The 55,853-nt window shown below is 62.4% G+C and carries 54 protein-coding genes (1 of these 54 running past the window's edge); 21 read left to right on the top strand and 33 right to left on the bottom strand.

Annotation, left to right across the window (positions count from 1 at the left end; genetic code table 11):
- The 3 genes in view from BMY68_RS14450 to BMY68_RS14440 are tightly spaced (each overlapping or abutting the next) and all read left to right on the top strand, a layout consistent with a single transcriptional unit that may run on beyond the window.
- Positions 1-266, top strand: the 3' portion of a protein-coding gene (locus BMY68_RS14450; RefSeq protein WP_085532578.1) for a COX15/CtaA family protein. The gene continues 814 nt to the left of window position 1, outside the view; the window shows 266 of its 1,080 coding nt (coding positions 815-1,080); the start codon falls outside the window, past its left edge; it ends in the stop codon at positions 264-266.
- On the top strand, positions 254-1,153 hold the full coding sequence (gene cyoE, locus BMY68_RS14445; RefSeq protein ID WP_009041519.1) for a heme o synthase: 900 nt from the start codon (positions 254-256) through the stop codon (positions 1,151-1,153). The genes BMY68_RS14450 and cyoE overlap by 13 nt, the downstream gene beginning before the upstream one ends.
- Positions 1,150-1,785 carry an SCO family protein gene (locus BMY68_RS14440; RefSeq protein WP_009041520.1) on the top strand — a complete coding sequence of 212 codons (636 nt, stop codon included), beginning with the start codon at positions 1,150-1,152 and terminating at the stop codon, positions 1,783-1,785. Before cyoE ends, BMY68_RS14440 begins: the two co-directional genes overlap by 4 nt.
- 189 nt (positions 1,786-1,974) lie before the next feature.
- Here the strand turns inward: BMY68_RS14440 and BMY68_RS14435 are convergent, their stop codons facing one another.
- The 3 genes from BMY68_RS14435 to BMY68_RS14425 are packed head-to-tail and all read right to left on the bottom strand — an operon-like array spanning position 1,975 to position 4,485.
- Entirely contained in the window at positions 1,975-2,748 is a 774-nt protein-coding gene (locus BMY68_RS14435; protein WP_009041521.1) for a MetQ/NlpA family ABC transporter substrate-binding protein, read from the bottom strand.
- 55 nt (positions 2,749-2,803) lie between these two features.
- The gene (locus BMY68_RS14430) at positions 2,804-3,478 is read right to left on the bottom strand and encodes a methionine ABC transporter permease (RefSeq protein WP_007924307.1); all 675 of its coding nucleotides are present in this window, start codon (positions 3,476-3,478) and stop codon (positions 2,804-2,806) included.
- Positions 3,478-4,485, bottom strand: coding sequence for a methionine ABC transporter ATP-binding protein (locus BMY68_RS14425; RefSeq protein ID WP_007924306.1), 1,008 nt, complete (start codon positions 4,483-4,485; stop codon positions 3,478-3,480). Before BMY68_RS14425 ends, BMY68_RS14430 begins: the two co-directional genes overlap by 1 nt.
- A gap of 213 nt (positions 4,486-4,698) precedes the next feature.
- Between BMY68_RS14425 and katE the strand changes: the two genes are divergently transcribed.
- Positions 4,699-6,891 (top strand): catalase HPII, encoded by a 2,193-nt coding sequence (gene katE, locus BMY68_RS14420; RefSeq protein WP_275668587.1) that lies wholly within the window; start codon positions 4,699-4,701, stop codon positions 6,889-6,891.
- Positions 6,892-7,004: 113 nt separating this feature from the next.
- On the opposite strand, the gene BMY68_RS14415 is transcribed toward katE, so the two are convergent.
- From BMY68_RS14415 to zur, 4 genes are read right to left on the bottom strand one after another with little or no spacing between them, the layout of a single operon-like run.
- Complete coding sequence (locus tag BMY68_RS14415; RefSeq protein WP_085532576.1) at positions 7,005-7,718, bottom strand: PA5502 family lipoprotein; 714 nt, start codon at positions 7,716-7,718, stop codon at positions 7,005-7,007.
- A gap of 37 nt (positions 7,719-7,755) precedes the next feature.
- Positions 7,756-8,544 (bottom strand): zinc ABC transporter permease subunit ZnuB, encoded by a 789-nt coding sequence (znuB, locus tag BMY68_RS14410; protein WP_007924303.1) that lies wholly within the window; start codon positions 8,542-8,544, stop codon positions 7,756-7,758.
- Complete coding sequence (znuC, locus tag BMY68_RS14405; protein WP_007924302.1) at positions 8,537-9,322, bottom strand: zinc ABC transporter ATP-binding protein ZnuC; 786 nt, start codon at positions 9,320-9,322, stop codon at positions 8,537-8,539. Before znuC ends, znuB begins: the two co-directional genes overlap by 8 nt.
- A complete protein-coding gene (gene zur / locus BMY68_RS14400; RefSeq protein WP_007924301.1) occupies positions 9,322-9,804 on the bottom strand; it encodes a zinc uptake transcriptional repressor Zur in 483 nt (160 codons plus the stop codon). Before zur ends, znuC begins: the two co-directional genes overlap by 1 nt.
- 57 nt (positions 9,805-9,861) lie before the next feature.
- Between zur and BMY68_RS14395 the strand changes: the two genes are divergently transcribed.
- Positions 9,862-10,791, top strand: coding sequence for a zinc ABC transporter substrate-binding protein ZnuA (locus BMY68_RS14395; RefSeq protein WP_085532574.1), 930 nt, complete (start codon positions 9,862-9,864; stop codon positions 10,789-10,791).
- A 73-nt stretch (positions 10,792-10,864) separates the two neighbouring features.
- Here BMY68_RS14395 and BMY68_RS14390 read toward each other — a convergent pair whose 3' ends face one another.
- Both BMY68_RS14390 and BMY68_RS14385 read right to left on the bottom strand, forming a co-directional pair.
- On the bottom strand, positions 10,865-11,815 hold the full coding sequence (locus BMY68_RS14390; protein WP_062824101.1) for a homoserine kinase: 951 nt from the start codon (positions 11,813-11,815) through the stop codon (positions 10,865-10,867).
- Between the two features lie 62 nt (positions 11,816-11,877).
- Entirely contained in the window at positions 11,878-12,165 is a 288-nt protein-coding gene (locus tag BMY68_RS14385; protein ID WP_007924295.1) for a DUF2782 domain-containing protein, read from the bottom strand.
- 74 nt (positions 12,166-12,239) lie between these two features.
- On the opposite strand from BMY68_RS14385, the gene polA reads away from it, so the two are divergent.
- Positions 12,240-15,044 (top strand): DNA polymerase I, encoded by a 2,805-nt coding sequence (gene polA / locus BMY68_RS14380; RefSeq protein ID WP_085532571.1) that lies wholly within the window; start codon positions 12,240-12,242, stop codon positions 15,042-15,044.
- Between the two features lie 423 nt (positions 15,045-15,467).
- Here polA and yihA read toward each other — a convergent pair whose 3' ends face one another.
- Complete coding sequence (yihA, locus tag BMY68_RS14375) at positions 15,468-16,109, bottom strand: ribosome biogenesis GTP-binding protein YihA/YsxC (RefSeq protein WP_007924293.1); 642 nt, start codon at positions 16,107-16,109, stop codon at positions 15,468-15,470.
- A 191-nt stretch (positions 16,110-16,300) separates the two neighbouring features.
- Between yihA and BMY68_RS14370 the strand changes: the two genes are divergently transcribed.
- The 7 genes from BMY68_RS14370 (at position 16,301) to BMY68_RS14340 (ending at position 23,689) form a co-directional block, all read left to right on the top strand.
- A complete protein-coding gene (locus BMY68_RS14370; RefSeq protein WP_009041528.1) occupies positions 16,301-16,591 on the top strand; it encodes a c-type cytochrome in 291 nt (96 codons plus the stop codon).
- A 45-nt stretch (positions 16,592-16,636) separates the two neighbouring features.
- Positions 16,637-17,242 (top strand): c-type cytochrome, encoded by a 606-nt coding sequence (locus BMY68_RS14365; RefSeq protein ID WP_009041529.1) that lies wholly within the window; start codon positions 16,637-16,639, stop codon positions 17,240-17,242.
- Between the two features lie 195 nt (positions 17,243-17,437).
- On the top strand, positions 17,438-18,067 hold the full coding sequence (locus BMY68_RS14360) for a thiol:disulfide interchange protein DsbA/DsbL (protein ID WP_009041530.1): 630 nt from the start codon (positions 17,438-17,440) through the stop codon (positions 18,065-18,067).
- Positions 18,068-18,080: 13 nt separating this feature from the next.
- Positions 18,081-18,959: an endonuclease/exonuclease/phosphatase family protein gene (locus tag BMY68_RS14355; protein WP_009041531.1), complete on the top strand. Its 879-nt coding sequence runs from the start codon at positions 18,081-18,083 to the stop codon at positions 18,957-18,959.
- Positions 18,956-21,109, top strand: coding sequence for a GGDEF domain-containing protein (locus BMY68_RS14350; protein WP_085532569.1), 2,154 nt, complete (start codon positions 18,956-18,958; stop codon positions 21,107-21,109). Before BMY68_RS14355 ends, BMY68_RS14350 begins: the two co-directional genes overlap by 4 nt.
- Positions 21,110-21,214: 105 nt before the next feature.
- Positions 21,215-21,994, top strand: a complete 780-nt coding sequence (locus tag BMY68_RS14345; RefSeq protein WP_085532567.1) for an N-acetylmuramoyl-L-alanine amidase — start codon at positions 21,215-21,217, stop codon at positions 21,992-21,994.
- A 72-nt stretch (positions 21,995-22,066) separates the two neighbouring features.
- A complete protein-coding gene (locus BMY68_RS14340) occupies positions 22,067-23,689 on the top strand; it encodes an EAL domain-containing protein (protein ID WP_114761151.1) in 1,623 nt (540 codons plus the stop codon).
- A gap of 3 nt (positions 23,690-23,692) precedes the next feature.
- On the opposite strand, the gene BMY68_RS14335 is transcribed toward BMY68_RS14340, so the two are convergent.
- Together BMY68_RS14335 and algB are read right to left on the bottom strand one after the other, a co-directional pair.
- A complete protein-coding gene (locus BMY68_RS14335; RefSeq protein ID WP_085532565.1) occupies positions 23,693-25,480 on the bottom strand; it encodes a KinB sensor domain-containing domain in 1,788 nt (595 codons plus the stop codon).
- A 10-nt stretch (positions 25,481-25,490) separates the two neighbouring features.
- A complete protein-coding gene (algB, locus tag BMY68_RS14330) occupies positions 25,491-26,837 on the bottom strand; it encodes a sigma-54-dependent response regulator transcription factor AlgB (RefSeq protein WP_009041536.1) in 1,347 nt (448 codons plus the stop codon).
- Positions 26,838-27,286: 449 nt separating this feature from the next.
- On the opposite strand from algB, the gene BMY68_RS14325 reads away from it, so the two are divergent.
- From BMY68_RS14325 to BMY68_RS14305, 5 genes are all read left to right on the top strand, one after another.
- A complete protein-coding gene (locus BMY68_RS14325; protein WP_085532563.1) occupies positions 27,287-27,574 on the top strand; it encodes a hypothetical protein in 288 nt (95 codons plus the stop codon).
- Positions 27,575-27,645: 71 nt separating this feature from the next.
- Positions 27,646-27,810: a DUF1328 domain-containing protein gene (locus BMY68_RS14320; RefSeq protein ID WP_009041538.1), complete on the top strand. Its 165-nt coding sequence runs from the start codon at positions 27,646-27,648 to the stop codon at positions 27,808-27,810.
- Between the two features lie 2 nt (positions 27,811-27,812).
- On the top strand, positions 27,813-28,277 hold the full coding sequence (locus BMY68_RS14315) for an inhibitor of vertebrate lysozyme family protein (RefSeq protein WP_007924277.1): 465 nt from the start codon (positions 27,813-27,815) through the stop codon (positions 28,275-28,277).
- A 739-nt stretch (positions 28,278-29,016) separates the two neighbouring features.
- Complete coding sequence (gene gltP / locus BMY68_RS14310) at positions 29,017-30,348, top strand: glutamate/aspartate:proton symporter GltP (protein WP_085532561.1); 1,332 nt, start codon at positions 29,017-29,019, stop codon at positions 30,346-30,348.
- A gap of 99 nt (positions 30,349-30,447) precedes the next feature.
- Positions 30,448-31,677 (top strand): nucleoside recognition domain-containing protein, encoded by a 1,230-nt coding sequence (locus BMY68_RS14305; protein WP_062824097.1) that lies wholly within the window; start codon positions 30,448-30,450, stop codon positions 31,675-31,677.
- Positions 31,678-31,756: 79 nt separating this feature from the next.
- On the opposite strand, the gene BMY68_RS14300 is transcribed toward BMY68_RS14305, so the two are convergent.
- The 9 genes from BMY68_RS14300 to BMY68_RS14260 all read right to left on the bottom strand — a co-directional run bounded on the left by BMY68_RS14300 (position 31,757) and on the right by BMY68_RS14260 (position 41,913).
- Entirely contained in the window at positions 31,757-32,389 is a 633-nt protein-coding gene (locus tag BMY68_RS14300) for an ABC-type transport auxiliary lipoprotein family protein (RefSeq protein WP_062824096.1), read from the bottom strand.
- A complete protein-coding gene (locus BMY68_RS14295; RefSeq protein ID WP_009041541.1) occupies positions 32,386-33,324 on the bottom strand; it encodes an MlaD family protein in 939 nt (312 codons plus the stop codon). The genes BMY68_RS14300 and BMY68_RS14295 overlap by 4 nt, the downstream gene beginning before the upstream one ends.
- 1 nt (position 33,325) lies before the next feature.
- Positions 33,326-34,129, bottom strand: coding sequence for an ABC transporter ATP-binding protein (locus BMY68_RS14290; protein WP_009041542.1), 804 nt, complete (start codon positions 34,127-34,129; stop codon positions 33,326-33,328).
- Positions 34,126-35,274, bottom strand: coding sequence for an ABC transporter permease (locus BMY68_RS14285; protein WP_053263263.1), 1,149 nt, complete (start codon positions 35,272-35,274; stop codon positions 34,126-34,128). Before BMY68_RS14285 ends, BMY68_RS14290 begins: the two co-directional genes overlap by 4 nt.
- 69 nt (positions 35,275-35,343) lie before the next feature.
- The gene (locus BMY68_RS14280; protein ID WP_085532559.1) at positions 35,344-36,375 is read right to left on the bottom strand and encodes a DUF5924 family protein; all 1,032 of its coding nucleotides are present in this window, start codon (positions 36,373-36,375) and stop codon (positions 35,344-35,346) included.
- A 61-nt stretch (positions 36,376-36,436) separates the two neighbouring features.
- The gene (locus BMY68_RS14275) at positions 36,437-37,819 is read right to left on the bottom strand and encodes a M16 family metallopeptidase (RefSeq protein WP_085532557.1); all 1,383 of its coding nucleotides are present in this window, start codon (positions 37,817-37,819) and stop codon (positions 36,437-36,439) included.
- A 56-nt stretch (positions 37,820-37,875) separates the two neighbouring features.
- Positions 37,876-39,534: a Na/Pi cotransporter family protein gene (locus BMY68_RS14270; RefSeq protein ID WP_009041545.1), complete on the bottom strand. Its 1,659-nt coding sequence runs from the start codon at positions 39,532-39,534 to the stop codon at positions 37,876-37,878.
- Between the two features lie 215 nt (positions 39,535-39,749).
- Positions 39,750-40,517: a TerC family protein gene (locus tag BMY68_RS14265; protein ID WP_009041546.1), complete on the bottom strand. Its 768-nt coding sequence runs from the start codon at positions 40,515-40,517 to the stop codon at positions 39,750-39,752.
- Positions 40,518-40,605: 88 nt separating this feature from the next.
- Positions 40,606-41,913, bottom strand: a complete 1,308-nt coding sequence (locus BMY68_RS14260) for a CitMHS family transporter (protein ID WP_007924260.1) — start codon at positions 41,911-41,913, stop codon at positions 40,606-40,608.
- Between the two features lie 343 nt (positions 41,914-42,256).
- Between BMY68_RS14260 and BMY68_RS14255 the strand changes: the two genes are divergently transcribed.
- Positions 42,257-42,658 (top strand): GFA family protein, encoded by a 402-nt coding sequence (locus tag BMY68_RS14255; RefSeq protein WP_085532555.1) that lies wholly within the window; start codon positions 42,257-42,259, stop codon positions 42,656-42,658.
- Between the two features lie 56 nt (positions 42,659-42,714).
- On the opposite strand, the gene BMY68_RS14250 is transcribed toward BMY68_RS14255, so the two are convergent.
- From BMY68_RS14250 to BMY68_RS14200, 11 genes are all read right to left on the bottom strand, one after another.
- Positions 42,715-44,676 (bottom strand): DUF7844 domain-containing protein, encoded by a 1,962-nt coding sequence (locus BMY68_RS14250; RefSeq protein ID WP_085532554.1) that lies wholly within the window; start codon positions 44,674-44,676, stop codon positions 42,715-42,717.
- Positions 44,673-44,993 (bottom strand): DUF2388 domain-containing protein, encoded by a 321-nt coding sequence (locus BMY68_RS14245; protein ID WP_009041550.1) that lies wholly within the window; start codon positions 44,991-44,993, stop codon positions 44,673-44,675. The genes BMY68_RS14250 and BMY68_RS14245 overlap by 4 nt, the downstream gene beginning before the upstream one ends.
- A 27-nt stretch (positions 44,994-45,020) precedes the next feature.
- The gene (locus tag BMY68_RS14240; protein ID WP_085533165.1) at positions 45,021-45,329 is read right to left on the bottom strand and encodes a DUF2388 domain-containing protein; all 309 of its coding nucleotides are present in this window, start codon (positions 45,327-45,329) and stop codon (positions 45,021-45,023) included.
- 106 nt (positions 45,330-45,435) lie between these two features.
- Complete coding sequence (locus BMY68_RS14235; protein ID WP_007924251.1) at positions 45,436-45,753, bottom strand: DUF2388 domain-containing protein; 318 nt, start codon at positions 45,751-45,753, stop codon at positions 45,436-45,438.
- A gap of 164 nt (positions 45,754-45,917) precedes the next feature.
- Positions 45,918-46,127: a DUF1127 domain-containing protein gene (locus BMY68_RS14230; RefSeq protein WP_007924249.1), complete on the bottom strand. Its 210-nt coding sequence runs from the start codon at positions 46,125-46,127 to the stop codon at positions 45,918-45,920.
- 277 nt (positions 46,128-46,404) lie between these two features.
- Positions 46,405-46,620, bottom strand: a complete 216-nt coding sequence (locus BMY68_RS14225; RefSeq protein ID WP_025131744.1) for a DUF1127 domain-containing protein — start codon at positions 46,618-46,620, stop codon at positions 46,405-46,407.
- A 319-nt stretch (positions 46,621-46,939) separates the two neighbouring features.
- Positions 46,940-48,433: an acetyl-CoA hydrolase/transferase family protein gene (locus tag BMY68_RS14220; protein WP_009041554.1), complete on the bottom strand. Its 1,494-nt coding sequence runs from the start codon at positions 48,431-48,433 to the stop codon at positions 46,940-46,942.
- Between the two features lie 180 nt (positions 48,434-48,613).
- Positions 48,614-50,050, bottom strand: coding sequence for an NAD(P)(+) transhydrogenase (Re/Si-specific) subunit beta (locus BMY68_RS14215; RefSeq protein WP_085532552.1), 1,437 nt, complete (start codon positions 50,048-50,050; stop codon positions 48,614-48,616).
- Complete coding sequence (locus BMY68_RS14210) at positions 50,050-50,373, bottom strand: NAD(P) transhydrogenase subunit alpha part 2 (protein ID WP_003187010.1); 324 nt, start codon at positions 50,371-50,373, stop codon at positions 50,050-50,052. Before BMY68_RS14210 ends, BMY68_RS14215 begins: the two co-directional genes overlap by 1 nt.
- Before the next feature lie 15 nt (positions 50,374-50,388).
- The gene (locus tag BMY68_RS14205) at positions 50,389-51,510 is read right to left on the bottom strand and encodes a Re/Si-specific NAD(P)(+) transhydrogenase subunit alpha (protein ID WP_007924238.1); all 1,122 of its coding nucleotides are present in this window, start codon (positions 51,508-51,510) and stop codon (positions 50,389-50,391) included.
- Between the two features lie 451 nt (positions 51,511-51,961).
- Positions 51,962-52,861, bottom strand: a complete 900-nt coding sequence (locus tag BMY68_RS14200) for a LysR family transcriptional regulator (RefSeq protein ID WP_085532550.1) — start codon at positions 52,859-52,861, stop codon at positions 51,962-51,964.
- Between the two features lie 157 nt (positions 52,862-53,018).
- On the opposite strand from BMY68_RS14200, the gene BMY68_RS14195 reads away from it, so the two are divergent.
- Together BMY68_RS14195 and BMY68_RS14190 are read left to right on the top strand one after the other, a co-directional pair.
- A complete protein-coding gene (locus BMY68_RS14195; RefSeq protein WP_007924234.1) occupies positions 53,019-54,200 on the top strand; it encodes an acyl-CoA dehydrogenase in 1,182 nt (393 codons plus the stop codon).
- A gap of 13 nt (positions 54,201-54,213) precedes the next feature.
- The gene (locus tag BMY68_RS14190; protein WP_085532548.1) at positions 54,214-55,434 is read left to right on the top strand and encodes a CaiB/BaiF CoA transferase family protein; all 1,221 of its coding nucleotides are present in this window, start codon (positions 54,214-54,216) and stop codon (positions 55,432-55,434) included.
- An 84-nt stretch (positions 55,435-55,518) separates the two neighbouring features.
- On the opposite strand, the gene BMY68_RS29985 is transcribed toward BMY68_RS14190, so the two are convergent.
- On the bottom strand, positions 55,519-55,853 hold a 335-nt coding region (locus BMY68_RS29985; RefSeq protein WP_204840076.1), incomplete at its 5' end, for a hypothetical protein.

Below are 55,853 nucleotides of genomic sequence, written 5' to 3'. Positions count from 1 at the left end.
GCCTCGCCGGGCTGGTGCTGGTGGCGCTGGCGGCGCAGATCGCCCTTGGCATCAGCAATGTGCTGTTCCACCTGCCGCTGCCGGTGGCCGTAGCGCATAACGCCGGCGGCGCGGCGCTGCTGCTGACCCTGGTGCTGGTCAATTATCACGCCCGCACCAGCCTGGTCCGCGCGCGCTCGCACCTGCCGCTGGGCTGGCGCCTGAGCCCGCGCAAACACGCCGCCGGGCCCATAACCATTAAAGGAGAGATGCCATGGCGACTCTGATCGGCGAGCGTCACAGCCAGGCGATCTGGCGTGACTACCTGGAGCTGACCAAGCCCAAGGTGGTGGTGCTGATGCTCATCACCTCGCTAGTGGGCATGTTCCTCGCCACTCGCGCCGGGGTGCCGTGGACGGTGCTGGTGTTCGGCAACCTGGGCATTGCCCTGTGCGCCGGCGCGGCGGCGGCGGTGAACCATGTGGTGGACCGGCGGATCGATGCAGTCATGGCGCGCACCCACAAACGGCCGCTGGCCGAAGGCCGGGTGTCGCCGGCGGCGGCGCTGGGTTTCGCCCTGCTGCTGGCCATCGCCGGGCAAGCCTTGCTGCTGGCGTTCACCAACCCGCTGACCGCCTGGCTGACCCTGGCGTCGTTGCTCGGTTATGCGGTGATCTACACCGGCTTCCTCAAGCGGGCGACCCCGCAGAACATCGTGATCGGCGGCCTGGCCGGGGCCGCGCCGCCGCTGTTGGGCTGGGTCGCGGCCACCGGCCATGTGACGGCCGAACCGCTGCTGCTGGTGCTGATCATCTTCGCCTGGACCCCGCCGCACTTCTGGGCCCTGGCCATTCACCGCAAGGAGGAATACGCCAAGGCCGATATCCCGATGCTGCCGGTGACTCACGGCGAGCACTACACCAAGGTGCATATCCTGCTCTACACCTGCGCCTTGCTGGCGGTCAGCCTGCTGCCTTATGCGATCCACATGAGCGGCATGCTTTACCTGATGTGTGCCCTAGGCCTGGGCGCGCGCTTTCTGCAATGGGCCTGGGTGCTGTACCGTGGCAGTCGGCCGCACGCGGCGATCAACACCTTCAAGTACTCTATTTATTACTTGTTCCTGCTGTTTATCGCGCTGCTCGTAGACCACTACCTATTGTTGAACCTATGACTCGAACTCAGAAAACCGTCTTTATTCTCGTGGCGCTGGTGGCCCTGGTGCTGGGGCTCACCGTCAACAAAGTGCTGACCGGCAAGAACCAGGGGGATCCGACCGCGTTGATCGACGCCGGGATCATCCTGCTGCCCCAGAGCCGCAACCTGCCGGATGTGAAGATGACCGACCAGGAAGGCCAGCCGGTGGTGCTCAATGAGCTCAAGGGCAAGTGGAGCCTGCTGTTCTTCGGCTACACCTTCTGCCCGGACATCTGCCCGACTACCCTCGCCCAGCTGCGCCAGATCAAGAGCGAGTTGCCCAAGGAGGCGGTGGACAACCTGCAGGTGGTGCTGGTCAGCGTCGACCCGAACCGCGACACGCCGCAGCAGCTGAAACAGTACCTGGGCTACTTCGACAAGGACTTCAAGGGCCTGACCGCGACCTCGGTGGCGGACGTGCAGAAGCTCGCCAACGCGGTGAGCATCCCGTTCATTCCAGCGGACACCAGCAAGCCCAACTACACGGTCGATCACAGCGGCAACCTGGCGGTGATCGGCCCGGACGGCACCCAGCGCGGCTTCATCCGCGCGCCGCTGAACAACCAGAAGCTGGTGGCTCAGCTGCCGGTGATGTTGCAGCGCAAGTAATTCGGGGCGCCTGAATCCTGTAGCCGCTGCCGCAGGCTGCGATAAGGCGCGTAGCGCCTTCCGAGGGCCTCAAGAGCACGTCTCCTGCGGAGCCGATCGCAGCCTGCGGCAGCGGCTACAGGGAACTCGGCAGGCAACTGAAACGAAACGGGGCGCCTTGAGGCGCCCCGTTTGTGTTTCTGCAACCGATCAGAACGCCGGAACCACGGCGCCTTTGTACTTCTCGAGAATGAATTGCTTCACCTCGGGGCTGTGCAGGGCGGCAACCAGTTTCTTCATGGCGTCCGAGTCCTTGTCGTCAGGACGGGCCACCAGGATGTTCACGTAAGGCGAGTCCTTGCCTTCGATCACCAGGGCGTCCTTGGACGGGTCCAGCTTGGCTTCCAGGGCGTAGTTGGTGTTGATCAGCGCCAGGTCGACCTGGGTCAGCACGCGCGGGATGGTCGCGGCTTCCAGCTCACGGAATTTCAGGTCCTTGCTGTTCTCGGTGATGTCTTTGACCGTGGACAGGATGTTGTTGGAATCCTTGAGCTTGATCAGGCCGGCCTTGGCCAGCAGCAGCAAGGCACGGCCGCCGTTGGTGGCGTCGTTGGGGATCACCACGTTGGCGCCGCCCGGCAGTTCTTCGAGCTTCTTGAACTTGTTGGAGTAGGCGCCCAGCGGCTCCAGGTGCACGCCGGCGACGTTTACCAGGTGGGTACCCTTGGCCTTGTTGAACTCATCCAGGTACGGCTGGTGCTGGAAGAAGTTGGCGTCCAGGCGCTTTTCCGCGACCTGCACGTTCGGCTGGATGTAGTCGGTGAAGACCTTGACCTTCAGGTCCACGCCTTCCTTGGCCAGCGCCGGCTTCACGAATTCGAGGATCTCGGCGTGAGGCACCGGAGTGGCGGCCACGGTCAGGGTGTCAGCGGCGTGCGCGGAGAACGCGGCAACGGCGGCGAAAGCGACGAGTAGTTTTTTCATCCAGCTAGCTCCTTGTGAGGCGCCCGGTGCCGGACGCCTGCCGGCCAGGGCCGACTTATTTTCGGGAAAAGTGCACCACCAGCTTGTCGCCGACGGTTTGCAGAACTTGAACCAGCACCAGCAACAGCACCACGGTGACCACCATCACATCGGTCTGGAAGCGCTGGTAACCGAAGCGGATCGCCAGGTCGCCGAGACCGCCCGCGCCTACCACGCCTGCCATGGCGGTGTAGGAAACAAGGGTAATCGCTGTCACGGTAATTGCCGCGAAAATACCTGGGCGGGCTTCCGGCAGCAGGGCGTTGGTGATGATCTGCCGGGTGGTCGCGCCCATCGACTGGGTGGCCTCGATGATGCCGCGGTCCACTTCGCGCAGGGCGGTCTCCACCAGGCGGGCGAAGAACGGCGTGGCGCCGACCACCAGGGGCGGGATCGCGCCGGCGACACCCAGCGAGGTGCCGGTGATCAGTACGGTGAACGGGATCATCACGATCAGCAGGATGATGAACGGCAGCGAGCGCAGGATGTTCACCAGCAGCGACAGCAGGGCGTAGAGGCTCTTCTGCTCCAGCAACTGGCGCGGGCTGCAGAGGAACAGCAGCACGCCCAGGGGCAGGCCCAGCAGCACGGTGAACAGCAACGAGCCACCGAGCATCAGCAGGGTGTCGCCGGTGGCCAGCCAGATTTCGTACCAGTCGATATTGGCGAAGAAACTTGTCAGCAGTTCCATTAGCGCAGCACCTCCATGTGGACATCCGCCGCGGTGAAGTGGGCGAAGGCCGCCTCCATGTCACCGCCGGTGATAGCCAGGGTCAGTTGCCCGTAAGGGACGTCTTTGATGCGGTCGATACGGCCGGCGAGGATGCTGTAGTCCACCCCGGTTTCGCGGGCCACGGTGCCCAGCAGCGGCGCGTAGGTGGCATCGCCCTGGAAGGTCAGGCGCACGATGCGGCCGGGTACGTGGGCGAAGTCGTCGCGTTGTTCGCTTTCATCGATCTGCTCGTCTTCCTGGACGAAACGCTTGGTGGTCGGGTGCTTGGGATGCAGGAACACCTCGGCCACCGAGCCCTGCTCGACAATCACCCCGGCATCCATCACCGCCACCTGGTCGCAGACGCGACGGATCACATCCATCTCATGGGTGATCAGCACGATGGTCAGCTTCAGTTCGCGGTTGATCTCGGCCAGCAGCTGCAGGACCGACGCGGTGGTCTGCGGGTCCAGGGCGCTGGTGGCTTCGTCGCACAGCAGGATCTTCGGCTTGGTCGCCAGGGCGCGGGCGATGCCGACGCGCTGCTTCTGCCCGCCGGACAGCTGGGCTGGGTATTTCTTGGCGTGATCGGACAGACCGACGCGGGCCAGCAACTCGGCCACGCGCTGGTCGATCGCGCTGCGCGACAGCTCGCCGGCCAGGGTCAGCGGCAGCGCGACGTTGTCGGCCACGGTCTTGGAGGCCAGCAGGTTGAAGTGCTGGAAGATCATCCCGACCTGCTGGCGGAAGCGGCGCAGGCCGTTGGCGTCCAGGGCGGTGACTTCCTCGTCGTCGACGACGATCTTGCCGCCGCTGGGGTTTTCCAGGCGGTTGATCAGGCGCAGCAGGGTACTTTTGCCCGCGCCGGAATGGCCGATCAGGCCGAATACCTGGCCGTTCTCGACCTTCAGGCTGGTCGGATGCAGGGCGGGAATATCCTTACCGGCGACCCGGTAGGTTTTATGGACGTTTTGAAACTCGATCACGTAGCGAACCTTGTGGGGCGCGTTAGAAAAGGATCAGCGGTTAGCCGGGCGCGCATTTTAGCCTGTCCGTATAGAGGTTCTTAGCATTTATTTTGTATTCATCCTTCGATTTGGCAATAACGCGATCAAAGGTCATAAAAAAGGAACGGCGCCAAACCTCATCAGTCACTCAATAAGCCACTCGAAAAAAGCCAGGTGCCGTGCCTGGCGATTTTGACCGATGAAGCCCCGCCCCGCCGGGGCTTCGCCAACGAGGAGTTTTGCCTGATGAGTAGCAAGAAGCCAAGCGCATCGAAAAGCCAGCTGGCCGGGACCGATACCCTGGATCGCGGCAACACCAACAGCAAGCTGCACAGCCTGGAGACCTTCCGCTCCGACGCCACCGAACAGGCGTTGCGCACCAACCAGGGGGTCAAGGTCGCCGATAACCAGAACACCCTGAAGGCCGGCGCCCGTGGGCCCTCGCTGCTGGAAGACTTCATCATGCGGGAGAAGATCACGCACTTCGACCATGAGCGGATTCCGGAGCGTATCGTCCATGCCCGTGGCGTCGGCGCCCATGGCTACTTCCAGACCTACGAGAATCATTCGGCCCTGACCAAGGCCGGCTTCCTGCGTGATCCGGGGAAGAAGACCCCAGTGTTCGTGCGCTTCTCCACGGTGCAGGGTCCGCGCGGCTCTGGCGACACCGTGCGCGACGTGCGCGGTTTTGCCGTGAAGTTCTTCACCGACGAAGGCAACTTCGACCTGGTGGGCAACAACATGCCGGTGTTCTTCATCCAGGACGCGATCAAGTTTCCCGACTTCGTCCATGCGGTCAAACCCGAGCCGCACAACGAGATCCCCACCGGAGGCTCGGCCCACGACACCTTCTGGGACTTCGTGTCGCTGCAGCCGGAATCGGCGCACATGGTGATCTGGGCCATGTCCGACCGGGCGATTCCGAAAAGCCTGCGCAGCATGCAGGGTTTTGGCGTGCACACCTTTCGTTTCATCAATGCCGAAGGCACATCCAGTTTCGTCAAATTCCACTGGCGGCCGACAGTGGGCACCTGTTCCCTGGTCTGGGACGAGGCGCAAAAGCTGGCGGGCAAGGACACCGACTTCCATCGCCGCGACCTGTGGGAGTCGATCGAGAGCGGCGATTACCCGGAGTGGGAACTGGGTGTGCAGGTGATCGTCGAGGAAAACGAGCACAAGTTCGATTTCGACATCCTCGACCCGACCAAGTTGATCCCCGAAGAGCTGGTGCCGATCACGCCCCTGGGCAAGATGGTGCTCAACCGCAACCCGGACAACTTCTTCGCCGAGACCGAGCAGGTTGCCTTCTGCCCGGGGCATATCGTGCCGGGCATCGACTTCTCCAACGATCCGCTGCTGCAGGGCCGACTGTTCTCCTACACCGATACGCAGATCAGCCGCCTCGGCGGGCCGAACTTCCATGAGCTGCCGATCAACCGCCCGCTGGCACCCTTCCACAATGGCCAGCGCGATGCCATGCACCGCACCACCATCGATAAGGGCCGGGCGTCCTACGAGCCCAATTCCATCGATGGCGGTTGGCCGAAAGAGACGCCGCCCGCGGCCGAGGATGGCGGTTTCGAGAGCTACAACGAGCGCATCGACGCGCACAAGATCCGCCAGCGCAGCCCGTCCTTCAGCGACCACTTCTCCCAGGCGCGACTGTTCTTCAAGAGCATGAGCACGCATGAGCAAGAACACATCATCGCCGCCTACAGCTTCGAGCTGGGCAAGGTCGAGCGCGAGTGGATCCGTGTGCGCCAGGTCAACGAGATCCTGGCCAATATCGATCTCGAACTGGCCAAGCGGGTCGCGCAGAACCTGGGCTTGCCGGTGCCCAAGCGCGGTACGGTCGATGTGCCTGAGCTGTCCCTCGATCACTCGCCGGCCCTGAGCCAGGCCAACCTGCTGTCGGGGGATATCAAGACCCGCAAAGTGGCGATCCTGGCGGCGAACGGGGTCGACGGCAAGGCGATCGACGCCTGGAAAAAGGCCCTGCAAGCCGAAGGCGCCCACGCCAAGTTGTTGGGCCCGACCTCGGCGCCCGTGACCACCGCGGACGGCAAGACCCTGCCGGTGGACGCTTCCATGGAAGGACTGCCGTCAGTGGCGTTCGACGCGGTGTTCGTGCCGGGTGGCGCCAAGTCGATACAGGCCTTGAGCGGCGATGGCGTGGCCCTGCATTACCTGCTCGAAGCCTACAAGCACCTCAAGGCGATTGCCTTGCAAGGCGAGGCCAAGCAATTGCTGGATGTGCTCAAGCTGGAAGTGGATGCGGGGTTGATCGTTGGCGGGGATGCCAAGGCGTTGAAGGCGTTCTTCAACGCGATTGCCCATCACCGGGTCTGGGAGCGGGAGCCGAAGGCCAAGGCGATCCCGGCCTGATGCTGCTGACGCTTCTGTAGGAGCACAGCTTGCGTGCGAAAGAGTTTGGCACCGCGTTAGCGTTTATCGCGGGCAAGTCGGATCGCCGCCCGCTCGCTCCTACAGAGGTGGGGTTATTGGGGTTTGCGTGGCGTCAGCACCATCTGTGCCGGGATGTGGCGCAGGATCTGCCGCTCGATCTGCAGGTCGAATTCGCCGTCGAGCTTTTTCACTCGCTTGCTCAGCAGGGTCTTCAGCCAGGGGTAATCTTCGGTGCGTGGCGCCTGGATGCTCACGTCGCACTGGTAATTCACCACATCGGCGGCGATCGCATCGAGTTGCCGACGCAGTTGCTTGATATCGCTGAGGTTCAGCGCAATGGTGGTGCTCTCGGCGGCCGGGTCGATCAGCTTGGCTGGCGGCCGGGCTTCAGCTGCCTTGAGCGCGGCTTCGGCTTTTTCCAGCTCGGCTTTACGGGCCTGGGTGATAGCGCCATCGACGCCGCCGGTCAGGGCCGGTGCCTTGGGCATCAGCGCGCGGGCGCGGCTCAGGGCCGTGGCGGCGGCGTTGACATCACCCTTTTGCAACACGATCTGGCTGCGCTGCAGGTAGGCTTCGGCCAGCTGGCGCTGGTATTGCTCGAGCTGCGGGTCGTTGGGCGACTGGGCCTGCAAGGCGCTCAACTGGTCTTCGGCGGTGGCCAGTTCGCTGCTGGCGATATTTTGCTGCAGCTGTGCGATGGCCGTGGCGCGGGCGTCGGGCACTTCAACCGGCGGCGTGCTCTGGCAGGCGCCCAGCAGCAGGGAAAATGCGACAAGGAGCAGATAACGGGAGGCGAACGGCTTCATTCCTGCGACTCTCTAATTGCGCAAAAAGCGAGCAAGTCTACACCCCTCGACGGGGCAGGACAAAACTCAGCAGAAACAATGCGGCCGCCGTGACCACGATCGATGGCCCCGCGGGGGTGTCCTTGAACCACGACAGCGCCAGCCCGCCACAGACCGCGAGTATGCCCAGCAGGCTCGCGCCCAGCGCCATCTGCTCCGGGGAACGGGCGTGACGTTGGGCCGCAGCCGCCGGGATGATCAGCAGCGAAGTGATCAGCAGCACCCCGACTATCTTCATCGCTACCGCGATCACCACCGCGATCAACAGCATCAGCGCCAGGCGCAGCGACGCCACCGGCAAGCCTTCGACCCTGGCCAGCTCCTCGTGCACGGTGATCGCCAGCAACGGCCGCCACAGGGCTACCAATAGCAGCAGGACTGCGGCGCTGCCGCCAAGAATCCACGCCAGGTCGCCGGGGCTGATCGCCAGCAGATCGCCGAACAGATAGGCCATCAGGTCGATCCGCACGTCATGCATGAAGCTTAGTACCACCAGCCCGAGGGAGAGGGTGCTGGGAGCGAGAATCCCCAGCAACGTATCGGAAGCCAGCGGCTGGCGCTGTTGCAGGGTGACCAGCAGCACCGCCAGCAGCAGGCAGCCGACGGTCACCGCCACCGCCGGGCTGACATCCAGCAGAAAGCCCAGGGCCACGCCGAGCAAGGCGGCATGGGACAGGGTGTCGCCGAAATAGGCCATGCGCCGCCAGACCACGAACGATCCGAGGGGACCTGCCACCAGCGCCAGCGCCAGGCCTGCGAGCAGGGCGTACAACAGAAAATCAGCCATGCTTGCAGCTATCTCCGTGAACATGAACGTGGCCGGCCGCGGCCCCGGTGACCACCGAACCGTGCAGGTCGTGGGCGTGGTCGTGATGGTGGTGATAGATCGCCAGGCTCGGCGCGTTCTGGCCGAACAGCTCGACGAAGGCCGGGTCGCCGCTGACCTGTTCCGGGTGGCCGGAGCAGCACACGTGGCGATTGAGGCAGACCACCTGGTCGGTGGTGCTCATCACCAGGTGCAGGTCGTGGGAGACCATCAGCACGCCGCAGCCGTGGCGGTCGCGCAAACGGGTGATCAGGCTGTACAGCTCGGCCTGGCCGGCGACGTCCACGCCTTGTACCGGCTCGTCCAGTACCAGCAATTCCGGCTCGCGCAGCAGGGCGCGGGCCAGCAGCACACGCTGCATCTCGCCGCCGGAAATGCTCTGCACCGGGCTGTCGATCACCTGTTCGGCGCCGACTTCGTTCAGTGCGGCCAGGGCTGTCGCGCGGTCCACGCCCGGTACCAGGCGCAGGAAGCGCAGCACCGACAGCGGCAATGTCGGATCGACGTGCAGCTTCTGCGGCATGTAGCCGACCCGCAGCTTCGGCTTGCGCCAGACGCTGCCGCTGTCGGGCTTGAGCAGGCCGAGCACGGCGCGCACCAGGGTGGTCTTGCCGGCGCCGTTGGGGCCGATCAGGGTGACGATCTGCCCAGGCTCGACACTGAGCTGGATGTTGTCCAGCACGGTCTGCCCGGCAAAGGTCACTGCGACCTGATCGAGGCGGATCAAGGCATTGCTCATCAGGCCCCCTGGCAACCCGAGCAGAGGCCGACCACTTCGACGGTCTGGCCTTCGACGACGAAGCCGACATCGCGCGCGCTGCTGATGATCGCGTCGCTGATGGATTTCTGTTCAAGCTCGATGGCGGCGTGGCAGACGCGGCAGATCAGGAACTGGCCCTGGTGCGCGTGTTCCGGGTGATTGCAGCCGACGAAGGCGTTGAGCGATGCGATGCGATGCACCAAGCCGTTTTCCAGGAGGAAGTCCAGGGCGCGGTACACGGTTGGCGGTGCGGCGCGGCGACCGTCCTGTTCGCTGAGCACGGCGAGGATGTCGTAGGCACCCAGCGGCTTGTGGCTTTGCCAGACCAGTTCCAGCACCCGCCGACGCAGGGCGGTCAGGCGCAGGCCTTGGCGGGCGCACAGGGCATCGGCCTCGGACAGTGCGCTGTGTACGCAGTGAGAGTGGTCGTGGGGGCGACTGGCAAGGGGGGTTTTAGGCATGAGCGGCGACGATAATGGTGAGAGACGTTATTATGTTACCCGTTCTTGCCTCTTCGAGTGGTCATCGTGTCCCGACTTTTTGCCCTTTTTGTCGCTTTTACCGCCAGTTTGTTCGTGATCAGCTCGGCCCAGGCCGAAGTCCGGGTCCTGACCAGCATCAAACCCCTGCAATTGATCGCCGCCGCCGTCCAGGACGGCATCGCCGTGCCTGAGGTCCTGCTGCCGCCGGGGGCCTCGCCGCACAACTATGCGCTGCGCCCTTCCGACGTGCGCAAGGTGCAGTCGGTGGAGTTGCTGTACTGGATCGGCCCGGACATGGAGAGCTTCCTGCCGCGGGTCCTCAAGGGCCGCACGCTGCCATCGCTGGCGGTGCAGGACCTGCCAGGCCTGAAACTCCGTCATTTCGCCGAAGATAACCACTCGCATGCTGAAGAAGCCGACGAACATGACCACGATCATCGTCCAGGCAGCCTCGATGCGCACCTGTGGCTGTCGCCGGTCAACGCGCGGGTCATCGCCGACCGCATGGCGGCCGACCTGAGCGCCGCGGACCCGGCCAACGCCGCGCGTTACCAGAGCAACGCCAAGACCTTCGACCAGCGCCTGGATGCCCTGGACGCCCGTTTGAAAACCCGCCTGGCGCCAATCGCCGGCAAGCCTTATTTCGTCTTCCATGAAGCCTTCGATTATTTCGAAGACGCTTATGGCCTCAAGCATGCGGGCGTGTTCAGCGTCGCAGCCGAGGTGCAGCCGGGCGCGCAGCACGTAGCGGCGATGCGCACGCGCTTGCAGCAGGTCGGCAAGACCTGTGTGTTCAGCGAGCCGCCATTGCGCCCGCGCCTGGCCGAAACCCTGGTGGCGGGCTTGCCGGTGAAGCTGGCGGAGCTCGATGCGCTGGGCGGCTACACCCCGGCCACCGCGCAGGGGTACGAGCAGGTGCTGGAGAAGCTGGGCAATGATCTGGCAGGCTGCCTGGAATCGCTGTAAAGACTGCTGGCGCTATTGCGGGCAAGCCGCGCTCCTACAAGAGATCGTAGGGGCGGGCTTGCCCGCGATGCTTTCAGATGGCGAACGGCAATGGCGTGCTGACCTGCTGGCGCTGGGCCAGGCGCAGCTGGAACTCCATCGGGTCGTGAATCAGCACGTCCTGTCCGGCGAAGGACTCGGCGGCGATCAGGCGTGACAGCCAGAAGCGCACGCAGGCCACCCGCAACAGGGTTGGCCACAGCTCGGCCTCGGCGGTGGTGAACGGGCGCAGGGCCGCGTAGGCGCCCAGCAGGGCCCGGGCGCGCGAGCCGTCGAGCAGGCCGTCGGCGTCGGAACACCAGTCGTTCAGGGCAATCGCCACGTCATACAGCATCGGCCCGGAGCAGGCGTTATAGAAGTCGATCAGCCCGGTCAGGTGCGTGCCTTCGAACATCGCGTTGTCGCGGAACAGATCCGCGTGGATGTTGGCCCGAGGCAGCGCGAGGATCTTCACCTTCTGCTCGGCGATTTCATCCAGGGCTCGCTGCAACAGATCCCGTGCCTGCGGATCGAGATGCGAGAGCATCTGCGAGCCTTCTTCCTGCATCCAGTCCAGGCCACGATCGGTCTTGCGCTTGATCATGTTGTCCTTGGTCGCCAGGTGCAGATGAGCGAGCAGCTCGCCGACCTGCGCGCAATGCTGGGCATTGGCTTGCTTGATGTGCTTGCCGGCCAGGCGCGGCTGCAGCAGCGCCGGCTTGCCGGCCAGCTCGCGCAGGGCCACGCCGTCGGTGGTGCGCAGGGCGTAAGGCACCGGCAGGTCGGCGTCGTGCAGCACGTCCAGCAGTTCGATGAAGAACGGCATTTCCTGGACCGGACCGCGCTCGACCAGGGTCAGGACGAACTCGCCCTGTTCCAGGCTGATGAAGAAGTTGGTGTTTTCGCTACCAGCGGCAATCCCCTGGAAGTCAAGCAGGCGGCCGAGCCCGTAAGGGGCGAGAAAGGTTTCCAGCTCGGGCCGAGCCAGGGGAGTGAACACAGACATGGTTAAAAACTGCCAGTACGGGCGCCGCTGTCGAGCCAGCGCCGGTTGAAGTTAGGAGTGGTTTACCACTCGAAAATTTTCCACGCCGGAATCAGCATATCCGGCTGGTCAGAACGAATGAAGTTGCCATCGGAACCGTCGGCGCGCACCAGAAAGTAGGGTTTGCCGACCTTCGGTGTGACCTTGATGGCGTACAGGAAACCGTTCTGGCGGTACTCCTGGATGGTCTTGTCGCCTTCCGTGCGAATGGTTACTTCCGGATCCGCCGATGGCGCATCCTCCGCCGCAATCACGGCCATCGGCGCGATTGCAATCAGGCTGGCCAGCAGCAAGCGATTTAGTGTGCGCATGATAACCTTGTCCCTTTGTCGTCAACGGTCCCGCTATTCTAGCGCCGGACCCGCCGAAAAGGTTGATCCTGCTCATGAGCCAAGCCCCCCTCGTCCTGGTGGACGGTTCGTCCTACCTGTACCGCGCCTTCCACGCGCTGCCCCCGCTGACCACTTCCAAAGGCATGCCGACCGGTGCGGTCAAGGGCGTGCTGAACATGCTCAAGAGTCTGCGCAAGCAGTACCCGGACAGCCCGTTCGCCGTGGTGTTCGACGCCAAGGGCGGGACCTTCCGCGATGACATGTACGCCGAGTACAAGGCCAATCGCCCGAGCATGCCCGACGACATGCGGGTGCAGATCGAACCGCTGCACGCCAGCGTGATCGCCCTGGGCTTTCCGCTGCTGTGCGTCGAGGGCGTCGAGGCGGACGACGTGATCGGCACCCTGGCCCGCAGCAGCGCGGCGGCCGACCGGCCGGTGGTGATCTCCACCGGCGACAAGGACATGGCGCAACTGGTGGACGGGCACATTACGCTGGTCAACACCATGTCCGGTAGCAGCATGGACGTGGAGGGCGTGAAGGAGAAATTCGGCGTCGCTCCCGAGCAGATCATCGATTACCTGGCGCTGATGGGCGACTCCTCCGACAACATCCCGGGTGTGCCGGGCATCGGCCCGAAGACTGCTTCCGGCCTGCTGGTGGGGGTCAACGGTGGCCTGAACGAGCTGTATGCACAGCTCGATATCGTCCCGAGCCTGCCGATTCGTGGGGCCAAGACCCTGCCGGCCAAGCTCGAAGAGCACAAAGAGATGGCTTTCCTCTCCTATCAGCTGGCGACGATCAAGGTCGATGTGCCGCTGGATATCGGCCTGGACGACCTGCACCTGGGCGAACCGGACCGCGACAAACTGGTCGAGCTGTACAGCCTGCTGGAGTTCAAGAGCTGGCTCGACGAGCTGCAGCGCGATGCCAAGCGCCTGGAGCTGAGTGTTGCCGCCTCCGAGCCGGTGGCCGACTTGTTGACTCAGGTCGAGGTCGAGATCGAAGTGCCGGTGGTTGTCGAAGCCCAGTACGAAACCATCCTCGATCAGGCGCGCTTCGATGTCTGGCTGGAAAAACTGAAGAACGCCAAGCTGTTCGCCTTCGATACCGAAACCACCGGCATCGACGCCCAGCAGGCGCAGCTCGTGGGGTTGTCCTTCGCCGTGCAGGCCAACGAAGCGGCTTATATTCCGCTGACTCACTCCTACCTTGATGTGCCGGAGCAGCTGGATCGTGACACCGTCCTGCGCGCCCTGCAGCCGATTCTCGAAGACCCGAACAAACTCAAGGTCGGCCAGCACGCCAAGTTCGACATGAATATCCTGGCCAACTGCGCCATCGGCGGCGATCAGGCCAACGGCATCACGGTGCGCGGTGTCGCCTTCGACACCATGCTCGAGTCCTACGTGCTCAACTCCACCGCCACCCGGCATGACATGGACAGCCTGGCGGAGAAATACCTGGGCCACACCACCGTGAGTTTCCAGGACATCGCCGGCAAGGGCGCCAAGCAGCTGACCTTCGACCAGATTGCTCTTGAGCAGGCCGGGCCTTATGCGGCGGAAGACGCCGATGTGACCCTGCGCCTGCATCAGGTCTTGCATGAAAAACTGGCCGCGATCCCGAGCCTGGCCAGCGTGCTCAGCGATATCGAAATGCCCGTGGTGCCGGTGCTGGCGCGGATCGAGCGCCAGGGTGCGTTGGTGGACGCCGACCTGCTTGGCGTGCAGAGCATCGAACTGGGCGACAAGATGGTGGCGCTGGAGCGTGAAGCCTTCGAGATCGCTGGCGAAGAATTCAACCTGGGTTCGCCCAAGCAACTGGGAGTCATCCTCTACGACAAGCTCGGCCTGCCGGTGCTGAAGAAGACTGCCAAAGGCCAGCCGTCCACCGCTGAAGAAGTGCTGGCCAAGCTGGCCGAGGACGACTACCCGCTGCCCAAGGTGCTGATGCAATACCGCTCCATGAGCAAGCTCAAGAGCACCTACACCGACCGTCTGCCGGAGCAGATCAACCCGCGTACCGGGCGAATCCACACCTCCTATCACCAGGCAGTCGCGTCTACCGGGCGTTTGTCTTCCAGCGATCCGAACCTGCAGAACATCCCGGTGCGTACCGCCGAAGGCCGACGCATCCGCCAGGCTTTCATCGCGCCGCCTGGCTACAAGCTGCTGGCGGCGGACTATTCGCAGATCGAACTGCGGATCATGGCGCACCTGTCCCGCGACGAAGGGCTGATGAATGCCTTCCGCAATAACCTCGACGTGCACACGGCCACTGCGGCCGAAGTGTTCAAGGTTGAACTCAAGGACGTCAGTTCCGATCAGCGCCGCAGTGCCAAGGCGATCAACTTCGGCCTGATCTATGGCATGGGCGCGCAGAAGCTCGGCAAGGACATCGGCGTCGATACCAAGACTGCCAAGGCCTATATCGACACCTACTTCGCCCGCTACCCCGGCGTGCGCGAATACATGGATCGCACCCGCGCCCAGGCCGCGGAACAGGGTTATGTGGAAACCCTGTTCGGCCGCCGCCTGTACCTGCCGGAGATCAACTCCAACAAGCCGCAGGAACGCGCCGGCGCCGAACGTACGGCGATCAACGCGCCGATGCAGGGCACGGCGGCCGACATCATCAAGAAGGCCATGGTGGCGGTAGACAGCTGGCTGACGGCCTCAGGCCTGGATGCCAAGGTCATCCTGCAAGTGCACGACGAACTGGTGCTGGAAGTGCGCGAAGACCTGGTGGACAAGGTGAGCGAGGAGATTCGCGGCTACATGAGCAATGCCGCGACCCTGGATGTGCCGCTGCTGGTCGAAGTCGGGGTGGGCAGCAACTGGGATGAGGCGCACTGAGGCGAGAAGGCAGTACTTTGGCCGCGGCACAGTGTCGCGGCGAAGGCTAGCGAAGAGCTATTAGTGCGGAAAATTTCATCGACTATTGCCAATAGTTTTTGAAACCTCCCGGAACTTAATCCGTGAAAGCCCACTCAGAGTAACTGAATGGCTGGTGAAGCCCTTCGATGCTCCTATGTTGTGTTAAGTGTTGGCAGATATCTGGACCCCGCCCTAGCGGTCCGGAACTTGGACCCCGAACTTCCCCTCCCCATACGAAGTCCGGGGTTTTTTTTGCCCCAAAACTGCCTGTGGCGCGATCATGCTGCGTTAAAAACTGGCGGGAAATGCTCATTTAGGCCCCTAAAGTCGAATGCGACCCCAGCCGTTCCCGCCAGTTTTTGCCTTGCCTGATCACACCACAGGCAGTTTTGCGTATGTCTTTCAGGCCTCGGTTTCTGCGCCTTTGTCCGCCAGTTCCATCCAGCCCGCCAGTACAGTGTAGGCCTCTTCCAGGCCCATGCGTTTTGGTGCCGAGAACAGTTGGATGGTGACGTTATCGCCCCAGCCCTTACGGATTTGCGACTGCACCTTGAGCAGGGTGTTCTTGGCCGCGCCGTAGGTCAGTTTGTCGGCCTTGGTCAGCAGGATGTGCATCGGCATGCCGCTGGCGACGGCCCAGTCGAGCATCAGCAGGTCGAAGTCGGTCATCGGATGGCGGATGTCCATCATCAGAATCAACCCTTTCAGGCTCTCGCGGCTGCCCAGGTAGGCTTCCAGGTGACGCTGCCAGTGCTGCTTGAGCGGGATCGGTACTTTCGCGTAACCGTAACCCGGCAGGTCGACCAGACGGCGATCGTCGTCTAGCTTGAAGAAGTTCAACAGCTGCGTGCGGCCCGGAGTTTTCGAGGTGCGTGCCAGGCTGGCATGGGTCAGGGTATTCAGGGCGCTGGATTTGCCGGCGTTGGAACGCCCGGCGAAGGCCACTTCGAAGCCTTCGTCGTCGGGGCATTGATCGACTTTGGCGGCGCTGAGCATGAAAGTGGACTGTTGGCACAGACCAAGAATGGGATTTTTGAGTTGCATGGGATTTCCGATAGGGGCGGTGCCGAGAATGGACGCGGCGAGCGGTGTCGTTTCCGTTTCAGTAGCGCCAGTATATAATGCCGCAGATTTTGTGTGCGCTTTGTCCCAGCGTAGGATGAAGTTCACGAGAGCGATAGACCTTGATTGCGCATTAGAACGCAGCACGCTCTCAACCCTGAAAAGGTCGTTTTATGACGAAATGGCTGCTGGCTGCCGGCGTCCTGATACCGCTTTACAGCGCTCAGGCTACACAGGATCCGGAAGCTGTGTACAACCGTGTTTGTGGGGCTTGTCATTCCGGCCAACTACCAACGGCTCCCCGCAAGGGGGACCAGGGAGCTTGGGCGCCGAGGCTGGCGCAAGGTATGGAGACGCTGGTGCAACACGTGACCCAGGGTTTCAAGGCGATGCCGCCGCGTGGTTTGTGCATGGACTGCAGTGCCGAGGATTACCGAGCCATCATCCTTTGGATGAGCGAGTGATCCCGGTCCATAACTCTTAACCCTTAGCCGTAGTTGGATTAGCTGATGAACAAATTACTCGTGAGTCTGCTGTTGACCTTGGGCATCACAGGTGTCGCCCATGCTGCAGGCGACGCTGCTGCCGGTCAGGCGAAAGCCGCCGTATGTGGTGCTTGCCATGGTCCGGATGGGAACAGCATGGCGCCTAACTTTCCAAAGCTGGCGGGTCAGGGTGAGCGTTACCTGAACAAGCAGTTGCACGACATCAAGTCCGGCAAGCGCCAGGTGTTGGAAATGACCGGCCTGCTGACCAACCTGAGCGACCAGGACCTGGCCGACCTCTCCGCCTACTTCGCCAGCCAGAAAGGCAGCGTCGGCGCGGCAGACCCGAAAGTCGTGGCTCGCGGTGAAGAGTTGTTCCGTGGCGGCAAGCTGGATCAAGGCATGCCTTCCTGCACCGGTTGCCACTCGCCAAATGGCACGGGTAACGCCGCCGCCGGCTTCCCGCACCTGGGTGGCCAGCATGCTCAGTACGTAGCCAAGCAGTTGACCGACTTCCGCGAAGGCAACCGCACCAACGACGGCGACACCATGATCATGCGCAGCATCGCCGCCAAGCTGAGCAACAAGGACATCGAAGCGGTATCCAGCTACATCCAGGGCCTGCACTGAGGCCGGCGATCATGTTGCGAAAGGGTCTATCTTGCGCAACGTTAATGATCGATTAATCTGTCGATGAAAGCATAAAGGGTGGCTCAGGCCGCCCTTTTTTATGGCGTCTGCCGCTACACTAGCGAACTCAAGCCCTGCTATGACCTGTCTGCGAACAGGCCGCGCGAGGCGACCTTACTTGTTCAGGAGTAAAGCATGCGTAATCTGATTCTCAGCGCCGCTCTCGTCACCGCCAGCCTGTTTGGCATGACTGCTCAAGCCGCCGAGCCACTTGAAGCCGGTAAACAATATGTAGAGCTGAGCAGCGCCGTTCCGGTTGCGGTGCCTGGCAAGATCGAAGTGGTCGAGCTGTTCTGGTATGGCTGCCCACACTGCTACGCCTTCGAGCCGACCATCAACCCATGGGCTGAAAAACTGCCGGCCGACGTCAACTTCGTGCGCATCCCTGCCATGTTCGGCGGTATCTGGAACGTTCACGGCCAACTGTTCATCACCCTGGAAGCCATGGGTGTCGAGCACAAGGTCCACAAAGCGGTATTCGAAGCCATCCATGGCGGCAAGAAACTCGCATCCCCAGAGGAAATGGCCGAGTTCCTGGCCGGCGAAGGCGTCGACAAGGACAAATTCCTGAGCACCTACAACTCGTTCGCCGTCAAAGGCAAGGTCGAGGACGCGAAGAAGAAGGCTCAGGCCTATCAGATCTCCGGCGTGCCGACCATGGTCGTCAACGGCAAGTACCGCTTCGACCTGGGCACCGCCGGTGGCCCTGAAGGTGCCCTGAGCGTCGCCGACCAGCTGATCGCCAAAGAGCGGGCGGCCAAGTAAGCGGGCCCCGGCCATGCGACGTTGGGGTACGGAGCGCATCGTTGGCCTGCATGATCCGCGGGTCAACGAGCACCATGTGGCGTCCTCCGGCCTGCCGGCAGACAGCCGTCTGCGGTTGCTCAGTTTCAATATCCAGGTCGGTATCAGTACCGAACGTTATCGGCATTACCTGACCCGTGGCTGGCAGCACCTGTTGCCGCACAACGGGCGCGCCGACAACCTGCAAAGGATCGGCGATCTGCTGGGCGACTTCGATCTGGTCGCCCTGCAGGAAGCCGATGGCGGCAGCTTGCGCTCGGGCTACGTCAATCAGGTCGAGCACCTGGCCCAACTCGGCGCCTTCCCCTACTGGTACCAACAGCTCAATCGCAACCTTGGCCGCCTGGCCCAGCACAGCAATGGCGTGCTCAGCCGCCTGCGTCCCTGGGCGATCGAAGATCATCCGCTGCCCGGCCCCAAGGGCCGCGGTGCGATTCTTTTACGCTTCGGCGATGGTCCCGAGGCGTTGGTGGTGGTGATGATGCACCTGGCCCTGGGCGCCCGTACGCGTACCCGGCAACTGGCCTACATCCGCGAGATGATCGGCGGCTACAAGCATCAGGTGCTGATGGGCGACATGAATACCCATGCCAGCGATCTGCTGGAACATTCGCCGTTGCGCGACCTCGGCCTGCTGGCGCCGCAATTGGAAGCGACTTTCCCCAGCTGGCGCCCGCAACGCTGTCTTGATCATATTTTGCTCAGCCCCAGCCTGACGCTGGAGCGGGTCGAAGTCCTGGCCCAACCGATTTCCGATCACCTGCCGGTCGCGGTAGAGATTCGTCTGCCGGGTTCGCTCACGGCCGATGCATTGCCCGCGCTGAGTCCTGCCCCTCGCGGAACCCATGAATGAGCGACGACGCCCAGCGCTGGAAAGAGAAGTACCTCAAAAGTATCGAACAACAGGAAAAACTCGAGCGACGCTGGAATGCCCGCCTCGACCTGCTTCGCCGTGGCCTGGTGCGCAGCACGCTGGCGGCCGAAGGTACTGATCGCGCTGTCGACCAGTGCATGAAGGAAATGCGCGAGGTGGTGCGCACCGACGATATGGATGCGGCCCTGGCGGCCCTGTTGCCGCGCCTGGAAAAAGCCGTGCTGGACTCCGAGCAGCGCCGCGAGACCCGCATCGAGCAAATGAGCACGGCCCTGACCTCGCTGGTCAGCCAGTTGCAGAAGCTGCCGTTGCCTCGCGAGGTGAGCCGTCCGCTGAAAAACTTCGCCAAGCAACTGGATGGTCGCGTCGGGCAAGCCCGGGAAATTCCACTGTTGCTGGGTGAACTGAGCGGCCTGCAAGGCAAGGCGCTGAGCCAGCTGGAGAACCCCGCGGAGCCGCCCCGCCCAGGTTTGCTGCAGCGTCTGTTTGGTGGTCGTGACGCTGACGAAGCGCCTGTCCTGTCCGCGGCCGAAATGCCTGCGGTGGTGGCGAGCCCGGTTGCGGTACAGCCACTGGCAACGGCTGAAAGAGCTACGGTTGAAACGCCCCCCCCGCCTCGTGTCGAAGCCGCGTCCGCACGGCCGTCCGAAGCCCCTGTGCCTGCGCCTGTGGTCGAGGAGCTCGCTGCTGCCAGCCTGCCGCCCGAGCCACAACCGCAAGCACTGCCCGAGGTAACCACGGCTGCCCAGGTCGAGGCCTTTGTACCGCCGGTGCTGGAGTCGGAGAAACCCATCGCCGTCGAGCCGGCCCCGCCGCTGCTGGACTCACAGGAATCGCCGTCGCCGGCCACGCCTGAATCCATTGAAGTGCCGCCGGCCGTGCAGCCTTCGACTGTCGAGGCTGCGGTTGCTCTTTCCAACCCGGACGAATTGATCGTTGCCGCCCCCGCCGAGGCGGCCCCGGCGCCTGTGCTGCTCGATCGCTTGCCGTTGCCGGCGGCCATGGCCGAGGCGCTGGCGGCGATCGACCCGCAGCAGGCCGAGCAGGATGTGCTGTATGCCCTGCCCGACACGCCAGAGCCCTCCTACAGTTCGGTGGCCAAGCACATCGAACATACCCTGCTCGGCCTTCTGGATGACCTGAGCCTGCCAGAACGTCATCGGCCGCAAGCCGAGTCCATGCGCGATCGCTTGCAACATGGTTTGAACTGGTACGAATTGCTGCCGATCCTCGACGATCTGGCAGTATTGATGCTGGCGATCACCGATAGCGGCCAGCATGAATTCGAGGCGTATCTCAAGCGACTCAACGAGCGCCTGGAATCCTTCCAGAGCAACCTGCAGGCCGCCAGCGAAGGTCACGCCGACAGCAGCTCGGCGGCGCGGGAGATGGACACGCAGATTCGCGAGCAGGTCGATGGCCTGCAAAGCAGCGTTCAGGAAGCGGCGGATCTGGACGATCTCAAGCAGGTGCTGGAAAGCCACCTGGAAGGCCTGCTTGGCACCATGGACCATCACCAGAAGCAGCGTGACGAACGCGAAAAGGAAGTGGCTGCTCGCCTGCAAAGCCTGGCCGAGCGGGTGTCGAGCATGGAGCAGGAAGCCCAGGGCTACCGCGAGCACCTGGAAGAACAGCGGCAGAAAGCGCTGATCGATCCCCTCACCGGCCTGCCCAATCGGGCGGCCTGGAGCGAGCGTCTGGAGCATGAAGTGGCGCAGTGGCAGCAGCATGGCAACACCTTGTTGCTGGCGATGCTCGACCTCGACCACTTCAAGCGCATCAACGACAACTACGGTCACCTGGCCGGCGACAAGGTGCTGAAGATCATCGCCGGCGTGCTGCGCAAGCGCCTGCGCGGCAACGATTTCATCGCCCGTTTCGGCGGTGAAGAGTTCGTCCTGCTGATACCCGATACCACCTGGCCGGTCGGGGCGCGCCTGGCGGAATCCCTGCGGGCGGCCATCGAAGCCTGTCCGTTTCACTTCAAGGGCGAGCGGGTGACCATCACCATGTCCATCGGCATGAGTGCCTTCAAGCCGGGAGAGCGCAGCGATCTGGTGCTCAAGAGAGCCGATCAGGCGCTCTATCGGGCCAAGGAGGCGGGGCGCAACCGGGTGGAACTGGGTTGACGCATAATTTGTTCCATTTTGTATAAACCGGTGTTTTCGCCGGTTTTCCGCAAAGGCAGTACGTTACACTGTTGCATTATTTTCTCCAGCGTACTGCCTTCCGCCATGAAAGTTCTTGTCCTCGCCTTGTCCCTTCTGTTGCTGGCCGGTTGCGCCAGCGGTCCGCGTTTCGATACCAGCCACCCTTCGGTCAACTTCGATGAGCGGGTGCAATTCGTGGTGGTGCATTACACCTCGGCCTCGATGGAGCGCTCCCTGCAACTGCTGACCCATGGCCAGGTCAGCAGCCACTACCTGATCGGCGACGATAAGGCGGCGACCATCTACAAGCTGGTGGACGAGCAATACCGCGCCTGGCACGCCGGCGAGAGCCAGTGGCAAGGCCGTACCTGGCTGAACTCCAGTTCCATCGGGATCGAGATCGTCAACCCGGGCTTTCGCGACCTGCCCACCGGGCGTGTCTGGTATCCCTACAGCGAAGCGCAGGTCCAGAGCCTGATCGTGCTGCTCAAGGACATCAGCAAGCGCAACAACATCGCGCCACAGCACATTATCGGCCACAGTGATATCGCTCCCCTGCGCAAGCTCGACCCGGGTCCGCTGTTCCCCTGGAAGCGTCTGGCCGAAGCCGGGTTGGGCCGGTGGCCGAACGCCCAGGCGGTGGCGCGCCAGCAGGCGTTCTTTGCCGCGTCGCTGCCGAGCATCGCCTGGTTCCAGCAAGAGCTGGCTCGCCTGGGCTATGAGACGCCGCAGACCGGCGAACTGGATGTGGCGACCCGTCACGTGCTGGCCGCGTTCCAGATGCATTACCGGTCGTCGCGTTTCGACGGCCAGCCGGATGCAGAAAGCGCTGCGATCCTGCAGGTGCTCAACCAGACAAAATAATGACGCCCGCCCGACGGTCAGGGTTTTTTCTCAATCAGTAGCTATAACTCATTGGTAACCCTCGGATATCCAATGATGCCGGCCGCTCGCGAACCCCTACGCAGTTGGTTCTATCGCCCCTGGCTGTTGGCGATGTGTGCGGCTGTGTTGAGTGCGGCCCTGCTGCTGGCGGCGAGCCTGGGCATTGCGATGCACGAGGCGCAACTACGCGAAAGCGAGCAGATGAATGCCCAGGGCCAGCGTTTTCTCGAACGCCTGGAGCAACTGTTCGGTCAGTTGCGTGAAGGCCTGGACGTACTCGAGGCGCAGCCCCTGCGCGGATGCAGCCCCGAGATGGTCGTGGCCCTGCAGCAGATCAGCTTCAGTTATCGCTTCATTTATGAGGCGGCCTATATCGATGCAGCCCAGGCCTGCACCAACTGGCCGCTCCAGGACAACCTGGCCGTGATGCGGCCGCCGGATATCCGCGGCCCGACCTACAGCTACTGGCTGAACACTTCCGCCGAACCCAATGAAAACCGCGCGGCCCTGATGCTCGGGCGCGGCAACTTCCGCGTGGCGACGTCTCGCGGGCACCTGACCGATATGGTCGACCTGCCCGCCAACAGTAGCCTGATGGTGGTTCTCGACCATGGCTCGCGGGCCATCCCGGTGCTGGGACCGGCGCTGGACTGGCCGCCGACCGAACCGTGGCCGCCCACGGGACGCAGCCCGTTGCTGGTGACCCAGGACCAGTTGATCTACCGGATGCCCACCAGCAATCCGGAGTATCAGATGGTGCTCGTCACCCCCCGCACCAACATGCAGCGAGAAATCTTCGAGGGGTGGTGGTGGCTGCTGCCCAGCAGCCTGGTGCTGGCGGTCTTTATTGGCGGCCTGGCCTTTCAACTGGCCGGGCAGCGCCAATCCCTGGGCGCCGAATTGCAGGGGGCACTGCGCCGCGGCGAGCTGCAGGTGCTGTATCAACCCATCTTCGATCTGCGAACGCGCCAGTGTGTCGGCGCCGAGGCCCTGCTGCGCTGGCGTCGTCCGGACGGCACCCTGACCAGCCCGGACCTGTTCATTCCCATGGCGGAGAACACCGGGCAGATCCGCCCGATCACCGATTTTGTCCTGCAACGCCTGCTCGAACAGTTGGGGCATCTGTTGCGGGCCAACCCGCAGCTGTACATCTCGGTCAACCTGGCGGCCTGCGATGTCATGGTGCCGCGGATCGGCAAGGTGATGGCGCGCCTGTTGGCGCTGCATCGGGTGGCGGCGCGGCAGATCGCCTTCGAAGTCACCGAGCGCGGGCTGATCGATGTGGTGGTCGCCCGGCATAACCTGCAAGCCTTGCGGGACGTTGGCCATCAGGTGCTGATCGACGACTTCGGCACGGGTTATTGCAGCCTGGCGTACCTGCAGACCCTGCCGGTGGATTACCTGAAGATCGACAAGGCATTCATCGATGCCCTGGGGCATGACGCCGCCAGCAGCGGCGTCGCCCCGCACATCATTCGCATGGCCCATGCCCTGCAGCTGAAGGTGATTGCCGAGGGCATCGAGTTCGAGGATCAGGCGTTGCTGCTGAGCAGCGAGGGTGTGCGTTTTGGCCAGGGCTGGCTGTTCGCCCATGCGCTGAGCGCGGTGCAATTCATCGACCTGATTACCCGCGGGCGCCGCCTGGGGCCGCGGCGCCTGGATGACGGGGCCTAGCCCCTAGAGGGGCAAGGCCAGATAGAACTGGGTTCCCTGCCCGGGCCGTGAATAGACGCCCATGCGCCCGCCGTGCAGTTGCACGATTTCCTTGCACAGCGCCAGGCCCAGGCCGGCCCCGCCTTTCTTGCGTCCGACCTGGACGAAGGGTTCGAAAATCCGCCCCTGTTGCCCGTAGGCGATGCCTTCGCCGTTGTCTTCGACGCTGATGATGACCCGCTCGCCATGCCGGCGGGCCTGCAAGCGGATCAGGCCACCCTTGGCGGTATGCCGCAGGGCATTGTCGATCAGGTTGTCCAGCACCCGCTCCAGTTGCATGCGGTCGGCGTGCAGCCGCGGCAACGGCGCCTGGAGCTCCACCCGCAGCTCGATGCCCTGCGCCGTGGCGGTGCCGATGAAGCGGTTGCGCGCCTGCTCCAGCAGCTCTTCCAGGGTGCAAGGCGCCAGGGTGAGCTTCTGCAGGCCATTCTGATAACGCGAGAAGTTCAGCAGGTCGTTGATCAGTTGCATCAGGCGCTGCATTTCTTCGTTGACGGTGTTCAGCAGGTCGGCTTCGCGGGACTCCTCCGGGAAGCGCAGGCGTTCCTGCAACAGGCCGAACGCCATGTGCATGCCGGTGACCGGGGTGCGCAATTCATGGGAGGCACGCAATACGAACTCGCTGCGCACACGCTCGAAGGCTCGCTGCTCGGTGACGTCGTGCAGCACCATCACCGCGCCGAGGATATGCCCCTGGGGATGGCTGACCGGGGTCAGGCTGTAGGTCAGCAGGCGCGATTCGCCATCGACCTCGACGCTGAGGTCTTCCGGCGCCCGTTCCAGGGTGCCGCCGCGCAATACCAGTTGCAGTTGCTCGTCCAGTTCCGGTCGCTGCAGGGCGCTGCCCAGCCCTTGTCCGAGGCATTCATCGTCCCAGCCCAGCTGGCGTTGGGCTACCGGGTTGAGGTGTTCCAGGTGACCCTGGCGGTCGATCATCAGCAAACCGTCGTCGATGCTGTCGAGCACCGATTGCAGGCGCTGCTGGCCGGCGAGCAGTTCGTCGACATTGGTGGCCTGATGCTCGCGCAGGGCTTGGGCCATGATTCCGAAGCGCCGGGTCAGCAAGTTCATCTCGGCAGCCGCAGACAGGGGCAGGGTCACGTCGAAGTTGCCCTGGCCGATATTGTCGGCGGCCTTGGCCAGCGCTTCGATGGGGCCGCCAAAGCGCCGGGCGATGCCGTGGGCGGTGATGAAGCCGATGATCAGCACGGCCAGCCCGACCAGGCCGAGCAGGCCGGCGATCAGCAGGGCGCGATTGCGGGCCTGGTGCTCGATGTCATTGATGTTGTCCAGGGCCTGCTTGTGCTCGCCGATCAAGCCATTGCGCAGGGTATTGAAGCGGTGGGTCAGTTCGGTATTGCCATTGACCCCTGCCGGGGTCCCGTCGGCGCGCTCGAAGGCTTCGAAGAAACGCTGGTAGTCGTCGCGTGCCTGGGTGAAGCCGTTACGCACATTGTTTTGCCGTTCATGCTCGATGCCCTGCTCGAGCAGGGCCAGGTATTCCTGCCTGGAGTCGTCCAGCGCCGTCCGGTCAGGGTTGTGGTTGAGCATGATGAGCAGTTGGTCGCCCAGGGTCTGTCGCAGCTTGAGCCCCAGGTCCAGGGTAATGAAGTTGTTGCGGATCAGCGCTTCCTGGGTCTTGGCCATCTGCATCACGCTGACCAGCCCGAGCAGCAGGCCGAGCAGCGCCACGGTGATCAGCGCCGAGATGCTCAGAAACAGTCTCGTGCGCAGTTTCATCGCTAACTTCATGAGGGGCGGCTCACAGGTTGTACTGTTTGCGTTTGCGGTACAGCGTCGAGGCGTCGATGCCGAGCGTCTTGGCGGCCTGGTCGAGGGTATCGCTGGTGGCCAGCACGGCGCCGATATGGGCTTTCTCCAGCTCGTCCAGGCTCAAGGCAGCGCCGATGCGCGGGGTGTTGTTGGTCGGTTGCTCGGCCATGCCCAGGTGGCTGATCTCCACCTTTTCCTGGGGACAGATGATGCTGGCGCGTTCCACCACGTTGCGCAGCTCGCGGATATTGCCCGGCCAGCGGTAGTTGAGCAGCGCTTCGCGGGCCTCGTCGCTGAAGCCACGGGCGGGACGGGCGTATTCCTTGACGAAGCGCGCCAGGAAACGGTCGGCCAGGGTCAGGATGTCTTCGCTGCGTTCGCGCAGCGGCGGCAGGTGCAGGGTGATCACGTTCAGGCGGTACAGCAGGTCTTCACGGAAGCGTCCATCGCGCACCATGTCCTCGAGGTTGAGGTTGGTCGCGGCGAGGATGCGCACGTCGGCGCGGCGGGTCACCGGGTCGCCGACCCGCTCGTATTCCTTGTCCTGGATGAACCGCAGCAACTTGGGTTGCAGGGTCAGCGGGAAGTCGCCGATCTCGTCGAGGAACAGCGTGCCGCCGTCAGCCTGGTTGACCCGGCCAAGGGTGCTTTCGCTGGCGCCGGTAAAGGCCCCGCGGCTGTGACCGAACAGCTCGCTCTCCATCAGCTCGGCGTTCAGCGACGGGCAGTTGATGGTGACGCAGGATTTCCTGGCGCGCTTGCTCCAGCCATGAATGGCCCGGGCCAGCTCGCCCTTGCCGGTGCCGGACTCGCCGAGGATCAGGATGTTGGCGTCGGTGCCGGCGACCTGGCGGGCGGTTTCCAGCACCACTTTCATCGCCGGACTGTGCGAGTCCAGGCCGTCCTTGGGTTTGCGCACTTCGCCTTCGAGGGCCTCCAGGCGCGCCGAGAGCTGGCGGACTTCCAGCTGCTTGGCGGTCGCCAGGCGCAGTTGATCGGGGCTGCAGGGCTTGACCAGATAGTCGGCGGCGCCGGCCTGGATGGCGTCCACCGCGGTATCGACGGCCGAATGGGCGGTGACGATGACCACCCGCATCCAGGGGGCCTGGATGCGCATCTGGGCCAGTACGTCCAGGCCGTTGTCCTCGCCCAGGCGCAGGTCGAGGAAACACAGGTCGAACACCTGGCGTTGCAGCAAGGTATCGGCCTGAGCGGCGCTATTGGCCGTGGCGACGGTGTAGCCCTCGTCTTCCAGGCAGTAACGGAAGGTACGAAGGATCGCGGACTCATCATCTACCAGAAGAATGCGGCCTTGATTTTCCGGTGCTGATTCCATGTCCGAGGCTCCTGAAGTGAGTGATCTTATTTAGTCCCGGAAAAATCGGGCAAGTTGCATGGTTAATTCTGATCGATTTCACGGCGTGCAGATTAGTTATCTCCTGGCTCTATTGCTAATCGGTTGAAAACAATAGGTTTTTTATTGATTTTAGGACCTGCCCGCAGGCCTTTCCCGATTTCGCCACTGTACTCCATGCATTTTCAGCTGCGCTTTTTTCCTCAAGTACCGGGCCGATCGTGCAATTCGCACGGTATCCAGGGCGGCATCGTGCAGGATGGCGTATGGCAAACCTCCCAATCTGATTACAAGCAATTGTTTTTATTGAGATTATTTTAATCATGAAAGCTGGCATGCAGGCTGCAACAACCTGATCAGGCTCGGTTGAACAAGCCGCAGGCACAGCAACAAGCGTTGAGAACAATGACCCCCATGGGAGGAGCTTCCGGATGAAACGCCAACGTCTCGCCCCATTGTCTGTTTCGTCCCTGCATCTGCAGCAGGGATTGTTCGCCAGCCTGGCATTGCTGGTGACCTTGATTGGCGGTCAGCAGTTTTCACGTTGGGAGCAAAGTCAGCAGCAAGAAGCTGTGAGGTTGCCGGTTTCTCACCCCACTCAAACCCACTTCAGTGCAGTCAGCACTCGGTTTGCCGATTCCGCCCCGATACTTCTGATGGACGTCGACCAGGCTCGGCCTGCCACCGACACGGCTTATCAGGAGCGCTGGGTGTTCTAGGCAGGACAGTCGGTGCGCAACGGCGGGCCGGCTAGGCAGTACCTCTAAATAGAAGCGTAAGGAGAATGACCATGTTGAGCTGGGCAATCACATTCCTGATCATTGCCATCATCGCCGCGGTACTGGGCTTTGGTGGTATCGCGGGCACCGCCACGGGTATCGCCAAGATTCTCTTTGTCGTTTTCCTGGTGATGTTCATCGTTTCCTTCTTCTTTGGCCGTCGTGGTCGAGGTTGAGCATGAGCGTTTCTTTGAAAACATTGGCCGCCGCCCTGTTGCTGGGCGGCGCGGCCACGGCGATGGCGGCCAACGACGGTCAGACCCGGGTCAACGAGTTGTTGAACAGTGACCCGCAATACCGTGAAACCTGGCAGGAAGTCGTCGAAAAGGAAGAGCGCCTGCCGGAATGGGTGATGAACCTGTCCGGTGACGCGCAGCAGATGAATGCGGTGGAAGAAGACGGCGACAAGTACCTGGTCGGTCCGCTTTGCGAAACCCGCGATACCTGTCGCAACCAGCGCCTGATCGTGGCGTTCAGTTTCGACAAGAAGGACGCCTACGCCATGTTGGTCGAAGTGCCGGCGGGCCTGCCCGCGGACAAGTCGCCGACCCGCCATGCCGAATACCGCTTTCTCGGCAAGCCGGACGCTGGCATGCAGGGCTTGCTCAAGGAACAGCTGAAAAAGGACCCGAACTGGTACTGAGTTGACTGTTCGAAGGTTCGACCATGGAAAGCAAGCGCCCATCCGAGCCTTGCTTTCTGTTGCACCGCCCCGAGGAGGGGCCGCGCATGACCAGGGGGCCGGGACGTTCTGATCGCAACCGGATCGGAGTGACCTAGGGGTACAGGGAGTGCCTCCGCGAGGGCCGGGTCAGGAAAAACTGCGGCGCAAGTTCGCCAGCCGCTCAGGCTTGACGACTTGCGTCGTGTTTGAATGCCACAAACCTTTGTGGCAGAGCGGTGGCCTGCTTTTTCAGGCAGGGGGTCGCGACAAATATTCCGAGTTGCCTGGTCTAACCGTTTCACGGTGTTTCCTTGCGACCGTACATCGAGAAACTTTTGGCTTTTTCCAGATGAGATTTCTGGTTCTAACGTAAGAACTTTCCCTTCTTTCGAGGGTCATTCCGAGCCCGCCCAAAAGCGCTGAATGCCGCCTGAAATGGCCGTTTCACGGCAGATGGTCGGGCCGAAATGTCACATTCGAACCGGTTGGGACGCCCGTTTCGTTTAGAAAAACTCATGCCGATTCGGCATAGGGTAGGCGTTTACGGCATTAGACGCGCCCCCCTTGCGTCGGAATAGTTGCGCCTTTTTTCGCCTGCAGAGAGCCGTAAATGCTCGCTCGGGGTGACCTTATACGGGGGCCGATGCACAGACTTTTCCGCCATTGAGCGTTCCAGTTCGCGCATCAGCCCGAGTCCAACTGAAGTAAGGGTAATGATATGAAGAAGGCAAAACTAAGCCTCGCCTGGCAGATCCTCATCGGTCTGGTGCTGGGGATTGCAATTGGTGCGCTGCTCAACCATTTCAGTGCCGAAAAAGCCTGGTGGATCAGCAACGTCCTGCAACCTGCGGGCGATATCTTTATCCGCTTGATCAAGATGATCGTGATCCCGATCGTGATCTCCTCGCTGATCGTCGGTATCGCCGGCGTGGGCGACGCGAAGAAGCTCGGGCGTATCGGCCTGAAGACCATCATCTACTTCGAAATCGTCACCACCATCGCGATCCTGGTCGGCCTGGTGCTGGCCAACGTGTTCCACCCGGGCGCCGGTATCGACATGAGCACCCTGGGTACCGTGGATATTTCCAAGTACCAGGCGACCGCCGCCGAGGTACAGCATGAACACGCGTTCATCGAAACCATCCTCAACCTGATCCCATCGAACATCTTCGCGGCCATGGCCCGCGGTGAGATGCTGCCGATCATCTTCTTCTCGGTGCTGTTCGGTCTCGGTCTGTCGAGCCTGCAGGCCGACCTGCGCGAGCCGCTGGTGAAGATGTTCCAGGGCGTCTCGGAAAGCATGTTCAAAGTCACCCACATGATCATGAACTACGCCCCGATCGGCGTATTTGCCCTGATCGCGGTGACCGTGGCCAACTTCGGTTTCGCCTCCCTGCTGCCGCTGGCCAAGCTGGTGATCCTGGTTTATGTGGCCATCGTTTTCTTCGCCTTCGTGGTCCTGGGCCTGATCGCTCGCCTGTTCGGCTTCTCGGTGATCAAGCTGATGCGCATCTTCAAGGATGAGCTGGTGCTGGCCTACTCCACCGCCAGTTCGGAAACCGTGCTGCCGCGGGTGATCGAGAAGATGGAAGCCTACGGCGCGCCGAAAGCCATCTGCAGCTTCGTGGTACCGACCGGTTACTCGTTCAACCTCGACGGTTCGACCCTGTACCAGAGCATCGCGGCGATCTTCATCGCCCAGCTGTACGGCATCGACCTGTCGATCAGCCAGCAACTGCTGCTGGTCCTGACCCTGATGGTCACCTCCAAAGGCATCGCCGGCGTACCGGGCGTGTCCTTCGTGGTGCTGCTGGCGACCCTGGGCAGCGTGGGCATTCCGTTGGAAGGCCTGGCCTTCATCGCCGGTGTCGACCGCATCATGGACATGGCCCGTACCGCGCTGAACGTGATCGGCAACGCCCTGGCGGTCCTGGTCATCGCGCGTTGGGAAGGCATGTACGACGACGCCAAGGGCCAGCGCTACTGGAATTCCCTGCCGCACTGGCGCAGCAAGGAGCCGCTGCCGGCCGGTGAAGTCACCAAAGGCTGACAGTTGTAGCCGTGATCATCGACAAACCCCGGTCAATCCGGGGTTTGTCGTTTCTGTCTGCACCGCTATCATTCGCCGCATCTTCTGGGGGAATAACTGATGCTCAATGGCCTGTGGCTTGGCTTCTTCATCGTGGCGGCCGTTTCAGCGCTGGCGCAGTGGCTGGTCGGCGGTAACGCCGGGATCTTCGCGGCGATGGTGGAAAGTATCTTCGCCATGGCCAAGCTGTCGGTGGAAGTGATGGTGCTGCTGTTCGGCACCCTGACCCTGTGGCTGGGCTTTTTGCGGATCGCCGAAAAGGCCGGGATCGTCGACTGGCTGGCCAAGGCCCTGGGCCCGCTGTTCAGTCGCCTGATGCCGGAAGTGCCGCCCGGCCACCCGGCCATCGGCCTGATCACCCTGAACTTCGCGGCCAATGGCCTGGGGCTGGACAACGCCGCCACGCCGATCGGCCTCAAGGCCATGCGCGCCTTGCAGGACCTCAACCCCAGCGCGACCACGGCGAGCAACGCGCAGATCCTGTTCCTGGTGCTGAACGCCTCGTCCCTGACCCTGCTGCCGGTGACCATCTTCATGTACCGCGCCCAGCAAGGCGCCGCCGACCCGACCCTGGTGTTCCTGCCGATCCTGCTGGCCACCAGCGCCTCGACCCTGGTCGGCCTGCTGTCGGTCGCGGTGATGCAGCGCTTGCGCCTGTGGGACCCAGTGGTGCTGGCCTACCTGATTCCCGGCGCCCTGGCCCTGGGCGGCTTCATGGCCTTGCTCGCCACGCTGTCGGCCACCGCGTTGGCGTCGCTGTCGTCGATCCTGGGCAACCTGACGTTGTTCGGCCTGATCATGTTGTTCCTGGTGATTGGCGCGCTGCGCAAGGTCAAGGTCTACGAGGCCTTCGTCGAGGGCGCCAAGGAAGGTTTCGACGTCGCCAAGAACCTGCTGCCGTATCTGGTGGCCATGCTCTGCGCGGTGGGCGTGCTGCGCGCCTCCGGCGCCCTGGACTTCGGCCTGGACGGCATCCGCTATCTGGTGGAATGGGCTGGCTGGGACACACGCTTCGTCGATGCCCTGCCAACGGCCCTGGTCAAGCCCTTCTCCGGCAGCGCCGCGCGGGCCATGTTGATCGAAACCATGCAGACCCAGGGCGTGGACAGTTTCCCGGCGTTGGCCGCGGCGACGATCCAGGGCAGTACCGAGACCACTTTCTATGTGCTGGCGGTGTACTTCGGCTCGGTCGGTATCCAGCGGGCGCGCCATGCCGTCGGCTGCGCCCTGCTGGCCGAGCTGGCCGGCGTGGTGGCGGCGATTGCGGTGTGCTACTGGTTCTTCGGTTAAGGCTCGGAACGATTCGCGGGCAAGCCTCGCTCCTACCAGGACCATCCTGTAGGCGCGAGGCTTGCCCGCGATGAGGCCATCAGCGCCTGACCAGTTGACTGCCCTGCTTCACCGTCCACTCCACCACCTGCCGGTTCAAGGCATCCCCGGCCTGGCCAAACCCGGCGACCACCGCCGGCACCTTGGTATCGTTCAGCGGCTGGCGCACTTCGAAGCGCTGGCTGGCCAGGATCTTCTGGTCGTAGCCGCGCACCAGGCGCGCATCCAGGCGGATCACCACCGCCACCGCCTTGCCCTGGTATTCGCTCTGGAATGCCTGCAGGTTGCCGCCCAGTTCGAGATCGGTCTGCACATCGCTGTCGTCGGTGCCCAGCAACTGCACCCGGCCATCGGCGAGGAATCCGTCCAGCAGCCGATTGCGCAGCAGCACCGGCGCCGGATCGCTCCAGCGCGCGTCCTTGTAGCTGCTGATCACATCGCCTTGGGGGATCACAGCGATTCTCGCGCTGTTCAAGGCGTCGCTCGCCAGGGGTTTGGTCAGGCGCAGGGACCAGGGCTGCGCGTGGCCCTGAGGCCGGGCTGTGGCGCTCTGGGCCGTGGGCAGGCGATAGATATCCACCGGGTCGGCCTGGGGCAGGATCGAGCAGGCGCCGCTCAAGGCGAATCCGGCGGCCAGGGCCAGCCGGCCAAATGGGCGATAGGCACGCTTCATGGCGTGAACTCCTTGTTCTTGTCACTGCCCAGCAGGTAGCCGCTGGGGTTGGCTTCCAGGCGACGCGAAATGGCCCGCAGCGAGCTCAGGGTATCGCGCAGCTCACGCACGGCCGGCGCCAGGCCATTGAGGCCCTGGATGCCATTGTTCAGCGAGTCCTGGTTGTCGGTCAGCAGTTTGTTGATGGTGGCGCTGCTCTGTTCCAGCGATTGCATGGCCAGCCCGGCGCTGCCGAACATCTGCTTGCCCTGCTCGTTGAGCAGGCCGTTGGCGTTGCGCATCAGTGCGGTGGTCTGTTCCAGGGTGGCGCTGGCCTGCTTGCCGATGGACGCCAGTTGCTGCATGGCCAGGCGTACGTCGCCGCGCTGTTCGGCGATGGCTCCGGTGGTCTGCTCCAGGTGTTCGAGGGTGTTGCCGATGCGCTCGACGTTCTCTGGCGAGAACATGCTGTTGGCGTTGTGCAGCAGCAGGTTGACGCTGGTCATCAGGTCTTCGCTGTTGTTCAGCAGGCGGGCGATCGGCGATGGCGAAGCGACGATCACCGGCAGTTTGCCGTCCTTGCCCAGAAGCGACTGGCTTTGTGGAGTACCGCCACTGAGCTGGATGATCGAGGTCCCGGTGATGCCGGTCAGGGTCAGCTTGGCCTGGGTGTCTTCCTTGATCGGGGTTTCGCCACTCAGGCGGATCCGCGCCAGGACCCGGCGCGGGTCGTTCGGGTCCAGGCGCAGGCTGACCACATCGCCGACCTTGATCCCGCTGTACTGCACGGCGCTGCCTTTGGACAGGCCGCTGACGGCCTCGTTGAAGATGATCTCGTAGTCCTTGAACTCCGTGTCGACGCTGGACTTGGCCAGCCACAGGCCGAACAGCAGGGCGCCGACCACCACAATCACGGTGAACAGGCCGATCAGGACATGATGGGCTCGGGTTTCCATGTCATACCTCGTTGAGCTGTGTAGCGGCCTGATACGCCGCGCGGCCGCGAGGGCCATGGAAGTATTCGTGAATCCAGGCGTCGTCGGTCTCGGCGACCTGGTCGATGGCATCCGCCACCAGCACCTTTTTCTGTGCCAGCACCGCCACCCGGTCGGTGATGGTGTACAGCGTGTCCAGGTCATGGGTAACCAGGAACACGCTCAGGCCCAGGGCGTCACGCAGGGTCAGGATCAATTGGTCGAACGCCGCGGCACCGATCGGGTCGAGGCCGGCGGTGGGTTCGTCGAGAAACAGGATGTCCGGGTCCAGGGCCAGCGCCCGGGCCAGGGCGGCGCGCTTGATCATGCCGCCGGACAGCGAGGCCGGGTATTTGTCGGCCGCCGACAGCGGCAGCCCGGCCAGCGCCAGTTTCACCGCCGCCAGGTGCTCGGCGTCGGCGCGGCTCAGGCCGGCATGCTCGATCAGCGGCAGGGCGACGTTTTCGGTCACGGTCAGCGACGAAAACAGCGCGCCCTTCTGGAACAGCACGCCGAAGCGCCGTTCGATCAGCGAGCGCTCATGTTCCGCCAGGCTCGGCAGGTTCTGGCCGAAGACCCGTACCGAACCTGCGCTGGGCTGGCGCAGGCCGATGATGCTGCGCAGCAGCACCGACTTGCCGCTGCCCGAACCGCCGACCACCGCGAGGATCTCGCCCTTGTACAGGTCCAGGTCGAGGTTTTCGTGCACGCTCTGCGGGCCGAAGCGATTGCACAGGCCACGGACTTCGATCACCGCCTCGGCGGGCGGACGGGTTGAACGGTTCACCAGCCCATCTCCATGAAGAACAGCGCGGCGACGGCATCGAGGACGATCACCACGAAGATCGATTGCACCACGCTGGAGGTGGTGTGGGCGCCCACGGATTCGGCGCTGCCGCTGACCTTGAAGCCTTCCAGGCAGCCGATGGCGGCGATCAGGAAGGCGAAGATCGGCGCCTTGACCATGCCCACCAGGAAGTGCTGCACGCCGATGTCCGATTGCAGCAAGGCGAGGAACATCGCCGGCGAGATATCCAGCGACAGCGCACAGACCACCCCGCCACCGACAATCCCCGAGAGCATCGCCAGGAAGGTCAGCATCGGCAGCGCCACCAGCAGCGCCAGGACCCGGGGCAGCACCAGCAGCTCCATCGGGTCCAGGCCCAGGGTGCGGATGGCGTCGATTTCCTCGTTGGCCTTCATCGAGCCGATCTGCGCGGTGAAGGCGCTGGCGGTTCGCCCGGCCATGAGGATCGCGGTGAGCAGCACACCGAACTCACGCAGGAAGGAGAACGCCACCAGGTCCACGGTAAAGATGCTGGCGCCGAAACTCTGCAGCACCGTGGCGCCGAGGAAGGCCACCACGGCGCCCACCAGAAAGGTCAGCAAGGCGACGATGGGCGCGGCGTCGAGGCCGGTCTGCTCGATATGCGCGACCATCGGCGTGATGCGCCAGCGCTTGGGGCGCAGCAGGCCGCGGGCCAGGGTTTCGAGGATCAGGCCGACGAAACCCAGCAGCTTCAGGCTGTCCTGCCAGATGGCGTCGACCGCCTTGCCGATCCGGGTCAGCAACTGGATGCCGACCGATATTTCCGGCTCCTTGAGCGGCACGCAGAAGTCGGTCAGCGAGCAGTAGACGGTCTGCAGCAGCGCGCGGTCGGCCGAAGACAAGGTGCAATCGGGGTGTTCGGTGGACTGGCCGAGACGCTCGGAGCCCAGCAGCTCGACCAGCAGCGAGGCGCCCGCGGTATCCAGGGCGCCGAGGCCGTTGAGGTCGATGTGGGTGCTGGCGTCGTACTGTCCGGTGAGCTTTTCGCAGAGGTGCTTGAGCTCGGTGTAATGGACGAGCGTCCAGTCTCCCGCGACTCGCAACCGCGAGGGGGAACTCGACGTATCCAGTTGGGCACTGCCGGCCGTCGTGCTCTGAGTCATAAGCTCCGTGCTTGCATGGTTTTTACGCAGTGCTACGTAATACCACGATCGAGACGACTTTGCCTTGTACTAAGGTGCTGAGTCTTGCCCGTTGGTGCCGGTGATCTTGAAGCGCAGCACGCCGATCACCTGCCCGTCTTCGGTCAGCACCCGGACCTGCCAGCTGCCGGTCGGATCGCCGGGGAAGTTCTGCTTGTGCGACCAGGCGCGGTAGCCCTCCTTGCGCCCGCCGTGGATGTCCAGGGCCACCCGGTCGACCTCTTTACCGTTGAATTGCCAGACGTGATAAATGCGCTCGTCCAGCCCGCGCGGCGCATTGATCGCGGTGTAGGCATACAGCCCGGCGCTGCGCACGTCGTTGGCGCTGACCTCCTTGAGGCTGGCGCCGGGGGTGCGGTCCTGCAACTGGGTGCTGATGGCTTCCTCGGCGATCCACAAGGTCGCCGGCGGAACCCAGGAGCGCAGCAGCCAGCCAGTGCCGCCGATGGCCAGGGTCATGCCCAGCAGCATCAGCGCGCCGCGCAGGTTGCGGATCGGGAAGATCGACGCAAGGCTGGGGAACGACAACAGCATGGCGATGCCCAGGGCCAGCTTGAAGCTCTGCGCGGTGGTCAGGTGCAGGATGATCGGCAGCGCGGTCAGCAATGCGGCGAACAGCGTCAGGGTGTGCAGGGCGAGGAACAGCCAGCGGCGTGGGGCCAGCCATTTGTAGTACAGCGGGTCGATGATCGAGACCAGCGCCGAGGCGCCCAGCAGGCCAGTGAATACCAGCTGCCCGCTGTTCCAGGCAGTGGTGATGAAGAAGAACGGCAGGACGAAAAACAGGCTTTCCTGGTGAATCATCTGCGTTGCGTAACGCAGCAGCGGCTGGGGGATTTCCCGCTTGAAGATCCTGGTGAACAGCTGGGTCAGGCTGTTTTCCAGCATCAGCCAGATCCAGCTCACCAGCATGATCACGGCGATCCAGGTGGCCAGGCCCTGTTGGCGGTCCACCAGGATGAAACTGCCGACACCGGAAATGAAACCGCCGAGCGCAATGACCCCTGGGTAGCGCTTCATCAGTTCCAGGATGCGCTGCATGTAATGAGTCAGGTTTGGCATTCGGCGATCACACTAGAAAAAATCCCCGACAGAATAACGGTTTAGCATGACAAAAGACGCATCAGGCACGGATTCGTTTGCGATAAGCCCGCCAGCCGAACAGAGCAAAAACAATCAATAGCAGTGCGCCGATCAGCCCGCTCAAGACCGTATAGCTCAGCAGCGGTTTTTCGATCCGCAGGTAGCCGGGCTGTTCCAGCAGTTGGCGCACGGCCTGGTTGGCCTGCTTCAGGCTGACGGCTTGCAGGCGCTTGGCCGGGTCGCTGAAACGCCCGTCCGCGTAGTCGCTCAAGGCGCCCCAGTAGTAGTCCGCCAGGGCGCTATTGCCCTGTACCGCCCAGGCCTGGCGAGCAATGGCGGCCTGTTGCAGACGGGCGAAGGTGGTCGGCTCCAGGCCGTCCTTGAGCAGCTGCGCCTTGAGCTCGTCGATCGCTTGCCGGGCCTCGGGGACGTCCGCGCGCTCCAGGTCGGCATTCAGGCTGAGAAAGCCGACGCCGCCGAACACCTCGCGTTCGCTGTTCGGCCCGTAGGACAGCTCATGTTGCAGGCGCAGCTTCTGGTACAGCGCCCAGTCCAGGTAATCCTTGAGCAGATCGAAGGTTTCATCGTGCTGCCGGTCGAGGATCGGCTCGGGGAACAGCCAGTGCAGCTTGGCGCTGTCGCCGACCCAGCCGTGGATCAGGCTGCGCTCGGCGGCGGCCGTTTGTTGAATGTCCGGCAGGCCCTGGTGCTCGCTGGGCTCCACCGGTTCCAGCGCCCCGTAGCTGCGTTCCAGGTAGGCCGGCAGCAGGCGGTCAAGGTCGCCGACGACGATCAGGGTCATGTTGTTCGGCGCGTACCAGTTCTTGCGCAGCTGCTCCAGCTGTTCCAGGGTCAGTTGATCGACCTCGGCCCGTTCGGCGCACTTCAGGCCCAGCTCCACCGCCAACTGATTACTGGCGGTATGGCCCAGGTCCTGGCGGTCCAGCCAGCGTTGCAGGTGCGAGTAATGCCCGCCGTCCTCGCGCTCGACCACCCGTTTCGCCGTTTGCAATGCGTTGTCGTCGAGCTCGGTACGGGTCAAGAGGGCCAGCAGCAGGTCCAGCACCTTGCGCTGGTTTTTCGCCGGAGCCTCGATGACGAACGTGGTATCGGCATTGCTGGTGTAGGCGTTCCACTCGCCGCCCAGAGCTTGCATGCGTTCCTCCAGCCCGCCCTCACCGCTGGCGTCGATGCCGCTGAACAGCAGGTGTTCGAGCACATGCGGCAGTTCCTTGTCGGCGCAGCCGAAGTCGTCCAGCCCTACCCCGACCACCAGGCGAATCGCCACGTGGCCGCGCACGTTGCCCGGCTTGAGCAGCAACTGCAGGCCGTTGGGCAGCATGTAGCCTTCGACCTGGAAGCGATCCAGGGCAAACGAATGGGCTGATCCGAGCAGCAGACAGGCGAATAACAGGCAACGCATAACGGGCTTCCTTACGACGGGCGTAAGTTCAACAGACTTCGAGTAACTCTGGACGTTCAGGGTGAATGGGTGATGTCAGCCATATCGTCCACGGCGAGCGCGCCGGTTTCGGAGGAACCCAGCACCACGTAGGCGCTGCCGCAGAACAGCGAATTCAAGCGCTTCATATCGGCGATCAGCTCCAGGTGCAGCGAGCTGGTCTCGATGCTCTGGACGATTTTACGTTGCAGACGGCTGACATGGGCATGGGCCAGGCGACGTTCCTGAGCGCGAAAGCGGCGTTTTTCCCGCAGCAGCTGCCGGGCGCTTTCCGGATCGGCGCTGAGAAATACCGAAAGCCCCAGGCGCAGGTTGGCGATCAGCTGTTCATGCAGGCCGGCCAGTTCTTCCAGGCCGACTTCGGAAAAGGAGCGACGCTGCGCGGTCTTTTGCTGCTGGACCTTGCGCAGCATGCGTTCGATCAGGTCGCTGGCCAGTTTCAGGTTGATCGCCAGTTCGATGATCTCGGCCCAGCGCCGGCTGTCCTGTTCGCCCAGGTCTTCCCGGGGCATTTGCGCCAGGTAGAGTTTGATCGCGTTATAGAGCACTTCGACATCGTCGTTGAGGTTGCGCATTTCCTGGGTGATCGCGGTCTGCTTGCCGTGCAGCACATCGCGCACGGCTTCGAGCATGGTTTCGACCAGGTCGCCGATGCGCAGGGTTTCCCGTGCCGCGTTGGCCAGGGCCAGGCTGGGGGTGGCCAGGGCGGTCGGATCGAGGTGGCGAGGCTTGGCCCGGCCATTGGTTTCCGGGCGTTCCGGCAGCAACCAGGTGCAGACCTTGGCCATCGGCCCGACCGTCGGTAGCAGTACCAGGCAACGCAGGGTGTTGTAGAGCAGGTGGAAACCGATCACCACTTCTTGCGGGCTGAAATCCAGGCTGTCCATCCAGTGGGCGAGCGGGTCGAGCACCGGAATGATCAGCACCAGGCCGATCAACTTGTACAGCAGGCTGCCCAGCGCCACCTGGCGGCCGGCGGCGTTCTGCATGTTGGTGCTGAGAAAGGCCAGCACCCCGCTGCCGATGTTGGCGCCGATCACCAGGCCGATGGCCACCGGCAGGCTGATCACGCCGGCCCCGGCCAGGGTCGCGGTGAGCAGCACGGCGGCCAGGCTGGAGTAGGAAATCATGGCGAACAACGCGCCCATCAAGGCGTCGAGCAGGATGTCGCCGGTCAGCGAGGCGAACAGGACTTTCACGCCCTGGGCGTGGGTGATGGGCGCGGCGGCCTCGACGATCAGTTGCAGGGCCAGGATGATCAGCCCCAGGCCGATTCCTACCCGCCCGAGCTGGCCGGCGCGGGTCTGTTTGCGCGAGAGGAAGAAGATCACCCCGAGAAAGATCAGCAGCGGCGACAGCCAGGACAGGTCGAAGGTCAGTACCCGGGCCATCAGCGCGGTGCCGACGTCGGCGCCGAGCATGGTCGCCAGGGCGGGTGTCAGGGCCATCAGCCCCTGGCCGACGAACGAGGTGACCAGCATCGCCGTGGCGTTGCTGCTCTGGACCATGGCGGTGACCAGGATCCCGGCGATGAAAGCCAACGGACGCTTGGCCATGTTCTGGCCGATCAGGTGGCGCAGGTTCGAGCCATAGACCCGCAGGATGCCGGTGCGGACGATATGCGTGCCCCAGATCAGCAAGGCCACGGCGGACAGCAAATTGAGCAGGGTGAGCATAACGGCCCCCTGTGGTGAATAGCGCCCCAGAGGGGCAAGTTAACGGTGCCGCGCGTTGTTCTACGTTCTGTACTTAAGCTGTAGTTGGCTAACGGTCTGTGCGCCAGCATCGCATAGCTGATGCGGCGATTGAAACAAAACTGTCATGAAGAAAGCGGTTTTTCGCAGGCGTGAAAAAGGGGCTCGAAAGCCCCTTTTCCTGCTGCGCTCTCGGGTTATTGACCCGGGATGTCCTTGCGCAGTTTCACCGGGTCCTGCTGCTTTTTCTTTTTCGCGATAGCGGTGCGCATCTTGATGTTGATCGCCTCCACCGCCAGCGAGAAGGCCATGGCGAAGTAGACGTAGCCTTTTGGCACGTGCACTTCGAACGCCTCGGCGATCAGTACGGTACCGACCACCAGCAGGAACGACAGCGCCAGCATTTTCAGCGACGGGTGCTTGTCGATGAACTCGCTGATGGTGCCCGAAGCCAGCATCATCACCAGCACCGCGACGATGATCGCCGCGACCATGACCGGTACATGGGAGACCATGCCGACGGCGGTGATCACCGAGTCCAGGGAGAACACGATGTCGATGATCGCGATCTGGATGATGGTGTAGAGGAAGTTGCCGCCCTTGCCGCTTGGCTCTTCCGCGGTTTCGTCCTCGCCTTCCAGGGAGTGGTACATCTCCTGGGAGCTCTTCCAGAGCAGGAACAGGCCACCGAAGAACAGGATCAGGTCACGCCCGGAAATACCCTGGCCGAAGACCACGAACAGGTCGGCGGTCAGGCGCATGACCCAGGTGATCGACAGCAACAGGAGGATCCGCGTGATCATGGCCAGCGCCAGACCGAAGATCCGGGTCCGTGCCTGCATGTGCTTGGGCATGCGGCTGACCAGGATCGAGATCATGATGATGTTGTCGATACCCAGGACGATTTCCAGGGCGGTCAGGGTAAAGAAGGCAACCCAGATTTCCGGGTTGGTCAGCCATTCCATGTGTATTCCTTTGAGCGAGTGTTGTACCGCGCCAGTCGAGATTTCCGAGAACGAAGTCTAGCGGCCAGCGCGGTGAGTCAATTGCTTTTTATAGAGTGCTGAACAGCGGAAAAATCCCCATCAGCAAGGCGGCGAACATTATGCACAGGCAAACCAGCACTGCCCACTTGAGGGTGAAGCGCTGGTGATCGCCGAACTCGATACCGGCCAGGGCTACCAGCAGGTAGGTGGATGGTACCAGCGGGCTGAGCAAGTGGACGGGTTGGCCGACGATCGAGGCACGTGCCATTTCCACCGCGGTGATGCCGTAGTGACTGGCGGCCTCGGCGAGGACTGGCAACACACCGTAATAGAAGGCGTCGTTGGACATGAAGAAGGTGAACGGCATGCTCACCAGCGCGGTGATCACCGCCAGGTACGGGCCCAGTGCATCCGGAATCACCGCCAGCAGGCTCTTGGACATGGCATCGACCATGCCGGTACCGGACAGGATGCCGGTGAAGATGCCGGCGGCGAAGATCAGCCCGACCACCGCCAGTACGCTGCCGGCATGGGCCGCGACGCGGTCCTTCTGCTGTTGCAGGCACGGGTAGTTGACGATCATCGCGATACTGAAGGCCACCATGAACAGCACAGGCAGCGGCAACAGGCCGGCGATCAGTGCGCACATCAGGGCGAAGGTCAGGGCGCCGTTGAACCAGATCAGCTTTGGACGGCGGGCGTCCGGGAACTGCGAAACGCTGATTTCGCTGTGGTCGATCTCGTCACCCTGCAGGTGCAGTTCGCCCAGGCGCGCCCGTTCGCGCTTGCCGTACATGTAGGCGATCGCCAGGATTGCCACTACGCCGGCCAGCATCGCCGGGATCATCGGCACGAAGATATCCGACGGGTCGACATGCAGCGCACTGGCGGCACGGGCGGTCGGGCCACCCCAGGGAGTCATGTTCATCACACCGCCGGCCAGGATGATCAGGCCGGCCATGATCCGCGGGCTCATGCCGATGCGGCTGTACAGCGGCAGCATGGCCGCCACGCAGATCATGTAGGTGGTGGCGCCGTCGCCGTCCAGAGACACCACCAGCGCGAGCACAGCGGTACCGACCGAGACTTTGAGCGGGTCACCCTTGACCAGCTTGAGGATCTTGCGCACGGCCGGGTCGAACAGGCCGGAGTCGATCATCAAGGCGAAATACAGGATGGCGAACATCAGCATCACGCCGGTCGGTGCCAGCTTGGTGATGCCTTCGAGCATCATCGGGCCGATCTTCGGGGCGAAGCCGCCGAACAGCGCGAACAGGATAGGAACGATGATCAGGGCGATCAGCGCGGACAGGCGCTTGGTCATGATCAGGAACATGAAGGTGATGACCATGGCGAAGCCAAGGAAAGTCAGCATGGGAATACTCCAGGCGTAGCGCGGCTAGGGAATGGCAAACCGGATGGGGTCAGCGCAGAACGGGAAGCGCGGGACGGGCTGGAGGAAGCGGGACGAAAAGGCGGGTACGAACGGACATCAGAATCACCATTGTTGTTGTTAATTGGGCCTGGAGGCGCAAAAACGCCCATTGGCCAACCGGTCTGTTGCCGGCAGTGGAGGCGATCCTAATCGCGGAAGCTTTCAGCTACCTTTCGTTGTAGAAAGCAATGAGTGGATGCGTCGCGAGCCGACGTGCGGTCAAAAAACAACCAGATCGGCCCGTTGGCCGAGTTTTCCGGAGCAGTCGCTGGGAGGTCCTCGTATGAGCCTGTTGCACACCGGCGGTTGCCATTGCGGCCAGCTGCGTTATCAGTTCAGCGGGCCGCTGCGCGATATCGCCCATTGCCATTGTTCGATCTGCCGACGGGTCAGCGGCGGCCTGGTGACTACCTGGATCACCCTGCCCCGCCCGGCTTTCCAATGGCTGGCCGGGACGCCGGCCCGCTACGACTCTTCGCCCGGTTGTGCGCGGTATTTCTGCCCGAACTGCGGCGCGCATCTGGCGCTGATCACTCAACTGAGCCCGGACAGCATCGATGTGACCATCGCTACCCTGGACCATCCGGAGCTGGCGCCGGCCGAGCGGCATATCTGGACCGACAGCCGTTTGCCCTGGCTGCACCTGGATGAGCAGTTGCCGGGAGAGGCCGAGGAGACGTTGTAAGGTTGTGGGATCGCTTCGCGGGCCAGCGATGAAGGAGGCTGGCCCGCGATGCGGGATCAGGGCAGTTCCAGCCCGCCCGCCGCCTTGTGCAAGGCCCGCAGATGTTCGCCGAGCTGTTTCAGGTTGGCCTCGTTGGCGGCGATTTCGGCAGCGCGGCTCGGTTCCAGCAACGCACGCACTTCCTTGTCCAGATCGCCGGTCAGGGCCTGCAGCTGTTTCTGGCGCAGGCTGCTTTCCGCTTCCAGGCGTTGCCATTCGCTCGGCTGCGGCAAGCCATAACCGCTGCTACCGAGCAATTCGGCCGGGCGACTGAGGAAGCCACTGTTGGCGAGGATTTCCTGCAGGGTCTTGTTGGCCTTGTCCATGCCGCCGTTCTGCAGCTCGCGAGCCCCCAGATAACGCTGCTTGACCTCATCCTGGGCCAGCAGCAGCTGGCGCCGGAAGCTCGCCTGTTCGAGCAGCAGCAAGGCGGCGCTGGTGCGCAGGTCCGCCTGGTCGAACCACTGGCGACGATGCGCGGCGCTCAGGGACAGCCAGTCTTCGACGCTGCTCTGTTTGATCGGCAGGTGTTTTTTCAACACCTCGAACATCGCCTGGTAGCGGTCGCGGAAGGAGTCGAAGCGATACCCCAGGCGCAAGGCTTCGCGAGGATCGTCCAGTACGCTGGTGTCGGCCAGGCCGCGGCCCTTGAGCACTTCCAGCAGGCCGTTGGGCATGATGCTGTCGAGCCCGGTGAGCTGGGCATTGTTGCTGCCGCTGCGCAGCAGCTTCAGGCTTTCCACGGCGCAGTTGTTGGACAGGAAGTAATAGTTGCCGTCGTAGCTCCAGTGCATCTCGGCGGCACGCTCGACCACTTCTTCGATCTCGTTGCGCGACAGGTTCAGCGGCACCGAAGCCAGGCTGCGCAGCTCGGTCTTGGTGTATTCGTCGATGACCTGGGCCAATGGCAGGATAAACAGGCGGGACGGGTATTTGCCGACCAGGCCGTCCCAGCTCGACAACTGCACGTCACCGACAAAGGCGCGGTAGGACAGCACCAGGTGCTGCTCGAGGTCCAGCCGGCAATCCGGCCCACGTGGCCGGCCAGGTGCGCAGATCACCAGGCGCAACATGCTGTGCCCCCAGCGGCTGACCCAGTTCTGGTTGGCTTCGGCCAGCAGGTAATCCACGGCATAGACCCGCTCCGGGTCGACCTTGCCCAGCGGCTGCTTGGCGAAGTCGTTGCCGGCGTTGAGGAAGGCGAAGGACTGGGCGCAGGTGTCCTTGGCCTTCGGCGCCCAGCCGAAGTGTTCCTGGTAATAACGGTACAGCGCCGGTCGGCGGCAGGCGTAGCTCGGGTCCAGGAGGAAGTACTCCATGTTCACCGCGACGAACTCTTTGGGGGTGGTCGTTTCGTAGATATCCGGGCTGCGGGCGACCTGGCGGTTGTACTGCTCGCGTTCGCCGCGGCGGCCGACGTATTGCGGCCAGCCGGCGAGGTCGAGCAGGCGCGGGTCGTCGCTGAGGGTGAAGCGGCGCGCGGTCTGGCCACGGCACTGGTCCGGCAGCCCGATCAGGCCCGAGGCGCTGTTCTGGCGGCTGCAACGCTGGATCAGCGTGCGTTCGGCACCCGACCACAGGCGCGAACGGTCATAAATATGGGTGAGTTCATGCAGCACGGTGGCGAGCATTTCCCGGCGCACGGTGCCATGAGGTCGATGGGTTTTCTGCGTGGCCGCGCTGCCGTCGGTGAGGCTGGCCAGCAGTTTGCGATTCAGGTCGAGTTCGTCGACCAGCGATGCCTGGCCGTAGGCGTTGTGAGGCATGTCGTCGGTCCAGCCGACATCGATGCGACGGTCCAGTTGTTCGATGAAGCGCGGCGGCAGCGCTTGCATCGCTTCATCCAGCAGAGCCTGGCTGGCGTGCTGCTGCTCCGGGCTCAAGCCTTCGGTCTTGAGCCGCAGTTGCAGGCCGGCCTGAGCGCTGTTGCCCAGGAGTAACAGCGCTGCGCCCAGCAGCCAGGCGGCGAGCGGCCTCACAGTGCGAGGATGGCTTCGGCGAGCACCTGATCACTGGCGTCGCGGGCTTGCGGCACACGGTTACGCAAGGTATCGAAGGCGGCTTCCAGTTGGGCGCCACGAATATCGCCGTCGCTGGCGACGAAGCTGGCGGCGTCGTCATGGGCGGCGCGTACGATTTTCGAGTCGCGTATGGAGGTGGTGGTGTCCGAGGTGAAATCGATGGTACGACCAAAGGCTCGAACGATGATGTTACTGGTGGCTACCAGGGTTTGCGCCTGGGCCACATCAGCCAACAGCAACAGGCCAAGGGTGGCAGCAATCAGCGGGCTACGCATGGAACGACTCCGGGATGACAGGGATAGTTATTGGACGAGAATTGCCTGCGCCAGTTCAAGGTCGCCGACATGAAGTTGTGGCTGGGTTTTACGCAGGTATTTCAGGGCTGATTCCAGCCGGGCTCCGCGCAGGTGGCCGTCAGTGGCAATGAACGCCGCGGCATCATCCTGGGCAGCCAGTACGCGTTTGTTGTCGAAAGGCGCGGAGGTCACCTTGCTGGTGGCGTAGCCAGTGATGACCAGGCCTTGTGTGCTCAAGTCGAAAGCAGCGACCGAGCCTGTCCAGCAAACGGCAATCAACGAAGGGACGGTAAGCAGGGATCTGAAAAAAAGCATGAGTCTCGACAGCTGAAAAACCAGCGGCAAGGCTAGCGCAATGCCCGGGCGAGAGCCAGCGCCCAGGGTTTCGGGTGCGTTGGGCGCACCCGTCACCAGACCGGCGTCAGATCGTCAGGATGGCCTGAGCGAGCTGGGCGTCAGTAGCACTCAGTTGTGGCAACTGCTGGCGGATGTGGTCAAACGCGCTTTCCAGCTTCACACCGCGAATGGCGCCTTCGGTAGCGACAAAACTGGCGGCGTCGTCACGAGCGGCGCGCACGATTTTGTTGTCACGGAACGAGGATGTGACGTCGGAGGTCGCATCGGAAGTGGCCTTGAGTGCGCCGACTACCGCATCGGTGGTAACGATAAAGCTGGAGGCGTGGGCGTTGGAGGCCAAGGCCAGCAAGGCAGCAGCGCTGAGCAGGCGAAGACGGGACATAGGTAAAACTCCTTGATAACAGATAGGGTGGTGCTGAGTGGGCACCGGGTAGTCACTGTGGGGCAGGTGAATCAGACGCCCCTTCAGGAAAATCGCTACACGCTACCGGATATTAGGCCCACCCCATCTGTTCGAATAGCCCTCTTCTGCTGTCCTGATGCGAACTAGCGCCAGAAGGGTTTGTCCAGTTCGGCCATGCGGTCGCTGTGACTGATGCCTACATCGGACAATTGCTGATCGTTGAGCCCTGCCAGCACGCGGCGTGTTCGGGCGTTCTGCTGCATCTGGCACAAGGCGCGGTACAGGCGTTTCCACACGCTTATCTGAGGATGGGAAAAGCTGAGAGGTGCGATACGTCCTGGTATGTGGTTCATGGTGCGGTCCTTTCGGCAGGCCGAAGTCAGGGACTTGGGACACCATGTTGCTATTCATCCAGGCACGCATACAGATACACCGGTATGAAATTGTACTGGTTCAGTTTTGTTTATATTTAAACTGTATCTGTCGAGCCATACCCTTTCTGTACCGGCGGCTTCCGGCATTGCCAGGCCTTAAACGACAAAACCCGTCGCGGTTGCCCGCGACGGGTTTTGTTTTTTCAATTCGGGGTGCTGGCGGTGGACCCGGTGGGTCAGAGCCAGCGACGCTAACTTAGCGCCAGAACGGCTTGCTCAGCTCTTCGTAGCGTTGAGCTTCGCTGATACCTGCGTCAGCCAGCAGACGCGAATCCAGGCGAGCCAGTTGGTGGCGGCTGGAGATGCGGCGCTGCCACAGCATCAGGTTGGCGAGAACGCGCAGAGGCATGGAAGCCTGGGTTTTTACAGCTTTGTCTTCGAAGAACAGTTCGGAACTGAGTGTACGTTCCATGGTGTGCATCCTTCCGCTTGTGGCGGGATTAGGTAGTGGTTTAACTGGTGCCCATGATCCTCCTCTCGCGCCAGTCTCTGTAGATACAGTTCACCTGTATTGTGAGGGACCAGTTAACTGTTTATAGGTGCTGTACTGTTCGGAAATGATGCAACTGTACCTGTCGGCACCATTTTGGTGCGTCTCAAGGGGTTTTCTTGAAAAAGATAGGATTTTGAGGGGGTAAAATACCGGTACAGCAGTACAGTTTTTGACGGGTGTTTAAGGATTGTCGATGGGCTGACACAACTGGACTTGCGTCAGCCATCGACTGTACCCATCACACAGCGAGCATGCGCCCGGTTTCTTCCAGGTTCATGTGCCAGCGCAGGGCATCGCGCAGGACGTGTGGCGTGTGACCGCCCAGGGCGCAGGCGGCGGTGAAGTAGTCATTCAGCGCCTGGCGATAGTCCGGATGTACACAGTTGTCGATGATTACCCGTGCCCGCTCCCGTGGCGCCAGGCCACGCAAGTCGGCCAGGCCGATCTCGGTCACCAGGATGTCGACGTCGTGCTCGGTGTGGTCGACGTGGCTGACCATCGGCACCACGCTGGAAATCGCCCCGCCTTTGGCGATGGACTTGGTGACGAAGATCGCCAGGTGCGCGTTGCGCGCGAAGTCTCCCGAACCACCGATGCCGTTCATCATCCGCGTGCCGCAGACGTGGGTGGAGTTGACGTTGCCGTAGATGTCGAACTCCAGGGCGGTGTTGATGCCGATGATGCCCAGGCGACGCACCACTTCCGGGTGGTTGGAGATCTCCTGCGGGCGCAGTACCAGCTTGTCCTTGTAACGTTCCAGGTTGCCGAACACATCGGCGTTGCGGCGACTCGACAGGGTGATCGAACTGCCTGAGGCGAAGCTCAGCTTGCCGGCGTCGATCAGGTCGAAAGTCGAGTCCTGCAGCACTTCGGAGTACATAGTCAGGTCTTCGAACGGCGATTCGATCAGGCCGCACATCACCGCGTTGGCAATGTTGCCGATGCCTGCCTGCAGCGGGCCGAGCTTGTTGCTCATGCGGCCAGCGTCCACTTCCTGCTTGAAGAAGTTGATCAGATGATTGGCGATGCCCTGGGTTTCGCTGTCAGGGGTCGAGACGGTGGATGGCGAGTCCGCCTGGTTGGTGATGACGATCGCGACGATCTTCTCCGCCGGGATCGGGATGGCGGTGCTGCCGATCCGGTCGTCGACCTTCACCAGCGGGATAGGCGTGCGGGTCGGCCGGTAGGTCGGGATATAGATGTCGTGCAGGCCTTCCAGGTTCGGGTTGTGCGCCAGGTTGATCTCGACGATCACGTGCTTGGCGAAGATTGCGAAACTGGCGGAGTTGCCCACCGAGGTGGTCGGCACGATATGGCCCTGCTCGGTGATCGCCACGGCTTCGATGACGGCGATGTCCGGCAGCTTGAGCTGCTGGTTGCGCAGCTGCTCCACGGTTTCCGACAGGTGCTGGTCGATGAACATCACCTCGCCGGCATTGATCGCCTTGCGCAGGGTGCTGTCGACCTGGAACGGCATGCGTCGGGCCAGGACACCGGCCTCGGTGAGTTGCTTGTCGAGGTCATTGCCCAGGCTGGCGCCGGTCATCAGGCTGATTTTCAGTGGGGTTACCTTGGCGCGCTCGGCCAATGCATGGGGCACGGCCTTGGCTTCGCCGGCGCGGGTGAAACCGCTCATGCCGACGGTCATGCCGTCCTGAATCAGAGCGGCGGCGTCGGCGGCGCTCATCACCTTATCCAACAACGAAGGCAAGCGGATACGATCACGGTACATGGATTGTTATCTCGGGCAGCGGAAGCAAGATGCGCAGTCTAGTGATTTCAAAAAAATTCGTCCCGCTACCAAGGTCGAATGAAAGGCCGCGATTTAGAGCCTTTTGTCGGGTTTGTGCGGGAAATAAAAAACCCCAGCCTACTAAAGGCTGAGGTCTTGGGTGTTGCGCTGGAGCAGGTTTTACTCGACGGCTTTGACCATGTCTTCGATGACTTTCTTGGCGTCGCCGAACACCATCATGGTCTTGTCCAGGTAGAACAGTTCGTTGTCCAGGCCGGCATAGCCGCTGGCCATCGAACGCTTGTTGACGATGATGGTCTTGGCCTTGAACGCCTCAAGAATCGGCATGCCGGCGATCGGCGATTTCGGATCGTTCTTCGCCGCCGGGTTGACCACGTCGTTGGCGCCGAGCACCAGCACCACGTCGGCCTGGCCGAACTCGGAGTTGATGTCTTCCATCTCGAACACCTGGTCGTACGGCACTTCGGCCTCAGCCAGCAGCACGTTCATGTGGCCGGGCATGCGCCCCGCTACCGGGTGGATCGCGTACTTCACGGTCACGCCGCGGTGAGTCAGCTTCTCGGTCAGCTCTTTCAGCGCGTGCTGTGCCCGGGCGACCGCCAGGCCGTAACCCGGAACAATGATCACGGTGTCGGCGTTGGTCAGCAGGAAGGTCGCGTCGTCGGCCGAGCCGGACTTCACCGGACGGGCCTCTTGCGCGCCTGCCGGGCCGCCGGCGTCGGCAGTGTTGCCGAAGCCGCCAAGCAGTACGTTGAAGAACGAACGGTTCATCGCCTTGCACATGATGTACGACAGGATCGCACCGGACGAACCCACCAGGGAGCCGGCGATGATCAGCATCGAGTTGTTCAGCGAGAAGCCGATCCCCGCCGCCGCCCAGCCCGAGTAGCTGTTGAGCATCGACACCACCACCGGCATGTCGGCGCCGCCGATCGGGATGATGATCAGCACGCCCAGCACGAAGGCCAGGACCAGCATCAGGGCGAAGGCGCCGAGGTTGCCGGTGAGCATGAAGGTCACGCCCAGGCCCAGGGTCGCCAGGCCGAGAATCAGGTTCAGCTTGTGTTGGCCGCCGAACTGTACCGGTGCGCCCTGGAACAGGCGGAACTTGTACTTGCCCGACAGCTTGCCGAAGGCGATCACCGAACCGGAGAAGGTAATGGCACCGATGGCCGCGCCGAGGAACAGTTCCAGGCGGTTACCGGCCGGAATCGCATCACCCAGCTGCTTGACGATGCCCAGGGACTGCGGCTCCACCACGGCGGCAATGGCAATGAACACCGCGGCCAGACCGATCATGCTGTGCATGAAGGCCACCAGCTCCGGCATCTTGGTCATTTCCACGCGCTTGGCCATGATCGAACCGGCGGTGCCACCGATCAGCAGGCCGACGATCACGTAGCCGATGCCAACGGTCGCCAGCTCCGCGCCGAGCTTGAACACCAGGCCGACGGTGGTGACGATCGCCAGGGCCATGCCGAGCATGCCGAACAGGTTGCCGCGACGCGAGGAGGTTGGGTGCGACAGGCCTTTGAGGGCCTGGATAAAGCAGATCGACGCGATCAGGTAGAGCGTCGTTACCAGATTCATGCTCATTACTTGGGCGCCTCTTCTTTTACGGCTTTCGGGGCTTTTTTCTTGAACATCTCAAGCATGCGGCGGGTTACCAGGAAGCCGCCGAACACGTTGACCGCGGCCAGGGCCACGGCCAGCGTGCCCATGGTCTTGCCCAGCGGCGTCACGGTCAGGGCGGCGGCCAGCATGGCGCCGACGATCACGATCGCCGAAATGGCGTTGGTTACGGCCATCAGCGGCGTGTGCAGTGCGGGTGTAACGTTCCAGACCACGTGATAACCGACATAAATCGCCAGCACGAAGATGATCAGGTTGTAGATACCGGGGGAGATAAGCTCTTCCATCGTCTGAATCCCTGCTTAGGCGTTTTTACGGATGACTTGGCCGTCGCGGCACATCAGGCACGCGGCGACGATGTCGTCTTCTAGGTTGACCTCGAACTGACCTTCTTTGGTGAAGACGAGCTTCAGGAAGTCCAGCAGGTTGCGGGCGTACAGCGCCGAGGCGTCGGCAGCGACAGCGCCGGCCAGGTTGGTCGGGCCGACGATGGTCACGCCATTCTCGACGACTACCTGATCCGCCACGGTCAGCGGGCAGTTGCCGCCCTGGGCCGCGGCGAGGTCGACGACCACCGATCCCGGCTTCATCTGGGCCACGGTTTCGGCGCTCAGCAGTACTGGCGCCTTGCGGCCTGGAATCAGGGCGGTGGTGATCACGATGTCCGCCTGCTTGGCGCGTTCGTGCACGGCCTGGGCCTGGCGTTGCATCCAGCTGGCAGGCATCGGACGTGCGTAGCCACCGACACCGACGGCGCATTCACGCTCCTCATCGGTCTCGTAAGGCACGTCGACGAACTTGGCCCCCAGGGATTCGATCTGTTCCTTGACCGCCGGACGCACGTCCGAGGCCTCGATCACGGCGCCCAGGCGCTTGGCGGTGGCGATGGCCTGCAGGCCGGCAACACCGGCACCGAGAATCAGCACGCGAGCGGCTTTCACGGTGCCCGCGGCGGTCATCAGCATCGGCATGAAGCGCGGGTAATAGTGGGCAGCCAGCAGCACCGCTTTGTAACCGGCGATGTTGGCTTGCGAGGACAGCACATCCAGGCTCTGAGCCCGCGAGGTACGCGGCGCTGCTTCCAGGGCGAAGGCGGTGATGCCGCGCTCGGCCATCTTGGCAATGGTTTCATTGCTGAACGGATTGAGCATGCCCACCAGGACGGTGCCGCTCTTGATCAGGGCCAGTTCGCTGTCGCTGGGAGCCACGACCTTGAGAATCAGCTCCGCGCCGAATGCATCGTTGGCGCTGCCAATGGTTGCACCTGCCGCTTCATAGGCACTGTCGACAACACTGGCGTTGATGCCGGCGCCGCTCTGCACAGTGACTTTATGACCCTGGCCGATCAGTTTCTTGATGGTTTCCGGGGTTGCAGCAACCCGTGTTTCACCCGTTTGGGTCTCGAGAGGAACACCAATGTGCACGTCAAATCTCCTGCGTGATCTTATTGCTTTCGATCTTTTTTAGAAGGCCAGCGCACTACGGATGGTGCAGCTGGGGCGGCCGATCAGCACGATCCCGCCAGAATCAAGGCGGGGCGCGGCATTTTGCAGGCGAACATTACGCCCTTCAAGGGATTATGAGGGGTGACGGAAAATTAACTACAAGTCACCCTGTGACCGAATGTCGCAAGGGTCTGGCTCAATCCCTTGTAAGCCGTGACCTGTAAGGATTTAGACGGAAAATAAAACAATTTTCATATTGCTCGTGTGAATGAGCGTTTATGACTCTCAAAAAGCCCTACAAGCCACGTGGTTAGGCACTTATAGGACGGTTGTTCCGCTTATCGATACAGTCTGCCTAAATGCGACATTTAGTTATATCTGTAGTGTTTGATTTTTCCTGACTACCAAGTTAGTTTGCTGCCCTGCCCCGCTATTTCTCAAGGCTGTAGCTTTGTGCCTGCTCCACCAGCCAATCGCGAAAAGCCCGTAAAGACGCTGATTCCACCTTGCGCTCGGGAATCATCAGGTAATACGCCTTGATGCTCGCCAGGGCTTCGGGATTGGCGATCACCAGGCGCTTTTCCCTCAGCTCCCGTTGAATAAGGAATGGCGGGATCAGGGCGATGCCCATGTCGTGCATGGCGGCCTGCGCCAGCATGGAGAATAGTTCGTAACGCGGGCCTGTCATGTCTCGCGGGATATTCAGGTGCTGTGAGTTGAACCATTGCCGCCAGGCATAGGGGCGCGTGGTCTGTTGCAGCAGCGGCAACTCGGCGATTTCTTCGGCGCTTAGCCGGGTGCGGTTGCCCAGGGTTGCGGGGCTGCATACCGGCATCGGGTTTTCTCCCATCAGGCGATGGGATTGGGTGCCCGACCAGTCGGCATCGCCAAAGTAAATCGCGGCGTCGAAGTCGGTATCGGCGAACAGGAAAGGCCGGGTGCGGTTGGTCAGGTTGACCGTGACTTCCGGGTGTCGCTGCTGAAAATCCTTGAGTCGGGGCAGCAGCCATTGGGTGCCAAAGGTCGGGACCACCGCCAGCTCGATGACGTTGGTGCCCTGCTGGCCCATGACGGAAAGGGTGTCGCGCTCCACCGCGTCCAGTTGAGTTGCCACGCGGCGGCTGTAGGAGAGCCCGGCTTCGGTCAGCTTGACGCCGCGTCGGGACCGGCGGAACAGCTCGACCCCGAGAAACTCTTCCAGGCTGGCGATCTGTCGGCAAATTGCACCTTGTGTCAGCGAAAGCTCCTGCGCCGCCTTGGTAAAGCTCTCGTGACGTGCGGCGGCTTCGAAGCTGATGAGGGCGGAAGTGCTGGGGATCTTTCTGCGCATGTACGGCAATCTCACTAATGGAATCGCTAAAAGCCGCTTGCGGCTGTTACGGAGTGAGAAATTAGCACAACAGTATGCGAAATCCTCGTTTGCTGCGCCCGCAAAGCCGGCCTAGGATCAGTCCACGAACGTTGACCTACTTCACGAGGACTCACTCATGGGCGGTAAAGCAAGCTTCAACTGGATCGATCCCCTTCTGCTGGATCAACAGCTCACTGAAGAGGAGCGCATGGTGCGCGACAGTGCCGAGCAATTCGCTCAAGGCAAGCTGGCGCCGCGTGTGCTCGAAGCTTTCCGTCATGAAAAGACCGACCCGGCGATCTTCCGCGAAATGGGCGAAGTTGGCCTGCTGGGTGCCACCATCCCCGAGCAGTATGGTGGCAGCGGTCTGAACTATGTCTGCTACGGCTTGATTGCCCGCGAAGTGGAGCGTGTGGATTCCGGCTACCGCTCGATGATGAGCGTGCAGTCCTCCCTGGTGATGGTGCCGATCAACGAATTTGGTACCGAAGCCCAGAAGCAGAAGTATTTGCCGAAGCTGGCCTCTGGCGAGTGGATCGGCTGCTTTGGTCTGACCGAGCCTAACCATGGCTCCGACCCGGGCGCGATGATTTCCCGTGCTCGTAAGGTCGACGGTGGTTACAGCCTGACTGGCAGCAAGATGTGGATCACCAACAGCCCGATTGCTGACGTGTTCGTGGTCTGGGCCAAGGACGATGCTGGGGATATCCGCGGCTTCGTACTGGAGAAAGGTTGGAAAGGTCTGAGTGCTCCAGCGATTCACGGTAAGGTCGGCCTGCGCGCTTCCATCACCGGCGAAATCGTCATGGACAACGTCTTTGTGCCGGAAGAGAACATCTTTCCCGATGTACGTGGCCTGAAAGGTCCGTTCACCTGCCTGAACTCTGCCCGCTACGGTATTTCCTGGGGCGCCCTGGGTGCAGCTGAGTTCTGCTGGCACACCGCTCGCCAATACACCCTGGACCGTCAGCAGTTCGGTCGCCCGCTGGCGGCTACCCAACTGATCCAGAAAAAACTGGCGGACATGCAGACCGAGATCACCCTCGCCCTTCAAGGCTGCCTGCGTCTGGGCCGGATGAAGGATGAAGGTACGGCGGCGGTGGAAATCACCTCGATCATGAAGCGCAACTCCTGCGGCAAGTCGCTGGACATCGCTCGCATGGCCCGCGACATGCTGGGCGGTAACGGCATCTCCGACGAGTTCGGCATCGCCCGTCACCTGGTCAACCTGGAAGTGGTGAACACCTACGAAGGGACCCATGACGTTCATGCGCTGATCCTGGGGCGCGCGCAGACCGGCATCCAGGCGTTCTACTGATAGGAGAACGACCATGGGCGCGTTATCTCATTTGCGGGTGCTGGACTTGTCGCGAGTGCTGGCCGGGCCTTGGGCCGGTCAGATCCTGGCGGACCTGGGGGCCGAGGTGATCAAGGTCGAGCGTCCGGGTAACGGTGACGATACGCGCGCCTGGGGGCCGCCTTTCCTCAAGGACGCCTATGGCGAGAACACTACGGAGGCTGCCTATTACCTGTCGGCCAACCGCAACAAGCAATCGGTGACTATCGACTTCACTCGGCCGGAAGGTCAGCGCCTGGTGCGCGAGTTGGCGGCCAAGTCCGACATTCTGATCGAGAACTTCAAGGTTGGCGGTCTGGCGGCCTATGGGTTGGACTATCAGTCGCTGAAGGCGCTCAACCCTAACCTGATCTATTGCTCCATTACCGGCTTCGGCCAGACCGGGCCTTATGCCAAGCGTGCCGGCTACGACTTCATGATTCAGGGGCTGGGAGGGCTGATGAGCCTGACCGGGCGTCCCGAGGGTGATGAGGGCGCCGGGCCGGTGAAAGTCGGCGTGGCATTGACGGATATCCTGACGGGGTTGTACTCGACTGTGGCGATTCTTGCCGCATTGGCGCACCGGCAGCATGACGGTGGTGGGCAGCACATTGATATGGCGTTGCTGGATGTACAGGTTGCGTGCCTGGCCAACCAGGCGATGAACTATCTGACCACCGGAGTCGCTCCCAAGCGCCTGGGTAATGCTCACCCGAATATCGTGCCTTATCAGGACTTTCCCACGGCGGATGGCGATTTCATCCTTACCGTGGGGAATGACGGGCAGTTCCGCAAGTTTGCCGAGGTGGCGGGCCAGCCGCAGTGGGCGGACGATCCGCGCTTTGCGACTAATAAGCTGCGGGTTGCCAATCGGGCGGTGTTGATTCCATTGATCCGTCAGGCCACGGTGTTCAAGACCACCGCTGAGTGGGTTGCCCAGTTGGAGCAGGCGGGGGTGCCTTGCGGCCCTATCAACGACCTGGCGCAGATGTTCGAGGACCCGCAGGTCAAAGCGCGCGGGTTGGCGATCGAGCTACCTCATGTGTTGGCTGGGTTGGTGCCTCAGGTGGCGAGTCCGATCCGTCTCTCCGAAACTCCGGTCGAGTACCGTTATGCGCCTCCTCTATTAGGAGAGCATACCGCCCAGGTTCTGCAGCGAGTGCTGGGGCTTGAGCTTGAGTCCGTGGATGCCTTGCGAGCCTCGGGCGTGGTGTGAATGCGCTCTTCTATATAGAGAGCATCTGATCGCTTCTATATAAGAGGCCTGAAAACACCCCTTTTGGGGTGTTTTCAGGTTTATTCATAGTAAAAGCAAATTAGGGGTTGACGGCAGATTCTGGAAGTCTATAATTCGCCCCACTTCCGGCGCAGTCGAAACGGAAAACTCCTTGAGATTCAATGAGTTACACGGTTTTCGACAGCGGTCACGCTTCAGTTCATCGAAGCCCGAAGGAGTTGGTTCGGCAGTCTGTTTTCGCCGGGTTAACGGTTTGATCTTCTCGGTCGAAAGCGGAGAAAAAGAGGTGTTGACAGCAGCGTGTAACGCTGTAGAATTCGCCTCCCGCTGACGAGAGATCGGAAGCGCAAGTGGTTGAAGTTGCAAAGGAAACTTTGAAAGCTTCTTAAAATAACCGC

It is taken from the genome of Pseudomonas sp. NFACC41-3, assembly GCF_900109505.1.
GTDB classification, from domain to species: domain Bacteria; phylum Pseudomonadota; class Gammaproteobacteria; order Pseudomonadales; family Pseudomonadaceae; genus Aquipseudomonas; species Aquipseudomonas chlororaphis.
The sequence above is the reverse complement of the archived record's forward strand: the minus strand, read 5'-3'. Positions and strand labels throughout refer to the sequence as shown.

Excerpts from the sequence above, each read along its gene's own strand:
- BMY68_RS14265 (WP_009041546.1), bottom strand. The coding sequence starts at position 40,517 with ATGGAATGGCTGACCAACCCGGAAATCTGGGTTGCCTTCTTTACCCTG.
- BMY68_RS14200 (WP_085532550.1), bottom strand. The coding sequence starts at position 52,861 with ATGCGCAGAAAGATCCCCAGCACTTCCGCCCTCATCAGCTTCGAAGCC.
- znuB (WP_007924303.1), bottom strand. The coding sequence starts at position 8,544 with ATGGCTGATTTTCTGTTGTACGCCCTGCTCGCAGGCCTGGCGCTGGCG.
- BMY68_RS14390 (WP_062824101.1), bottom strand. The coding sequence starts at position 11,815 with ATGTCTGTGTTCACTCCCCTGGCTCGGCCCGAGCTGGAAACCTTTCTC.
- BMY68_RS14245 (WP_009041550.1), bottom strand. The coding sequence starts at position 44,993 with ATGCGTAGCCCGCTGATTGCTGCCACCCTTGGCCTGTTGCTGTTGGCT.
- BMY68_RS14190 (WP_085532548.1), top strand. The coding sequence starts at position 54,214 with ATGGGCGCGTTATCTCATTTGCGGGTGCTGGACTTGTCGCGAGTGCTG.
- BMY68_RS14335 (WP_085532565.1), bottom strand. The coding sequence starts at position 25,480 with ATGAAGTTAGCGATGAAACTGCGCACGAGACTGTTTCTGAGCATCTCG.
- BMY68_RS14360 (WP_009041530.1), top strand. The coding sequence starts at position 17,438 with ATGCGTAATCTGATTCTCAGCGCCGCTCTCGTCACCGCCAGCCTGTTT.
- BMY68_RS14415 (WP_085532576.1), bottom strand. The coding sequence starts at position 7,718 with ATGAAGCCGTTCGCCTCCCGTTATCTGCTCCTTGTCGCATTTTCCCTG.
- BMY68_RS14220 (WP_009041554.1), bottom strand. The coding sequence starts at position 48,433 with ATGTACCGTGATCGTATCCGCTTGCCTTCGTTGTTGGATAAGGTGATG.
- BMY68_RS14340 (WP_114761151.1), top strand. The coding sequence starts at position 22,067 with ATGATGCCGGCCGCTCGCGAACCCCTACGCAGTTGGTTCTATCGCCCC.
- BMY68_RS14280 (WP_085532559.1), bottom strand. The coding sequence starts at position 36,375 with ATGCCAAACCTGACTCATTACATGCAGCGCATCCTGGAACTGATGAAG.
- BMY68_RS14255 (WP_085532555.1), top strand. The coding sequence starts at position 42,257 with ATGAGCCTGTTGCACACCGGCGGTTGCCATTGCGGCCAGCTGCGTTAT.
- BMY68_RS14305 (WP_062824097.1), top strand. The coding sequence starts at position 30,448 with ATGCTCAATGGCCTGTGGCTTGGCTTCTTCATCGTGGCGGCCGTTTCA.
- BMY68_RS14385 (WP_007924295.1), bottom strand. The coding sequence starts at position 12,165 with ATGCGCACACTAAATCGCTTGCTGCTGGCCAGCCTGATTGCAATCGCG.
- algB (WP_009041536.1), bottom strand. The coding sequence starts at position 26,837 with ATGGAATCAGCACCGGAAAATCAAGGCCGCATTCTTCTGGTAGATGAT.
- BMY68_RS14285 (WP_053263263.1), bottom strand. The coding sequence starts at position 35,274 with ATGACTCAGAGCACGACGGCCGGCAGTGCCCAACTGGATACGTCGAGT.
- BMY68_RS14345 (WP_085532567.1), top strand. The coding sequence starts at position 21,215 with ATGAAAGTTCTTGTCCTCGCCTTGTCCCTTCTGTTGCTGGCCGGTTGC.
- BMY68_RS14315 (WP_007924277.1), top strand. The coding sequence starts at position 27,813 with ATGAGCGTTTCTTTGAAAACATTGGCCGCCGCCCTGTTGCTGGGCGGC.
- BMY68_RS14215 (WP_085532552.1), bottom strand. The coding sequence starts at position 50,050 with ATGAGCATGAATCTGGTAACGACGCTCTACCTGATCGCGTCGATCTGC.
- BMY68_RS14325 (WP_085532563.1), top strand. The coding sequence starts at position 27,287 with ATGAAACGCCAACGTCTCGCCCCATTGTCTGTTTCGTCCCTGCATCTG.
- zur (WP_007924301.1), bottom strand. The coding sequence starts at position 9,804 with ATGCCTAAAACCCCCCTTGCCAGTCGCCCCCACGACCACTCTCACTGC.
- BMY68_RS14210 (WP_003187010.1), bottom strand. The coding sequence starts at position 50,373 with ATGGAAGAGCTTATCTCCCCCGGTATCTACAACCTGATCATCTTCGTG.
- BMY68_RS14240 (WP_085533165.1), bottom strand. The coding sequence starts at position 45,329 with ATGCTTTTTTTCAGATCCCTGCTTACCGTCCCTTCGTTGATTGCCGTT.
- BMY68_RS14260 (WP_007924260.1), bottom strand. The coding sequence starts at position 41,913 with ATGCTGACTTTCCTTGGCTTCGCCATGGTCATCACCTTCATGTTCCTG.
- cyoE (WP_009041519.1), top strand. The coding sequence starts at position 254 with ATGGCGACTCTGATCGGCGAGCGTCACAGCCAGGCGATCTGGCGTGAC.
- BMY68_RS14275 (WP_085532557.1), bottom strand. The coding sequence starts at position 37,819 with ATGCGTTGCCTGTTATTCGCCTGTCTGCTGCTCGGATCAGCCCATTCG.
- gltP (WP_085532561.1), top strand. The coding sequence starts at position 29,017 with ATGAAGAAGGCAAAACTAAGCCTCGCCTGGCAGATCCTCATCGGTCTG.
- BMY68_RS14295 (WP_009041541.1), bottom strand. The coding sequence starts at position 33,324 with ATGGAAACCCGAGCCCATCATGTCCTGATCGGCCTGTTCACCGTGATT.
- polA (WP_085532571.1), top strand. The coding sequence starts at position 12,240 with ATGAGCCAAGCCCCCCTCGTCCTGGTGGACGGTTCGTCCTACCTGTAC.
- BMY68_RS14225 (WP_025131744.1), bottom strand. The coding sequence starts at position 46,620 with ATGGAACGTACACTCAGTTCCGAACTGTTCTTCGAAGACAAAGCTGTA.
- BMY68_RS14195 (WP_007924234.1), top strand. The coding sequence starts at position 53,019 with ATGGGCGGTAAAGCAAGCTTCAACTGGATCGATCCCCTTCTGCTGGAT.
- BMY68_RS14435 (WP_009041521.1), bottom strand. The coding sequence starts at position 2,748 with ATGAAAAAACTACTCGTCGCTTTCGCCGCCGTTGCCGCGTTCTCCGCG.
- BMY68_RS14300 (WP_062824096.1), bottom strand. The coding sequence starts at position 32,389 with ATGAAGCGTGCCTATCGCCCATTTGGCCGGCTGGCCCTGGCCGCCGGA.
- BMY68_RS14350 (WP_085532569.1), top strand. The coding sequence starts at position 18,956 with ATGAGCGACGACGCCCAGCGCTGGAAAGAGAAGTACCTCAAAAGTATC.
- BMY68_RS14235 (WP_007924251.1), bottom strand. The coding sequence starts at position 45,753 with ATGTCCCGTCTTCGCCTGCTCAGCGCTGCTGCCTTGCTGGCCTTGGCC.
- BMY68_RS14355 (WP_009041531.1), top strand. The coding sequence starts at position 18,081 with ATGCGACGTTGGGGTACGGAGCGCATCGTTGGCCTGCATGATCCGCGG.
- yihA (WP_007924293.1), bottom strand. The coding sequence starts at position 16,109 with ATGCAACTCAAAAATCCCATTCTTGGTCTGTGCCAACAGTCCACTTTC.
- BMY68_RS14270 (WP_009041545.1), bottom strand. The coding sequence starts at position 39,534 with ATGCTCACCCTGCTCAATTTGCTGTCCGCCGTGGCCTTGCTGATCTGG.
- BMY68_RS14320 (WP_009041538.1), top strand. The coding sequence starts at position 27,646 with ATGTTGAGCTGGGCAATCACATTCCTGATCATTGCCATCATCGCCGCG.
- znuC (WP_007924302.1), bottom strand. The coding sequence starts at position 9,322 with ATGAGCAATGCCTTGATCCGCCTCGATCAGGTCGCAGTGACCTTTGCC.
- BMY68_RS14370 (WP_009041528.1), top strand. The coding sequence starts at position 16,301 with ATGACGAAATGGCTGCTGGCTGCCGGCGTCCTGATACCGCTTTACAGC.
- BMY68_RS14430 (WP_007924307.1), bottom strand. The coding sequence starts at position 3,478 with ATGGAACTGCTGACAAGTTTCTTCGCCAATATCGACTGGTACGAAATC.
- BMY68_RS14365 (WP_009041529.1), top strand. The coding sequence starts at position 16,637 with ATGAACAAATTACTCGTGAGTCTGCTGTTGACCTTGGGCATCACAGGT.
- BMY68_RS14230 (WP_007924249.1), bottom strand. The coding sequence starts at position 46,127 with ATGAACCACATACCAGGACGTATCGCACCTCTCAGCTTTTCCCATCCT.
- BMY68_RS14440 (WP_009041520.1), top strand. The coding sequence starts at position 1,150 with ATGACTCGAACTCAGAAAACCGTCTTTATTCTCGTGGCGCTGGTGGCC.